Origin of the sequence: Rothia sp. BD8, assembly GCF_044878465.1 — a bacterium.
Taxonomy (GTDB): domain Bacteria; phylum Actinomycetota; class Actinomycetes; order Actinomycetales; family Micrococcaceae; genus Rothia; species Rothia kristinae.
Genome location: NZ_JANJES010000002.1, coordinates 171,301 through 228,196, shown reverse-complemented (window position 1 = coordinate 228,196; position 56,896 = coordinate 171,301). Strand labels below are relative to the sequence as shown.

Below are 56,896 nucleotides of genomic sequence, written 5' to 3'. Positions count from 1 at the left end.
GGTCCTGGATCCCCGATCCCTGCGCCGCCACGACGCCGGACCGGGGGATTTCCGCGCCCGGCTCAGTGGCGCGCGGATCGACGACGTCGCCCGGCGCGGGAAGTACCTGTGGCTGCTGCTCGCGGATCCGCAGGGGCACCGCCTGGACGATGCCCTGGTGGTGCACCTGGGCATGAGCGGGCAGGCCCTGCTGGCTCGGCCCGACGCCCCGGATCCCCGGCACCTGCGGCTGCGCTGCGATCTTGCGGAGGCGGGGGAGTCCTTCCCGGGCGGGCGCGGCCAGCTGCGCTTCGTCGACCAGCGGATCTTCGGCGGCATGTTCCTGGACCGGCTGCTGCCGGTGCACGACGCCGCCGGTTCCCCGGTGCCCGGGGCCAGCGCCTCCGAGCTCGGGGAGGCGAGCATCCCGGCGTCGGTGGCGCACATCGCCCGGGACCCGCTGGATCCGCACTTCGACGCCCGCGCCTTCCGGCGTCGGCTGCTGCGCACGGACTCCGGGATCAAGCGGGTGCTGCTGGATCAGACCGCGATCTCCGGGGTCGGCAACATCTACGCCGACGAGGCCCTGTGGCGGGCCCGGCTGCACTACGCCAAACCGGCCCGCAGCCTCACGGCCGCGCAGACCCGGGACCTGCTGGGCGCGGTGACCGAGGTGATGACCGAGGCCCTGGCCGAGGGCGGGACGAGCTTCGACGCCCTGTACGTGAACGTCAACGGGGAGTCCGGCTACTTCGCGCGGGGGCTGAACGTCTACGGCCGGGAGGGTCTGGCCTGCCGCCGGTGCGGGCGCCCGATCCGCCGGGAGCCGTTCATGAACCGCTCCTCCTACCGCTGCCCGCGCTGCCAGCGCGCTCCCCGCGCGCTCTGACTCCGCCCCCCACGCGGCCCCGGCAGCGCGCTCGGGAGGGGTTTCAGCGTGTGGGAGCCACGAGGACGCTCCCAAACACCGAAACCGCTCCCAAACCCCGCGCTCAGGGTCTGTCGCCGGCCGCGATGCGTGCGAAGATGAGAGGCACAGCTGAATATCCCGATGACCGAGGTGATCTTGTCGATGGCAAAACACGATGCTCGCCGCCTCGAGCTGACGCTGCTCGAAGGTCGCTTCGATGGTCCTCAGCGAGTGCGGCTTCCTCGTCGCACCTACAGCGTGTATCTGGTCCCCGCCAGCTCCTTCGACGCCTGGCGTTGCGACAAGAAGATGAATCAGCCGGGTGTGTACATGCTTCTGGAGGATCCGAGCGCGGACAATCCGCGTCTGTACATCGGCAAAGCGGATCTGCGTGCCAACGGCAAGGGCGCTCTGAGCCGCGTGATCGAGCACCGGGATCAAGGACGCCACCGGTGGTGCCACACCGCCGTCCTTCTGGTGGATGAGCCCAAGAACTTCACCGCCACCGAGCTGAAGTTCCTGGAGTCTCATCTCATCCGCATGGCACGCGAGGCGGGCCGCAATTCACCGGAGAACATCGATACTCCCTCGGCGGGCGACGTGGAGGACGACGTCTACAACGACCTCAGGGCGGTTCTCGCCGATGCCCGTCTGATGATCGCCTCCATGCGCATGCTCTTCCTCGAACCACCGCTGGCTGGCAGCGAAAGCGGCAGTGATATAGACCCCGTGAGCGCAGCGACCGAACCCGCCCGTGCGGCCAGCAGCACGGAGCTGTTCATGCGCCTGCGCGGCAGCACCGAGCCGGCGGTGCTGGTGCACTCGGCTGGAAGCTGGGTGCTCAAGGCGGGCAGCACGATCAAGGGCGAGTGCACCGACCGGCGCATCGGCCGGATCCGATCGGTCCATGCCGCCGCCGTCGATGGGGAGAGGACCACCGCGGCGATCTCCTTCACCTCGGCCAGCGCGGCCGCGAGTTTCGTATCCGGCAATCCCCGCAACGGCAACCTCTCCTGGGCGGATGCCGAAGGCACCAGCCTGGGCGACCTCAAGGACAGCGGCGCCTTCGCCTGACCACCACTGCGCCGGGGCCTCCGGAGGGGCAATCTGGGAGGGGTTTCGGTGTTTGGGAGCCACGAGGACGCTCCCAAACGCCGAAACCCCTCCCAAACCGGCAGAAGGGGCGGCGGGGGTCAGGCCTGCGGGGCGTAGTACTCGCGCAGGCGGCGCATCCCCTCGTCGATGGAGACCGCGGGCTCCCAGTCCAGCAGCTCGCGCGTCCGGCGCTGGTCGAACCAGTGGGAGGTGGACAGCTGCTCGGCCAGGAACTCCGTCATCGGCGGCTCATCCTCGCCGGGGCGCTTCTCCCAGACCTTCTCGATGACCCGGCCGGCCAGCTTCGCCAGCGACGCCGGGACCCGCCGGGTGGGGGCGGGCACCCCGCCGGCCCGGCACATCGCCGCCATCAGCTCGCCCACCGTGCGCGGCTCCCCGTTGGTCACCACCAGGGGACGCCCGTGTACCGTCTCCAGGCGCTCCAGGCACCGGACGATCGCGGTGGCGGCGTTGTCCACGTAGGTGGTGTCGATCAGCGCGGCTCCGGCATCCAGGAGGGGGATCCCGCCGCGGGAGGCCCGCTCCATGATCCGCTCCACCAGCTGGGTGTCCCCGGGACCCCACACCAGGTGCGGGCGGATCACCCCGACCCGGAAGTCCTCGCCGTCGGCCTCCAGGGCCAGCAGCTCCCCGTAGGCCTTGGAGCGGGCGTAGTTCCCGCGCGCGTGGTCGGGGTCGGCGGTCAGATTCGGCTGGCCCATAAAGGCGGAGCCCGCGTGGGAGACGGACGGGGAGGAGATCTGCACGTAGTCGCGGATCCCGGCCCGCTTGGCCATCTCCACCATCACCCGGGTGCCCCGGACGTTGACCTCCTCGTACTCGGCCCACGGCCCGGAGACGCTGACCTTGGCGGCCAGGTGCACCACCGCGTCGGCCCCGTCCATCGCCCGGGCCACGGCCTCGGCGTCGGTGATCGAGCCGCGGCGCTGCTCGAAGCGCTCGGCGCCCTTGGCCTGCAGGGACTTGCGCACCGCGGTGGCGTCCGAGCGCTGCAGGGCGATCACGCTCCAGCCGCGGCGGATCAGCTCCAGCGCGGTGCGCGCCCCGAGCATCCCGGAGGCCCCGGTGACCAGCACGGTGCGCCCGTTCGGCTCGGGAAGCCGGGCATCGGGCACGATCTCCCGGCGCTCGTCCGGATCCGGGGCCCGCCACGCGGTGTCGGGCTCCCGGCCGGGGCCTTGGGCATGACCCCTGCGGCGGTGCTCCTGCTGGTTCACGGCTTGGCCACCTTCCCCCCGGACAGGGTGCTCTCGGCCCACGCGGCCAGGCGCGGGCGGTCGATCTTCGAATTGTGCCGGATGTCCGTGGGCTGCTCCGGCACCTGCAGCACGGCCACCGGGACCACCCCGGTGCGTCCGCGCACCACAGCGCGCACGGCGTCGGCCAGCTCCAGCGGGGCCGGCCCCGGGTGCACCCCGCGGCGTTGTTCGGGCTCCACGACGACGACGGGCGCCTGCGTGCCGGCCGGGCCCACCCCCACCAGCGCGGCCCGGCGCACCGCCGGCAGGGTCTCGGCCGCGGCCTCGGCGGCCACCGGAGTCACGACGGCCTCGGGGGTGCGCAGCAGGTGGGCCAAGCGGCCCTCCACCCACAGCCGACCCGCGGCGTCGAAGTGCCCGATGTCGCCGGTGCGGTGCCAGCCGGGGATGGCCGCGGAGTCCCGCTCCGTCCACCACAGCCGGTCGTAGTGGTCCTTCATGTGCCGGGCGCTGACCAGGATCTCCCCGGTGCGCCGCTCCGCGTGGGAGGGCTCGCGGGAGGGATTCCCCTCCTCGTCCAGCAGCCCCAGGGCCAGCTCGGCCCCGTGCACGGGAACCCCCACGCACACCCCGCCGCCCGCGCCGCGCATGCCCGAGGCGGCGTCGCGCTCGGCCTGCTCGATCTGGGTCAGGGAGATGTCCGCCACGGGCAGGGCCTCGGTCATCCCGTAGGGGGTGTGCACCTGGGCGCGTGGCACCAGGGCGGAGACCCGGCGCAGCAGCGGCAGGGTCAGCGGCGCTCCGGCCGAGAGCAGCAGCCGCACCCGGCCCAGGGCCTCGGCCTCGGCCGGGGCGAGGTCCTCGGCCGTGGCCACGACGTTCATTAGGGCCGCGGGGGAGGCGAAGACGATGGTCGCCTCGATCGCCTGCGCGGCCTGGGCCAGGGCCCGGGCGGAGAGGGTCTTGGGCCGGGTGACATCCATGTCCGGGGTCACCGAGGTGGCGCCCAAGGCCGGGCCCAGCAGGGCGAAGGGCGCGAAGCCGGCCACCAGCCCCGAACCCGGCTGAAGCCGGTAGGTCCGCTGGATCGCGTCGCGCATCGCGCTGAGCTGCCGCTGGGTGTAGGAGACCCCCTTGGCGGGCCCCGTGGACCCGGAGGTGTAGAGGATCGCGGCCTCATCCTCCGGGCGCGGCGCGTCCCAGGGGGTGCCGGCCGGGGCGGCCGGGGCGGCGTCGTCGGTGGCTCCGATCAGCCCGAACGCACGGGTGCTCACCGGGTCCGCGGAGCCGGCGAGGATCCGCCGCCCGGGCCAGCCTGCGGCGCGCGCGGCGGCCAGGGCCTGCGGGATGCCGATGAGGAACTCGGGGGAGGCCCCGCGCAGCGCCCGGGTCAGGCCCGTCAGCCCCAGCCCGGTGTCCGCGACGACGATCACCGCGCCCACGCGCAGGCAGGCGTAGATCAGCACGGTCAGGCGCGCACCGGGCGGGACCATGAGGCTCACCCGCGCCCCGCGGCGCACGCCCAGTCCGCGCAGCACCGCGGCGGTGCGATCCACCTCGGTGTTCAGCTCCCGCCAGCTCAGCCGCCGCTTGACCGGGGCGGCCCCGTGGCGCCCGGATCCCGCGCGGCGTCGGACCCGGCCCATGTCCACGACGGCCGGTGCGTCGTCCTCCCGGCGGGCCTCCAGCTCGGCGGTCATGGGGCGGAAGTCCGCGGCCAGCGGGGAGCGGGCCTCCCGCTCGGCGCGCACCCGGCGGTGCCGGGCGATGACCGGTTCCGCCTCACCGTACGTCTCGGCCAGCCACGTCCGCACCAGGGGGACGATGTCCTCGTCCTCGGCCACCAGGTGCCCGGCCTTCTCGAAGCGGTGCACCTGCGCCTGGGGCATCCGGCGCAGCAGGTCGTCGAAGTAGCGCTGCTGGAAGACCGGATCGTGCGGACCCCACAGGATCAGCCCCGGCAGCTCATCGCCCGCCACGGCCTCGGCGATGCCGCGCATGGCCGCGTGGGAGCGGTGCCCGGGGTCCGCCGGGATGTCCGCGACGAAGCCGCGGATCCCGTCGCGTTTCTCGGCGTCGTCGTAGGGGGCGCGGTAGGCGGCCTTCACGGCCGGATCCCAGTCCCCGCGGTGCAGGGCGAGGGTCACGTCCAGGAAGGCGGTGGTGGAGCGGGTGCCCCACCCGTGCACCGCCGGGTGCAGGGCCAGGCGCAGGGCCCCGGGCACGGCGGCGTCGGCCGGCTGGGACAGGGCCGTGTTGGTCAGGATGCGCCCGGCGTGCAGGCCCGGGTGCGCGGCCCCCCAGCCCTGGGAGATCAGCCCGCCCCAGTCGTGGGCCACGGTGACCACGCCGTGCTCCCCGGCCTGCTCGTCCAGCCCCAGGGCGGCGGTGAAGTCCCCGAGGTCGGCGACCCGATCCGCCAGGGTGCGGGCGAGCCCGGTGCGCTCGGAGAAGCCCATCTCCAGCTGGTCCACGGCCACCACGCGCCACGGCTGGGCGAAGTCCGCCCCGGCGCGCACCAGGCGCCGCCACAGGTAGGACCAGGTGGGGTTGCCGTGCACGCACAGCAGCGTTCCCACGGGGGTGAGGCCGCGCTCGGCGAGCTCGGCGGCGTTGTCCAGGTAGTGCCAGGTCCGCTCGGTCCCGGCGTCGACGGCGGCCGAGGAGACCACGCGCAGGGTGCGGCTGTCCGCGCGGCGCACCCCCGGCCACGGCTTCAGCGGCACGGGCCCCGGCTGGGGCGCGGTCCGGCGGGCGGGGGTCTGCGTGCTCATCGTCTCCTGGCCTTTCGCTGCTCGGGTGGTGGGGTCTGCGGGCCCTACCAGGCGATCTCCATCAGCCCCGTGTTCAGCCCGGAGCCCACGCCCATGCACAGCACCCGCTGCCCGGGCTCCAGGGTCTCGGCCTGCAGGGCCAGGGTCATCGGCAGGGCCGCCGCGGCGACGTTGCCCCAGTACGGGAAGGTCAGCGGGATCCGGTCTCGGTCGATGCCCACGGCGTCCACGATGGCGTTGGTGTGGGAGGTGGAGATCTGGTGGGTGACGTAGGCGTCCATGTCCGTCCAGTCCCAGCCCTCCCGGTGCGCCTCCTCCCAGGCGTCGGTGACCAGCTTCAGCCCGTGGGTCAGCAGGCCGGTGGCGTCGGTGGCCATGCCCTGCCCGGCGTCCCCGCCGATGCACAGGTCCTTGTGCTCGGTGCCGGCGCGGGAGACGGAGCCGAGGATGCGGTGGCCCTCCGGGTGGCGGTCGGCGCGACCGATGACGGCCGCGGCGGCCCCGGAGCCCAGGGTCAGGGTCGCGAACTGGGTGAGCACCTCGTCCCGGGTGGAGTCCGGGCGGTTGAGCATGCGCAACGCGGTCTCGTGCCAGGGGGAGGGGTCCTCCCCGCACACGATCAGCGCGTAGTCGATGGCCCCGGCGTCGATCATGGAGGAGGCCACGGTGATGCCGTTGACGAAGCCCAGGCAGGCGTTGGTCATGTCGAAGTTCAGCGCGTGGCGCGGCAGCCCGAGCGCGTGGTGGATGCCCACGGCCACGGCCGGTTCGAAGTTGTCGCGGGTCACGGAGCCGTTGATCAGCAGCCCGATCTGCTCCGGGGCCACCCCGGCCTGCTCGAGGGCGGCGCGTCCGGCGCGGGCCGCGCCGTCGTCGAAGCTGGAGCCCTCGGCCCATCCGCGCCGCTCCCGGATCCCGGCCAGGCGCTCCAGCAGGCCCCGGGGCATGCGCAGGCGGCGGTAGGTGTCCGCCAGCTGGTCATCGAACCAGGAGGACGGCACGACCTCCTCGGCTTCCACTCTGGTCACCGAGAGCAGCGACGAGTTCCGATGGCGGATCGAGGAGTTAGAGGTCAATGAATCGTGCCTTCGCGACGAAGTGGTGTGATGCAGGTGCGAGCCGAAGATCGTGGGGACCGGCCCCGACCCTGCCGCCGCACCCCTCGGGGTGGGACGAGACGGACGCGCGGCAGTCCGCTGATCAACTCTACAGCCCCCGGAGTGGGCTCCTGTCATTTCCCGCGGGCGGCCACCCGACGCCGGCGGGGTGGGGGCGGGTCGATAGAGTGGTGCAGGCTCGGCCCCCGCCCGGCGTCGGGCAGGCAACCGTGAGCCGTGGAAGGAGCACCGTGCATCTGAAGACCCTGACCGTGCGCGGCTTCAAGTCCTTCGCCTCCGCGACGACCTTCGAGTTCGAACCCGGGGTCACCGCCGTCGTCGGCCCCAACGGCTCGGGCAAGTCCAACGTGGTGGACGCCCTCGCGTGGGTCATGGGCGAGCAGGGGGCGAAGTCCCTGCGCGGCGGGAAGATGGAGGACGTCATCTTCGCCGGGACCTCCGCCCGCCAGGCGCTGGGCCGGGCGCACGTGACCCTGACCATCGACAACGCCGACGGCGCCCTGCCCATCGAGTACTCCGAGGTGACGATCTCCCGGACCCTGTTCCGCAGCGGGGGCTCCGAGTACGCGATCAACGGCTCATCTTGCCGCCTGCTGGACATCCAGGAGCTGCTCTCCGACTCCGGGCTGGGCAGGGAGATGCACGTGATCGTGGGCCAGGGGCAGCTGGACCGGATCCTGCACGCGACCCCGGAGGAGCGACGCGGGTTCATCGAGGAGGCCGCGGGCGTGCTCAAGCACCGGCGGCGCAAGGAGAAGACCCTGCGCAAGCTGGCCTCGATGGAGGCCAACGTCTCCCGGCTGGAGGACCTCACCGGGGAGATCGGCCGGCAGCTTACCCCGCTGGGACGCCAGGCCAGGGTGGCCCGGCGCGCCCAGCGCATCCAGCACGAGGTGCGCGATGCCCGGGCGCGGCTGTTCGCCGACGACTGGGTGCAGGCCTCCACCGCCCTGGAGGCCGACGCCGAGGCCCTGGCCCAAGCCCAGGAGGGGCTGCGCCGGGCCGAGGCCGTGCACGAGGAGCTCACGGGCCGGATCACCGAGCTGGAGGCCGAGGCCGCCCGGCTGGGCCCCGAGGTCGCGGCCAGTCGGGACGCCTACTACGCCCTGACCCAGACCACGGAGCGCTTCGCCTCCCTGGCGCAGCTGGCCGACGAGCGGGTGCGCGCCGCCTCCGCGCCGGTGGCCCGGGCGCACCTGCGGGATCCGGAGCAGCTGGAGGCCGCCGTGCGGCGCCTGGAGGAGGAGCTGGCGGGGCTGACCGAACGGCAGGAGCAGGCCCGGGCAGACCACGAGCGGGCCGGGCGCACCCGCGCCGAGGCGGAGGCCGCCGCCGACGAGGCCCAGGAACACCACGCGGCCCTGGTGGCTCAGGCCGCCGCCCGCCGCGAGGACATCGCCGCCCTGCGCGGACGGATGGCCACCGCCCGCTCCGAGCACGAGGCGCTGGTCTCCCGCCGCGAGGACCAGCGGGAGCGGATCGCCCGACTGGAGGAGCGCCTGGCCGAGCAGCAGGGGCAGCTCGAGCAGCTCACGGCCGCCGCGGGCCCCTCCGAGGAGGACCATCGCGCGGCCGCGGAGGCCTCCGAGCAGGCCGAGGCCCGCACCGAGACCACCCAGCGCCGGCTGGACGAGGCCGCCGCCGAGGCCGCCGCCGCCCGGCGGGAGCTGGACGCCGCCCGAGCCCGCGTCGCGGCACTGACCGACGCGATGCCGGCGGCCGACGGCACCGACGCCGTGCTCGCCGCGTTCCCGGACCGGCTGGTTGCCGTGGCCGAGCACCTGCAGACCGCCCCCGAGCACGCCGCGGCCGTGGCCGCCGCCCTCGGGCCGCTGGCCGAGGGCCTGGCCCTGAGCTCATCCGCCGATCGGGAGGGGATCGCCCCGATCCTTCAGACCGCTCGGCAGCGGGATCTCGGCGTGGTCAGCGTGCTCACCGATGACGCCCTGGGGGATGCCGCCGAGGACGGGGACATCGACGGCGGCGAGATGCCCGCCCCGCTCGCCCGCGCCGCCGCGGCCGCCGGGATACCGGCGCACTGGGCCCCGCGGGCCGTCGTCGGCGGGGACCTCGCCCCGCGGATCCGGCGCCTCCTGGCCCGCACGGCGCTGGTGCCCGACGCCGCCGCCGCCGAGGCCCTGCGCCGGCACCTGCCCGCCGGTGCCGGGCCGGTCTGGCGGATCGCCGCCGCGGACGGCACCGTGCTGGAGGCGCACACCGCCCGCGGCGGGTCCGCCGACGCCGTCACCGGGCTGGAGATCCGCAGCCGCCTGGAGGCGGCCCGCGCCGTCGTCGTCGACCTGGAGCAGGCCCACGAACAGGTCAGGGCCGGGCACGAGGAGACCTCCGCGGCGCACCGCCGCGCCCGCGAGCAGGCCAAGACCGCCCGCGCCGAGTTCGCCCGCATCGGCCGGGAATCCACTGCCAGTGCGGCGGCCCTGTCCCGGGCCCGCACCCTGGTGGGCACCACCGAGGAGGAGCTCGCCGCGGCCCGGGAGCACCTGCAGGAGCTGGATGCCCGGGAGCCGGGGCTGGCCGCGACCCTGAAGAAGGCGGTGGGCGCGGTTTCCGCCGCCCTGGAGCTGCAGCGCCAGGAGGGCACCGAGGCCGTGGACGCCGCCGAGGCCGAGCGCACCCGCACCGCCGACGCCGCGGCCGCGACCCGCGCCGCGGAGACCGAAGCGCTGCTGGGCGTGCGCGCCGCGGAATCCGGGCTGCGCGCCGTCGAGCAGAGGCTGGAGGCCGCCCGCCGGGCCGTGGCCGCCGAGCGCACCGCCCGCGCCGAGGTCCAGCGTCAGGAGGCCCGGCAGGCCGCCCGGCTGCGCGCCCGACGCGGCGTGCGGGAGATGATCGCGCGGGTCGCCGAGCGCATCGAGGTCTCCCTGGCCGCGGCCTCCCGGATCAGGGAGCAGACCCAGACCCGCCGAGCCGCCGTCGAGACCCGCCTGCACGAGGCCCGCTCCGCCGAACGCGAGCACCGCGCTCAGCTGGACGAGCTGCGGCGCACCACCCACTCCGGGGAGCTGGAGCGAGCCACCCGCGAGGCCCGCCTGGAATCCCTGCGCGAGGCCGTGCACGAGGAGCTGTCCCTGACCGTGGAGACCCTCGTGGCGGACTACGGTCCCCACCTGCCCATCCCCGTCCTGGACGAGGACGGGGAAGCTGCGGGGCAGGAGCCCTTCGAGCGCGCGGCCCAGGAGAAGCGCCTGGAGCGGGCCCGCCGGGAGCTGAGGGCCCTGGGCAAGGTCAACCCGCTGGCTCTGGAGGAGTTCGCCGCCCTGGAGGAGCGGCACACGTACCTGGCCCAGCAGCTGGAGGATCTCAAGAGGTCCAGAGCGGACCTGGAGGAGATCATCCGGGACGTGGACGAGCACGTGCGCACCGTGTTCGCCCAGGCCTTCGCGGACACCCAGGAGCAGTTCGTGCGCGTGTTCGGGACCCTGTTCCCCGGCGGGGAGGGGAAGCTGGTGCTCACCGACCCGCAGGACCTGCTCACCACGGGGATCGAGGTGCACGCCAAGCCCGCCGGCAAGAAGGTCAAGCGGCTGTCCCTGCTCTCCGGCGGGGAGCGCTCGCTGACCGCGATCGCGATGCTCGTGGCGATCTTCAAGGCCCGGCCCTCCCCGTTCTACGTGATGGACGAGGTGGAAGCCGCCCTGGATGACCGCAACCTGGGGCGCCTGCTGACCATCCTGAAGGAGCTGCAGGAGTCCTCGCAGCTGATCATCATCACCCACCAGAAGCGCACCATGGAGATCGCCGACGCCCTCTACGGGGTGTCGATGCGCGGGGACGGCATCACCCAGGTCATCTCCCAGCGCCTGGCCGACCTCCGCTGAGGCGGGCCCCCGGTCCCGATCCGCCGCGTTCGGGAGGGGTTTCGCTGTTTTGGAGCCACGAGGACGCTCCCACACACCGAAACCCCTCCCAAACAGCTGGAGAGGGCGCGGCGACGGGGGGCCGCGGCGACGGGGCCCGGTCAGGGGCGGGCGGGCTCCGCGGTGCGCGGCAGCCACGCCAGCAGGGCCGCCAGCAGCAGGGCCGCGCTGATCAGGAAGGCCGGGCCGAAGCCGGCGGCGTCGACCACCGCGCCCAGCAGCACTGGGGCGAGGATCTGCCCGACGTCGCTGGAGGCCTGGAACAGCGCCATCACCGCACCTCCGGAGCGTCGGGTCCCCACGACGTCGGCCAGCGCGGCCTGCTGCGCCGGGGCGTAGAAGCCCGTGCAGATCCCGGTCAGCAGGCACACGCCCCACAGCGCCCACGGCCCGGGCACGACGCCGGTCAGCGCCGTCAGCCCGGCCGCGGCCAGCAGTCCGGTGAGCATCACCGGGCGCCGGCCGATCCGGTCCGAGGTGCCGGCCAGGAAGATCTGCGAGATCGCAGCACCCGCGGCCAGCACCGCCAGCGCGATCCCGGCCACCGAGGCCCCGTAGTTGCCGGCCACCGCCGCGCCCAGCAGCGGGATGATGGCCACGCGGGCGCCCAGATTGGTCCAGCCGTTGGCGAAGGAGGAGACCAGCAGCGCACGGTAGGTCGGCCGCGCCCACGCCTCCCGGATGCGCATCGGCAGGGGGATCGACCCGGTGTCCGTGGTGGGGGATGTGGGGCGCAGCTTCCACGCGGCCACCGCGATCGCCATGGCCAGGGCCGCGGCGTAGATCGCGAACGGGGCGCGCAGACCGAGTGTGGCCGCGGCCGCCCCGATCACCGGACCCATGATGTTGCCGGTCAGGAAGGCCGTCGCGTAGTACCCGGAGACCCGCCCGCGGATGTCCGGCGGGGAGAGTCGGGCGATCAGCCCCATCGCGGACACCGTGAACATCACCGAGCCCACCCCGCCGATCCCGCGCAGCACCAGCAGCAGCGGGTAGCTCGGGGCGAAGGCCGTGGCTAGGGAGGAGCCGGCCACGATCCCCAGGCCCCACAGGTACACGGCCCGCTCGCCGAGGCGGGTCACCAGGGGCCCGGCGGCCGGCGCACCGGCCACCCGCATGAGGGCGAAGGCGCTGATCACGGCACCCGAGGCTGCGGCCCCCACGCCGAAGGAGGCCGCGAACTGGGGCAGCACGGGTGCGACCAGCCCGTAGCCGACGGCGATCACGAACGCCGCGACGATCATGACCTTCAGGTCCTGGGGCACCGGGGTGCGGTCGGTCTGCGGGTCCTCGGCGGGAGGTCGACGTCGGAAGGGGAGGGAGCGGGGCACAGCCGCCCACTGTACCCGCGCCGGGCCGGGGGCCCTGTGGCAAGCTGGTGGACGTGAATGATTCCCTGATCCTCATCCTGTTCATCGCCCTCGGCGTGATCGTCCTGGGCGGCCTGGCCTTCGTGCTGCTCAAGGGCCCCAAGGCCCCGAAGGGCGGCTACCCGGAGACCCGGGAGCCGGACGACGTCGCCGCAGAGGAGCAGGCACCGGCCGGACCCCGCTACGAGACGCCGGCACCGGTGGCCGGGCGCCTGGTCCGGCTGCGCGAGCGCCTGGCCCGCTCCAACTCGATGCTGGGCAAGGGCCTGCTGACCCTGCTCTCCCGAGAGAGGATCGACCAGGACGTCTGGGACGAGATCGAGGAGACGCTGCTGCTGGCGGACCTCGGCTCGGAGCCCTCCCAGCGGCTGGTGGAGGCCCTGCAGACCCGGGTCCGGGTCGAGGGCACCGAGGATCCGGCGCACGTGAAGGCGATGCTGCGCGAGGAGCTGCTGAAGCTGGTGGATCCCACCATGGACCGCAGCCTCGCCCTGGACGGGGCGGGGGAGGATCCCGGCGTCGTGCTGGTGGTCGGGGTCAACGGCGTCGGGAAGACGACGACGGTCGGCAAGCTCGCCCGGGTGATGGTCGCCGAGGAGAAGTCCCTGGTGCTGGGGGCCGCGGACACCTTCCGGGCCGCGGCGGCCGATCAGCTGCAGACCTGGGGCAACCGGGTCGGGGTGGACACGGTGCGCTCGGAGAAGGAGGGCGCGGATCCGGCCTCGGTGGCCTTCGAGGCCGCGACCGAGGCCAAGCGGCGGGGGGTGGACACCGTCATGATCGATACCGCCGGGCGCCTGCAGAACAAGGCCGGGCTGATGGATCAGCTGGGCAAGGTCAAGCGGGTCACGGAGAAGGTGGCCCCGGTGACCGAGGTGCTGCTGGTGATCGACGCGACCACCGGGCAGAACGGCATGGTCCAGGCGAAGGTGTTCTCCGAGGTCGTGGACATCACGGGGATCGTGCTGACCAAGCTGGACGGGACGGCCAAGGGCGGCATCGTGGTGGCCATCCAGAACGAGCTCGGCGTGCCGGTCAAGCTGGTGGGCCTGGGTGAGGGCCCGGATGACCTGGCGCCCTTCGACCCCGAGGGCTTCGTGGACGCGCTGCTGGACTGAGCCGGCGGTTTTACCTCCCCCGAACATCGGGGTGGTCTGCGAAACACGGTCGTTACCGGCACGGTCGGGAGAGCGAAACACGATGACGGCATCGTGGGGGCACCTGCCCCGCATCCGTCACTCGTAAGGACCCCGGCTATGCAAGAACTGACTGCCCAGGATGTCTGGACGATCGTCGCCGCCGCTCTCGTGCTGCTGATGACCCCCGGACTCGCCTTCTTCTATGGCGGCATGACCCGCGTCAAGGCCGCCTTGAACATGATGATGATGAGCTTCGTGTCCGTCGGCATCATCGGCGTCGTGTGGGTGCTGTGGGGCTCGTCGGTGGCCAGCGGGGATGAGCTGATCCCCGGGATCCTCGGCAACCCCTTCACGGACTTCGGCTCCGAGCAGGCCACCCACGACGGCTCCCTGCTGGGCATCGCCTTCTCCTCGACCTTCGCGATCATCGCCGTGGCCCTGATCTCCGGAGCCATCGCGGACCGCGCGAAGTTCGGCGCCTGGTGCATCTTCGTGCCCCTGTGGGTCACCCTGGTCTACGCCCCCGTGGCGTACATGGTGTGGGCCGACGGCGGCCTGCTCAAGGACGGCGCGATCGGCTCGGCCCTGGGGGAGGCCATCGACTTCGCCGGCGGCACGGTGGTGCACATCAACGCCGGTATGGCCGGTCTGGTCCTGTGCCTGATCATCGGCGCCCGCCGCGGCTTCGGCCGGGACGCCAACCAGCGTCCGCACAACCTGCCCTTCGTGATGCTGGGTGCCGCGCTGCTGTGGTTCGGCTGGTTCGGCTTCAACGTCGGCGCCGCCGCGACTCCCGCTCAGGCGGGGCTGACCTGGATCAACACCCTGGTGTGCCCGGCCGCGGCGATGCTCGGCTGGATCGCGGTGGAGCGCATCCGGGACAAGCACGCCACGAGCCTCGGCGCGGCCTCCGGCGTCGTCGCCGGCCTGGTGGCCATCACCCCGGCCTGTGCGAACGTGGATCCCGGCTGGGCCGTGGTGCTCGGCGTGGTCTCCGGCGTCGGCTCCGCCTTCGCGGTGGGCCTGAAGTACCGGCTGGGCTATGACGACTCCCTGGATGTGGTGGGGGTGCACCTGGTCTCGGGGATCATCGGCACCGTGGCCCTGGGGTTCATCGCCACTCCGGAGACCGGCACCGCCGGGCTGTTCTACGGCGGCGGCTTCGAGCTGCTGCTGACCCAGGTGGTCGCGGCTCTGGTGACCATCGTGTACTGCGGGATCGTCACCGCGGTGATCGGCCTGGCCATCCACAAGACCATCGGGTTCCGGGTCCCCGAGCGCTCGGAGATCCAGGGCATCGACCTGGCCGCCCACGCGGAGACCGCTTACTCCTTCGCCTCCGGCACCTCCGGCCAGTTCTCGGTGCGGGGCTGAGCCCGCCCATCCCCAGACCCTTCCGATCCTCAGGAGAGAACAGATGAAGCTCATCACCGCAGTGGTCCGACCGGAGATGTTCACGGACGTCAAGGAGGCCTTGGAGGAGTACGGCATCCACGGGATGACCATCTCCGATGCCGCCGGTTACGGCATCCAGCACGGGCACCGGGAGGTGTACCGCGGCGCCAAGTACACCGTGGATCTGCTGCAGAAGATCCGCGTGGAGATCCTCACCACCGACGAGCGGGCCCGCGAGATCGTGGACGTCATCGTCAAGGCCGCCCACACCGGCAGCCAGGGCGACGGCAAGATCTGGGTGCAGCCGGTGGACGAGGTCAAGCGCGTGCGCACGGGCGAGGCCGACGAGAAGGCCCTGTACGACTCGAAGTAGCGGGACCCACACACGATCGCACTCCCATCGGATCCCCCGGGCTGCCCGGGGGATCCGGTGCTATTCTGGGAAGCTGACTGCCACGACGTCGCCGGCGGCTGCGGTAGATTCCGCCGCCCCGATCCCGGTGGCGTCCGCCCGGACCCGACGAAAGCAGACCACGCCTCGTGTTCAACTCCCTGTCCGACCGTCTTGCGGCCACCTTCAAGAACCTGCGCGGCAAGGGCCGCCTGAGCGAAGCCGACGTCGACGCCACCGTGCGCGAGATCCGTCGCGCCCTGCTCGACGCCGACGTCGCGGTGCCCGTGGTCCGCGAGTTCACCGGCGCCGTCAAGCAGCGCGCCCTGGGCGCTGAGGTCTCCGAGGCCCTGAACCCCGGCCAGCAGGTCGTGAAGATCGTCAACGACGAGCTCAAGCAGATCCTCGGCGGGCAGACCCGGCGCATCCGCATGGCCAAGACCGGTCCGACCATCATCATGCTCGCCGGTCTGCAGGGTGCCGGCAAGACCACCCTGGCCGGGAAGCTCGCGCATTGGCTGTCCACTCAGGGGCACAAGCCCATCCTGGTCGCCTCGGATCTGCAGCGGCCCAACGCCGTGACCCAGCTGCAGGTGGTCGGCCAGCGCGCCGGCGTCCCCGTCTTCGCCCCGCACCCGGGCACCACCAGCGAGTTCGACGACCCCACGGGGGACCCGGTGCAGGTGGCCCGGGACGGAGTGGCCGAGGCCCGCGCCAAGCTGCACGACGTCGTCATCGTGGACACCGCCGGACGGCTCGGTGTGGACCAGGAGCTGATGAAGCAGGCCCGGGACATCCGCGATGCGATCGTGCCCAACGAGGTCCTGTTCGTCATCGACGCGATGATCGGCCAGGACGCCGTGAACACCGCCCTGGCCTTCGACGAGGGCGTGGACTTCACGGGCGTGGTGCTGTCCAAGCTCGACGGCGACGCCCGCGGTGGTGCGGCCCTGTCCGTGGCCAGCGTGACCGGCAAGCCCATCATGTTCGCCTCCACCGGCGAGGGCGTGAAGGACTTCGAGCAGTTCCACCCGGACCGGATGGCCGACCGCATCCTGGACATGGGCGACGTCCTGACCCTCATCGAGCAGGCCGAGGCCTCCTGGGACAAGGCCGAAGCCGACCGGATGGCCAAGAAGTTCCAGGATCGCGAGGACTTCACCTTCGAGGACTTCCTGGCCCAGATGCAGCAGATCCGCAAGATGGGATCCATGAAGAAGCTGCTGATGATGATGCCGGGTGCGGCCCAGATGCGCCAGCAGCTGGAGAACTTCGACGAGAAGGAGATCGACCGCGTCGAAGCCATCGTCCGATCCATGACCCCGCACGAGCGGGTGGCCCCGAAGATCATCAACGGCTCCCGCCGCGCGCGCATCGCCCGCGGTTCCGGCGTCACCGTCTCCGAGGTCAACCAGCTCATGGAGCGCTTCGGCCAGGCGCAGAAGCTGATGAAGCGCATGGCCGGCGGCAAGGGCATGCCTGGAATGCCGGGTATGCAGGGGATGCCGGGAATGCCCGGGATGGGCGGGCCCGGCGGCGGGTCCAAGAAGAAGGCCAAGGGCAAGAACGCCAAGCGCAAAGGCTCCGGCAACCCGGCCAAGCGCGAGGCCCAGCGCAAGGGCCTGCAGCAGCCGGCCGCGGCCCGCGGGTCCTCCTTCGGTCAGCAGCAGAAGCAGGACCTGGACCTGTCCAACCTGCCCAAGGGGTTTGAGAAGTTCCTCGGGGACCAGTAGACCGGAAGCATGGCTGATACCTACCTCTCCCCGGAGGACTTCCGGGCCTTCGTCGCCTCCCTGCCGCGCCGTCGCCTGGCCGCAGGCGCCCTGATCACCGATCCGAACGGGTCGGTGCTGGTGGCCAAGCCCAACTACAAGGACGGTTGGACCCTGCCCGGTGGGACGGTGGAGGCCGGCGAGGCCCCGCAGGAGGGCTGCTTCCGGGAGGTCGTGGAGGAGACCGGGCTGCGCCTGGAGCCCGGCCGGCTGCTGCTGATCTTCCACGGCCTGTCGATGGGCGAGTGGGGGGATTCGGCCTATTTCCTCTACGACGGCGGCACCATCCCTGCCGACGCGCCGATCCGGCTGCAGGCCGAGGAGCTGCTGGAATACCGCTTCGTCCCCGCGGCTGAGCTGGACGCGTACGTGGGTCCGGGATTCGCCGGGCGCCTGCGTCGTGCCCTGGAAGCCCGGAAGACCGGTGAGGTCGTAGAATTGAGCTCCACCAGCTGGGGCTGAGCCCGCAGGAGGATCCGAACGCCGCCGAGGCGCTCGAGGAAGCGGAGCCGATGCCCTCCGGCTGCCCGCCCACCGCTGAGAAGGAGGAGGTCGTCGTGGACCCGCAGGATCCCGCATCCGCCCGGCCGCCGCACCGGCCCCAGGACCAGACCCCGCACCCCGCGGCGGCGGGCTGGCAGTGGGTGCCTGTGCGCCTGGACCTGCACCGGCGCCTCACCGAGCAGGCCGACGGCGCCGTGTCCGTGGACCCCAGCGGCGGTCCCGCCGAGCAGGAGAGCATCCTGCGGGTGCTGCGTGAGCAGTCCGTGCCGGCCGTGTACAGCGCCGCCGAGCGCACGATCGACCTGATGCTGCCGGTCACCGGCCCCGGTGCTGATCCGCGCGTGGCCCGGGCCGACGCGGAAGGGCGGCTCACCCTGGGTGCGGGCCTGGAGGACTTCATGGAGGAGCTGCTGGCCTTCCCCGGGCTGGAATACGCCTCCTGGCAGACCGGCCCGTCCCCGCAGGCCGCCCCCACCGCCGTCGCCGAGGTCCGCCTCCCGGTGCCCGCCCTGCGCCGACGCCTGCTGCGCACCCGACGCCGCGGACCCGTCCAGCTCGCCGCCCCCGCCGCGGGCTGGTCCCTGGCCGCCGGCACCGACTACGAGGACCTCGTGGAGCTGCTGGACGCGGTCGACGCCCCGGCGGTTCTGCTGGACACGGACGGGGAGCACCGGGCCCTGACCGTGCTCGGTCAGGACGCGGACCCGGTGACCCTGGAATGGGGCCCGGTGCGCACCTCCGTGGCGACCTACCCCGAGGATTCCCCCGCGGGGCGGCTGCAGGCCCAGGTCTCCGGGCTGGCCTCCCAGCCCCGTCGCGACGCCGCCCGCCGCGGCGCCGTCGCCGCCCTGGCCGAGCGCTTCCGCCTGGACGCTCCCTCCGCCCGGCGCCTGGCCGGATACGCCGAGGATGCCACCGGGCGCTACGCCCCCGAATCCGTGCTCCAGCTGCTGGGCCTGCCGGAGGACGCAGCGAAGATCCTGGACGGGCGGCGCACCCCGGCGGACCTGCCGGAGCACGAGGTGATCGCCCCCGAGCAGGGCCCGGTCGGCGCCGCGGCCCAGCGCGTGCGCGATGGCGCGCAGACCCTGCTGGACGGGGTGCGCGGTGTCCGGACGGACCAGAACCCGGATTCGATGAGCCCGGGCGTCGGCGCCGGATCCCGGGCCGGGGGCATCGGCCCGCACGGGCCCGCCCTGCCCGAGCACCACCTGCCCGCCCGCCTGGTGCGCGGGGCCGCGGTCAGCGCCGCCGCGGCCCTCGGCTGGGGCGTGGGCACCTGGCTGGGGCGTCGGAACCGGTGAGCCCGGCGGCGTCGCCCTGGACCGAGCGGATCCGCGCCCGACTGGATGACCCCCAGCACCCGGACTGGGTGAGACCGGCCCCCACGGCCCGGCAGCGGCGCGCGGATGCGCTGATCGCCGCGGGGATGGCCGCGCTGAGCGCGTTGAACATCGCGACCTCGCAGTCCGTCGGCCAATACGGCGATCACGCGGTGCGGCCGCGGGACTACGCCGTCGTGCTCCTCATGGCGGCACTGCTGGCGCTGCGTCGCTCCCACCCGGTCGCGACGATGCTGGCGGCTACGGCCCTGTTCATCGGCGGGGCGTACCTGGGTCCGGCCGGCAGCATGACCGTCACCTTCCAGATCGCCTACTTCACGACCATCTACTCTGCGGTGGCCTGGGCCCGGCACCGGGCCGCGGTGTGGACGGCGATGCTCGCGGTGATCCTCGTGATGACCCTGTGGGTCCTGCTGGACCTGTCCATGCGGCAGTCCGTGGCCATCCTCATGGACCGCGTGCCCCGTGACGGCGCCGGACCCTTCGATCCGGTGGTCTCCTACGTCCTCGTCTTCGCCGCGATGAACCTGGCCTACTTCGGCGGCGCCGCGGCCTTCGGGCGGGCCTCCTGGCGCGCCGCCCTGCGCACGACCCTGCTGGCCGAGCAGGCCGAGACCATCCGGGCGCAGTCCCAGCGGCTGAGCGAGCAGGCGGTCCTGCAGGAGCGGGTGCGCCTGGCCCGAGAGCTGCACGACGCGATCGGCCACCACTTCACCGGGGTCGGGATGCTCGCCGGCGGTGCCCGCCGGCGCCTGGAGAAGGCCGGCGCCCCCGACGAGGCTCACCTGACGGGCCCGACGGCCTCCGCCCTGCGCGAGGCCCTCCTGCGCGTGGAGGGCTCCACCCGGGAGGGCGTCGCGGAGCTGCGCACGATCCTCGCCGTCCTGCGCGACCCCCACGAGGGCCCGGAGTCCGCGGAGGAGGAACCGGGACTCGCCCGGACCCTGCGCCTGCCCCGGGAGATGGAGCGGGCCGGGCTCACGGTGCGCTGGGAGCTGGCCGTGCCCGAGGCGACGTGGGAGACCCTTCTGCGCACGATGGGCCTGCCCGCCCAGCTGGCCTTCCTGAGGATGGCCCAGGAGTCCCTGACCAACGCCGCCAAGCACGCCGGTTCCGGGACCGCGGCCTTCGTCGTGCGCCTGCGCGCCGAGGCAGGTCTGCTGGAGGGCGAGGTCACCGACGACGGCGGCGGGCCCGCGCCCGTCGACGGTGTGATCGGCGGGACCGGCGGCCGGGGGCTGCGCGGTCTGCGGGAGCGGGCCGAGGCCCACGGCGGTCACGCCTGCTGGGGTCCGCGCGTCGGCGGGCGCGGATGGTTCGTGCGCTTCGCCCTGCCCCTGCCGCCCGAGGAGGCGCACGGGCAGCTCGAAGCGGCGCAGGGGGTCTCCCGTGGCTGAGGCGCAGACTCTGCGGGTGCTTCTGGTGGACGATCAGGCGCTGGTCCGGGCCGGATTCCGCCTGGTCCTGGAGCTGGAGGAGGACATCGAGGTCATCGGGGAGGCGGCCGACGGCGGTCAGGCTCTGCGGCTGCTGGCCGAGCGGCCCGCCGACGTCGTGCTGATGGACATCCAGATGCCCGGGGTCAACGGCATCGAGGCGACCCGGGAGGTGACTCGACGCCAGCTCGGCCGGGTCCTGATGCTGACCACCTTCGGTGAGGACCAGCACCTGATGGCCGCCCTGCGGGCCGGGGCCAGCGGCTTCCTGCTGAAGACGGCCACCCCGGAGGAGCTCGTCGCGGCCGTGCGCGCCGTGGGATCCGGGCAGGCCCTGCTCAGCCCCGAGGTCACCCTCCCGCTGATCCGGCGGGTGGCCGGGATGCCCGGGGAATCCAGGGAGGGGGCGCCCGAACACGGCCTGGCCGGGGAGGGCCGCACCGGCAAGGCTGCCGGTGGGTGCGCTTCCTCGCCCGACGCCGTCGAACCGGGGGCCGCGCCGGGACCGGATCCCGCGCGCGAGGCCGAACGGGAGGAGGCCCGCCGTCGCCTGGCCGCGCTGAGCCCGCGCGAGACGCAGATCCTGGGGCTGATGGCCCAGGGCCTGTCCAACGGCGAGATCGCCGAGCAGCTGTGGCTCGGGCAGGCCACCGTGAAGACCCACGTCTCCGCCGTCTTCGCCAAGACGGGTTCCCGGGACCGGGTGCAGGCGGTCGTGCTCGCGCACCGGGCCGGGCTCGGCACCCGGGACTGATCCGCGCGGATCCCCCCGCCGGGGGAGGGGCGCCGGAGGCGGATTCATCCTCCGGGCGGAGGCGAGGCCGGAATCGCTCGGCCTAGCGTGGATGACGCGGCCCGCACCGCCGTGCGCGTCCGCATCCGCCGCATCCGAAGCCCTGAGGAGACCCCCCATGCCCCCGATGCCCGATGACCCTGTGCTGCGCGTGCACGGCCTGACCCGCCGCTTCGGCGATCGGACCGTGGTGGACGGGCTGGACTTCGCCCTGCGCCCCGGCACGATGACCGGGTTCCTCGGCGCCAACGGCGCCGGGAAGACCACCACCCTGCGCATGATCATGGGGATCCTGGAACCCACGGCGGGGGAGGTCCTGTGGCGCGGTGAGCCCCTGGGCGCGGAGCAGATCGGCCGCTTCGGGTACATGCCGGAGGAGCGCGGACTGTGGCCCAAGCAGCGGATCCTCGACCAGCTGGTCTACCTCGCCCAGCTGCACGGCGTGGCCCGGGCCGAGGCCCGCGAGCGGGCCGGGCGGCTGCTGGAGGAGTTCGGCCTCGCGGATCGCGGCCGTGACCTGCTGGAATCCCTTTCCCTGGGCAACCAGCAGCGCGTGCAGATCGCGGCGGCCCTGATCCACGAGCCGGAGGCCCTAATCCTGGACGAGCCGTTCTCCGGGCTGGACCCCGCGGCCGTGGACTCCATGGTCGAGATGCTGCGTCGCCTGCTGCGCCGCGGGGTGCCCGTGCTGTTCTCCAGCCACCAGCTGGACCTGGTGGAGCGGCTGTGCGAGGACGTCGTCATCCTCCACGAGGGGACGGTGGCCGTCACCGGGAGCGCCGAGACCCTGCGCAGCGCCGGCCCGGCCCGCTACCGGATCACCGCCGAGGCGGACCTGGGCTGGCTGCGGGACGTCCCCGAGCTGGAGGTGCTCGACGTCGCCGGGCGCGAGGCGCTCGTGGAGCTGCCCGAGGACCCGGGGGAGAGCGAGCGGACGCGCTCGCGCCTGCTGGCCGACCTCGTGCCCAGCGGGCTCACCGGCTTCACCCGCATCTACCCGACCCTCAGCGAGATCTACCGGAAGGCCACCCGATGACCACCGCCTGGCAGACCGTGGCGCTGCGCGAGATCGCCGTGCGCGCCACCGCGAAATCGTTCCTGACCAGCCTCGCCGTCACGCTGGTCCTCATCATCGGCGGCATCGCCGCCTACTCCTGGTTCTCCGACCGCGGCACCGAGACCACCGTGGCGGTCTCCTCCTCCCAGGCCCAGCGGTACGTGGAGCAGGCCGAGACGACGCTGCACGAGAGCTCGGCGCAGGACTCCCTGACCCCCGAGCGGGTCGGGAGCGATCAGGAGGCCATCGACCCCGTCGAACGGGACGAGGCGGACCTGGCCCTCATCCAGCGTGGGGGTCACTGGAGCATCGTCACCCCGGACGGGGCCGCCACCCAGCACTCCCGCATCCTGACCGAGGTCATCACCGAGGATCTGGAGGCCCGGGCGGCCGCAGAACAGGGAGTGGACCTGACGGCCCTGCGTGCCGAGGCCCGGGTGTCCCTGGAGGGCACGGACTCCTCCCAGCAGGTGGCCGCCGGGCGGGTGCTCAGCTTCGTCTTCGCGATCCTGTTCTACCTGGCCGCGGTCGTCTTCGGCATGGGCATCGCGCAGTCCATCCTGGAGGAGAAGTCCCACCGGGTCGTGGAGATCATCGCGGCCGCCGTGCCCGTGCGCCAGGTGCTCATCGGCAAGCTCGCGGCCAACATCGGGCTGGCCCTGGGTCAGCTGGTCCTCTACCTGGCCGCCGGACTGCTGGCGATGAACCTCTTCGACGTCGGCCTGGAGATGGGCTGGGTGCTGCGCGGCTCGGGATGGTTCCTGGCCTTCTTCCTCGTGGGCTTCTCGATCCTCGCGGCGCTGTGGGCGGTGGCCGGGGCGATGGCGGATCGGCCCGAGGACCTCTCCGCGACCTCCACCCCGCTGACCACGATCCTCATGGTCCTGTACTTCGCCGGGCTGCTGGCCTCCGGCACCGTGCAGACCGTGCTGTCCTGGGTGCCGCTGGCCTCCTCGGTGGTGATGCCGCTGCGCCTGGTGCAGGGCACCGCCGGGCCCGTGGAGGGCGCGGCTTCGCTGGGCCTGGGCCTGCTGGCCCTGGTGCTGATCACCGCGTGGGCCGGGCGCGTGTACCGGCGGGCGGTGCTGCGCACCGGGACCCGGCTGCGCTGGGGACAGGTGCTCACCGGCCGGTCCTGACACCGGGGCGGGGAGAGGGCGGCTGCGCGCGGTGCTGGTCAGGGCTTGACCCATCTGGCATACTTGACGGGTACTCGATGCGCGCGGCCCCTCTCACCGCGTCGTCATTGTGTCCGCATCGAGCCGCCAGGCACCACCGCCCACCCCACGGCGCGTACCGCCTGCGACCGGCTCACCATGTACAGAAACAGGAGAGTCCACAACAGTGGCTACGAAGATCCGTCTGAAGCGTATGGGTAAGATCCGCGACCCCCGCTACCGCGTGGTGGTCATGGATTCCCGCACCAAGCGCGATGGCCGCGCGATCGAGGAGATCGGCATCTACCAGCCGACCGAGAACCCCTCGCTCGTGCGCATCGACTCGGAGCGCGCCCAGCACTGGCTGTCCGTCGGCGCCCAGCCGACCGAGCAGGTGCTGAAGCTTCTCAAGCTGACCGGCGACTGGGCCAAGTTCACCGGCGAGGGCTCCACCGAGTCCTCCGTCAAGCCGGTCGAGCCCAAGCCCGAGTTCACCGTCCCGGAGAAGGGCTCCGTGATCATCACCGAGGCCGTCACCCCCAAGGGTGAGCAGAAGGCCGAGGAGTCCGAGGCCCCGGCCGACGAGTCCGCCGAGTAATCATGCTCGCCGACGCGCTGGAACACCTCATCAAGGGCATCGTGGATGATCCCGAGGAGGTCGAGGTCCGCTCCCACAGCGGCCGCCGCGGCCACACCCTCGAGGTCCGCGTGGATCCCGAGGACCTCGGGCGCGTCATCGGACGTAGCGGGCGCACCGCGAAGTCCATCCGCACCGTGATCGGCGCGCTGGCGGAGGATGAGCAGGTCAAGGTCGACATCGTCGACACCGATCGCCGCTGATCCCCGCCGCCGTCGGACCGCACCCGCGCGTCATCGACCGCCGCGGGAGCCGACGCAGCCAAGGCCCGCGGCCGCCGCACCCCGGCGGCCGCGGGCCTTCGCCGTTCCCACATCCCTTCAGACCCCACTCCCAGGAGGACCAGTGCGCGTCCAGGCCGCCCGCATCGGCAAACCCCACGGCATCCGCGGGGAGGTGACCGTCCAGCTGCTCACCGACGACCCCGAGACCCGCTTCGCCCGGGGCGAGGTCCTGATCCTGGAGCCGGCCAGCCCGCTGGCCCCCGAAGGCACCCTCACGGTGGCCGGCGCCCGGTGGAACAAGTCCATCCTGGTGCTGCGCTTCGAGGAGGTCTCCGACCGCAACGGGGCCGAGGCCCTGCGCAACCACCACCTGCTCATCGACACCGAGGAGGCGGAGGAGACCGAGGGGTACTACGAGCACGAGCTCACGGGCCTGGCCGTGTACGCCGTGGACCCCGAGGAGTGGGACCGCGCCGGTGAGGATGCAGCGCGTGCTCGGCTGGGGGAGCCGGTCGGGACCGTCTCCGGGCTGCAGACCCTGCCGACCCAGGACCTGCTGGCCGTGACCCTCGCGGACGGCTCCGAGTCCCTGGTGCCCTTCGTGGCTGAGATCGTCCCGGAGGTGGACCTGGAGGCCGGGCGGATCATCATCACGCCCCCACCGGGCCTGCTGGACCTGAACCGGGACGACGCCGACGCGCCGGACCGGGGCGACGACGACGCGCAGGACGGGGAGCCGCGGCCGTGAGGCACCGCTACGACGTCGTCTCCATCTTCACGGAGTACCTGGCGCCCCTGGAGCTGTCCCTGATCGGCAAGGCCCGCCGCGCCGGTCTGCTGGATCTGCGCGTGCACGACCTGCGCGAGCACACCCACGACCGACACCGCACCGTGGACGACACCCCCTACGGCGGCGGGGCCGGGATGGTCATGAAGCCCGAGCCGTGGGCCGAAGCCCTGGAGGCCATCCTCGATGAACCCGCCGATACCGCCGAACCCGCCGAGCCTGCCCAACCCGCCGAGCCTGCGCAGCCAGATCCTCGGCCGCTGCTGATCGTGCCCTCCCCGGCCGGGGAGGTCTTCACCCAGCGCACCGCCGAGGCCTGGGCGCAGGAGGAGCACCTGGTCTTCGCCTGCGGGCGCTACGAGGGCATCGACGAGCGCGTGCTGGAGTGGGCCGCCGAGCGCTTCCGCGTGCGCCCCGTGAGCATCGGGGACTACGTGCTCAACGGGGGAGAGGTCGCCGTGATGGCGATGATCGAGGCCGTGGCCCGGCTGCTGCCCGGGGTCATCGGCAACCCCGCCTCGCTGGTCGAGGAATCCCACGCGGAGGGACTGCTGGAGTACCCCGTGTACACCAAGCCGGCCGACTGGCGCGGCCGGGAGGTGCCGCAGGTGCTGCTGACCGGCAACCATGCGCTGATCGCCCGGACCCGCCGGGACTGGCAGCTGCGCCGCACGCTGGAGCGCCGCCCCGACCTGATCGAGGCGCTGCCCCCGCAGCGCCTGGACGCGCGCGACCGGGCGGTGCTCGAGGAGGCCGCCCGCGACACTGGCGGCGAGGGCGCCGACCCGCTAGGATAGGCGATTGCGCCGTGTTCGGGCACGCCCCTGCCGCAGGGGGAAGAGCGACCTGACGGACACGGCACCGAGGCACCGATCCTGCTTCGGATACCCAGCAGCACCGCCCACCCCCGGATCCCCGGGGCGCACGGCGGCGTGAGCATCGGTCGGCGACCTGCGGCGGCGGCCGAGGAGAAGCGAACAGTCATGCAGACTCTCGATTTCATCGACAGCAAGTCCCTGCGCCAGGACATCCCGGACTTCGGTCCCGGCGACACCCTGGACGTGCACGTCAACATCGTGGAGGGCAACCGCTCCCGCGTCCAGGTGTTCCGCGGCTACGTCGTCGGGCGCCAGGGTGCCGGGGTGCGCGAGACCTTCACCGTCCGCAAGGTCTCCTTCGGCGTCGGCGTGGAGCGCACCTTCCCGGTGCACTCCCCGATCATCGACAAGATCGAGGTGCTGACCCGCGGTGACGTGCGCCGCGCCAAGCTGTACTACATGCGCGAGCGCCACGGCAAGGCCGCGCGCATCCGCGAGAAGCGCGACAACGCGTAGGGTTGTCACCCTCATCTCGGGCGGAGCCTTCCGCCCCTGAGGCCAAGCGCCGACTCCCGCTCGGGGGTCGGCGCTTGGTCGTTGCGGTCCTGGCCCTGGCGCTGACGCTGATGATCCTCGTGCGCTGCCTGCTGCTGGAGATCTTCACGGTGCCCTCCGGGTCCATGGAGGACACCCTGATGCCGGGGGATCGGATCGCGGTCTGGCGGGTGGGTCAGGACCACCCGGAGCGTGGGCAGATCATCGTCTTCGACGGCACCGGCTCCCTGGCCCCCTACCGCTCCGAGGGCGGGTGGCTGGGCCACACCCTGGAGGTCGCCGGCGCCTGGACCGGCCTGCGCATCCGCGAGGACGTGTTCGTCAAGCGCGTGATCGGCGTCGGCGGGGACACCGTGCGCTGCTGCTCCGCGGACGGGCGCCTGGAGGTCAACGGCCAGCCCCTGACCGAGCCGTACCTGCCGCCCGGGGAGAAGCCCTCCGAGCAGGAGTTCTCCGTGCGGGTTCCCGCCGGCCGGCTGTGGGTCATGGGGGATCACCGCTCCGACTCCCGGGACTCCCGGGCGCTGCTCGGGGCCCCCGGCGGGGGGATGATCCGCGAGGACCGGATCATCGGCACCCCCGTGGCCATCGTCTGGCCGCTGCACCGCATTCACAGCCTGGACCGTTAGACTGCGGTAGCCCCATCCACCACCCGGCGGGCCCCCCGCCGACCCGGCCCATGAAGGAATCCCATGGCAGATCCGGCCACGCCCGCGGCCTCCCACCCCGACGACGCCGCCCCGACCCCCGCGGCCGGGCACCGCTCCCGGAGGGCTCGGCGCCGGGACCGGGAGGAGCGGCCGCAGGGGGCCTGGGGGAAGATCCGGGAGACCCTGCTGGTCATCCTCTACGCGGTGATCATCGCCTTCCTGGTCAAGACCTTCCTGCTGCGCGGCTTCTACATCCCCTCCGGCTCGATGGAGAACACCCTCGAGCTGAACGACCGCATCTTCGTCAACGTCGCCGGCAGCTGGTTCCACGACCCTTCCCGCGGGGACATCATCGTCTTCGAGGACACCCAGGGGTGGATCCCCGCCTCGCAGCAGGGCCAGGTCTCCCCGGCGCGCAAGGCGCTGTCCTTCGTCGGGGTCATGCCGGATGCCTCGGAGAACTACCTCATCAAGCGCGTCATCGGCACCGGCGGGGACCACGTGGTGTGCAAGGACGCCGATTCCGAGGTCACCGTCAACGGCAGGACCCTGGACGAATCCTCCTACCTGTACCCCGGCTCCCACCCCTGCGGGATGCCCTTCGACGTGACCGTGCCCGACGGCGAGTTCTTCGTGATGGGCGACCACCGGGACGCCTCGGCGGATTCCCGGTACCACATCGAGCAGAAGACGGAGTTCGTGAAGGCGGACGACGTCGTCGGCCGGGCCTTCGTCACCGCGTGGCCGCTGAACCGCTTCCACCTGCTGGACGACCACCACGAGGTCTTCGCCGACGTGCCGGCCCCCTCGAAGTCCTGATGCCCGACGCCGAGCACGTCCGGCCCGCGACCGGAAGGCCCCGCACGGTGCGCCGCGCGGCGGACCTGGACCTGGAGCGCAGCCTGCTGGGCCCGCGGTGCCGATCCGTGGCCGGCATGGACGAGGTGGGCCGCGGCGCCCTGGCCGGTCCCGTGGCGGTCGGGGCCGCCGTCGTGGATGCCCGCACCCGGCTGACCATCCCGGATCTGACGGACTCCAAGCTGCTCTCACCGGCCCGACGCACGACCATGGCCGAGCAGATCGCGGCCTGGATCCCCGCGGCCGTGGGTTGCGCCTCCCCGCGGGAGATCGACCTGCTGGGCATCACCGGGGCCCTGCGCCTGGCCGGGCAGCGCGCGCTGGCCCGGCTGGGCGCGGCCGGGCACCGACCCGACGCCGTCCTGCTGGACGGCAGCCACGACTGGCTCACCGCGCCCGCCCCGGACCTGTTCGCCGAGCCGGACCCGGTGGCCCAGGCCCTGGAGACCGAGAACCTGCCCGCGTGGACCGGAACGGTGAGCACCCGGGTGAAGGCGGACGTGACCTGCGCCAGTGTCGCCGCGGCTTCCGTCTGGGCGAAGGTGCACCGGGACGCCCTGATGCTCGAGCTGGATGCCGCCCACCCCGGCTACGGGTGGGCCGGGAACAAGGGCTATGGTGCGGCGGCCCACCGCAGCGCCATCGCCTCCCTGGGGCCCACCCCGCAGCACCGGCTCACCTGGAAGCTGGGGGCCGACCCCGAGGCCCTGGCCGCCGCCCGGTCCGCCCGCGGCTGATCCCCCTCCCGACGTCCGGCCCTCCTGTTCCGGCCTCGCCCCTGCCCCGCCCCTCGGTGTGGCTCCCGTTCCTCGGCGCGTCGCGCCTGCGCCGCCGAACCCCTCGTCCGGCCCGTCCGGTCCGCGCCCCTGCACCCGGGAACGGAGGGAGACCGGTCGTCCGGATCGGTGGATGCGGCCCGTGATCCGGGCTTCCCATCCACTTTCACCGCCCCGAGCCCGCCGTTTCCGGCCCGCGCCCGTTCCGCTGCGTCCACGATGGGTGCCGACGGAAAGGCAGGTGCCGACATGGACGAGCGAGCACAGACCGGACGGTGGGGCGAGCAGATCGCCGCCGCCGTGATGATCGGACGCGGGTGGGAGGTGCTGGAGCGCAACTGGCGGCCGCCCGCCGGCGCGCAGGCCGAGCGCGGCGAGCCCGCACGCGGGGAGCTGGACCTGATCCTGCGCGCCCCGGAGGGGTACGTGATCTGCGAGGTCAAGACCCGCACCACCGCGGACTGCGGTCACCCCTTCGAAGCCATCGACGAGCAGAAGATTCGCAGCCTGCGCCGGCTCACGGGGGAGTGGACCCGCGGATGCGGGCTGCGACCGGGGCCGGTGCGCATCGACGCGGTGGCCATCACCGGCACCCCGACGGGCTTCACCTACGAGCAGCTGGAAGGGGTGGGCTGAGATGGGCTTCGCCCGCACGCACACCGTCGCCCTGCTGGGCCTGGAGGGCCACCTGGTGGATGTGGAAGCCGACATCGGCGCATCCCTGCCGTCCTTCGTGCTCCTGGGGCTGCCGGACGCCACGCTCATGGAGTCCCGGGAGCGGATCCGCTCGGCGGCCAAGAACAGCGGGCGCGCCCTGGCCCCGCGGCGCATCACCGTGAACCTCACCCCGGCGACCCTGCCGAAGACCGGCTCGGGTTACGACCTCGCGATCGTCATGGCCGCGGTGCAGGCCGACGGCGCCACCGAGCCCACCGGCGGGTGCGTCTACCTGGCCGAGCTCGGCCTGGACGGCTCCCTGCGTCCCGTGCCCGGGGTCTTCCCCAGCGTCGCCGCGGCGGTGGCCGCTGGACACGAGCACGTCGTGGTGGCGGAGGAGGACCTGCCGGAGGCGCAGCTGGTGCAGGGGGCCGTCGTGCACGGGTTCTCCTGCCTGGCCGATGTCCTGGCCTGGGCCGGCGCCCGCACCGAGACGCTGATCCGCCCGCCGCAGCGCCCACGCGCCGTCGTCGCGGAGCCCGCGCCCGCAGCACCCAAGGACCTGGCCGACGTCGTCGGGCAGGAGGAGGGCCGCTGGGCCCTGGAGATCGCCGCCGCCGGAGGCCACCACCTGTCCATGGTCGGGCCACCCGGATCCGGGAAGACGATGCTCGCCGAACGGCTGCCGGGCATCCTCCCGCGGCTCGGGGCCGCCGAAGCCCACGAGGTCACCGCGGTGCACTCGATCGGCCAGCGCACCGCCCCGCTGACCCGGCTGATCGAGGATCCCCCGTGGGAGGCCCCGCACCACACCGCCTCGGCGGCCGCGATCGTCGGCGGGGGCAGCGGGCTGCCGCGACCCGGTGCCGCCTCCCGGGCCCACCGCGGCGTGCTCTTCCTCGACGAGGCCCCGGAATTCCGCCGCGGAGTTCTGGACGCGCTGCGCCAGCCCCTGGAATCCGGGCTGATCACCATCGACCGGGCCCGGGCCAGCGCACAGTACCCGGCCCGCTTCCAGCTCGTGCTGGCCGCCAACCCGTGTCCGTGCGGACGCTCCCAGGAGATGGGCGGGGGACGCTGCTCCTGCGGCCCGGTGGAGCGTCGTCGCTACCTCGCCAAGCTCTCCGGGCCGCTGCTGGACCGGGTGGACCTGCACATCACGGTGCCCAAGCTCTCCTACGCCCAGATGCGCAGCCGCGGCGAGGCCGAGACCAGCGCCGCCGTGGCCGCCAGAGTCCGCCAGGCCCGCGCGATCGCCGCCGAGCGGCTGGCCGGACTCGGCCTGTCCACCAACGGCCAGCTCGGCGGCACCCACCTGCGCGGTGCGCTGCGCCTGGAACCCACCGTGCTCACCCCGCTGCAGGGCCTGTTGGACCGGGGCGAGCTGACCCTGCGCGGCTGCGACCGCGTGCAGCGCCTGGCCTGGACCATCGCGGATCTGGAGGGGCGCACCTCGCCTGCACGCCAGGACATCGACACCGCGATCAGCCTGCGGCTGACCTCCCAGCTGGCTCCCGCCTGAGCACAGTCCCGCCGCCACGACCCGCCGACCGAACCACATCCCAGGAGACCGTCATGTCCTCTCCCGCCCCCGCCGCCGTGCGCACCGCCCGGCAGCGCCTGATGCAGATCGCCGAACCCCAGGACTCGGTGGCCATCGTGCTGGTCGCGGCCTTCGGACCGGAGCGCGCCCTGGCCATCGCCGAGGGCCGCGACCGCCCGAGCCCGGCCGAGCGGCGCGAAGCGGCCGAAGCCTGGCCCGAACACGCCCGCAGCCTCACCGAGGAGGCCCTGGAGCAGGCCGTGCGGCGGTGGCAGCCGCGGGTCGGGCTGCGCCGGGTCGAGGCCCTCGAGGAGACCCTCGCCCGCCACCACGGCGCCTGGTTCGCCTGCCCGGAGGATCCGGACTGGCCCGAGCCCTTCCTGGACCTCGGCCCGGCCCAGCCGTGGGGGCTGTGGGGGCGGGGGCAGCGGGAGCGGCTGGCCCGGTGCGGGGTCGGGGAGATCGCCTTCGTCGGCTCCCGGGACGCGACCGGCTACGGCACCGCCGTCACCTCCCACCTGGCCGGCGATCTGGCGGCCGAAGGCTACGGGATCCTGTCCGGCGGGGCCTTCGGGATCGACGCCGCCGCGCACCGGGCCGCCCTGGCCACCTCCGTCCGGGACCCGGCGACGGTGTGCTTCCTGGCCTGCGGCATCGACCGCTTCTACCCCCGCCGGCACGAGGACCTGCTGCGCGAGATCGCCGACCGCGGGCTGGTGCTCACCGAGGTCCCTCCCGGGTGCTCCCCGATGCGCCACCGCTTCCTGCAGCGCAACCGGCTGATCGCGGGGCTGGCGGAGGTGATCGTGGTGGTGGAGGCCGGGTGGCGCTCCGGGGCGCTGAACACCGCCCACCACGGCCTGGAATGGGGGCGCACGGTGGCCGCGGTCCCCGGCAGCGTGTTCAGCGCCCAGTCGGCGGGCTGCCACCGGCTGCTGCAGGAGGAGCCGGTGAGCATGGTCACCAGCACCCGGGACCTGCGGGAGCTCATCGGCTCCCCGCAGCTGCCGGGCCTGAGCGGCGCGGGGCAGGGACTCCTGCCGATGCCCGGGTCGGGGGCCGGCGCGGCCGGACCCGAGGCGTCGGGGCCTGAAGGCTCCGGGCTCGGCGGCGTCGCGGGAACCGGTGCCGGTCCCGGGGAGCCGGATCCGCGGGAGGGGTTGGACGAGGTGCAGCGGCTGGTGCTGGATGCCCTGCCCGTGGCCCGCGCCGTGCCCGCGGATCGGCTGTGCGCCGTCGCCGGGCTGGCGATCCGCCAGGTGCTGCCGAGCCTGTCTGTGCTGGAGGGCCGGGGGCTGGCCCAGCGGCGCGAGGACGGCACCTGGCGGCTGCACCCGGACTCCCGTCCGGCGCAGCGTGCGGGATCGGGCACCCCGGTGGATACAGTGTGAAGGGCAGGAGGTCGCCCCGGTTCCCTCGACCCGGGGCGACGGCGCACCCATCGACCCAGGAGGTCTCTGACGTGAGCGACACCGATGCCCGAGCGCCGCTGCGCGTGCACCTGACGGCCCAGCGACGCTCCCGGGAGATCGACGAGGCCCTGACCCGCCTCGGCGCGGAGGTCTTCCACTGCCCCGCCCTGGTGGTGGTGCCGGCCGAGCGGGACGAGCAGATCGCCCGGGACACCCGCGCGATCCTCGCCGCGCGTCCCGAGGCGGTGCTGATCACCACGGGGGTGGGGCTGCGCGCGTGGCTGGCGGCCGCCGATGCGCTCGAGCTCGGAGAGCCGCTGCGCCGCCTGCTCGGTCAGACCCGCCTGCTCGCCCGCGGGGCCAAGGCCCACGGGGCCATCAGGGCAGCCGGGCTCACGGCCGACTGGGTCGCACCCGGGGAGAGCACGAGCGAGCTGATCGAACACCTCACCGTCGAGGGGCTGAGCGGACGCACCGTCGCGATCCAGCACCACGGGATGGACGACGGCCGCGACGCCCGGGACCTGCGCGAACGGGGTGCGCAGGTGCACGGGGTGGTCCTGTACCGCTATGCCCAGCCCGCGGATCCGGAGCCGGTGCTGCGCAGCGTGCGCGAAGCCGCCGACGGATCGGCCGATGCCGTGCTGTTCACCTCCGCGGGGGCCGCCGCGGCGTGGCTGAAGGCGGCCGACGCCGAGCAGCGGTGCCGCCTGGCCGAGCGCAGCGCCTCGGGGGACCTCGGCCTGTTCGCCGTCGGGGCGGTCACCGCCGCACCCCTGCGGGAGCACGGCTTCACCGTGCAGCACCCCGAGCGCTTCCGGCTGGGGGCGATGCTGCGGCAGGTCGGTACATGGGCGCAGAGTCGATCACCTCGGGAGCGGCCGTGAGCGCCCCGACGGCCGACCGGCCCGGGGAGGACCGGTCGGGAGAGCCGGAGCTGGGGGAGGCCCACGCCCGCGCCCTGGGCGAGTACGAGGAGCACCTGCGGTGGGAGCGGCATCGCAGCCCGCGCACCATCGCCGCGTATCTGGGGGATCTGGCGGACCTGATGCGCCACGCCCAGCGCCGCGGACGCGAGAGCCCGGAGCAGATCACCCTGGAGGACCTGCGGGACTGGCTGGCCGGGCACGACGGTGCCGCCCGGACCAGCTCCGCCCGTCGGGCCTCCGCGGCGCGCGGCTTCTTCCGCTGGGCGCAGCGGGAGGGGCTGGTTCCCGTCGACCCTTCCGTGCGCCTGCAGTCGCCCAAGCGCCCCCGCAGCCTGCCGCCGGTGCTCTCCGCCGCGCAGGTCGAGGCCGTCATCGCCCACCTGCGCGAGCCCGAGCGCGCCCGTTCCGACGCGGCCGAAGCTGCGGCGGCCGAGTCCGGGGCGTCCGCGGGCCCCGGCAGCGAAGGATCAGAGCCTCCCGCGGCCCGCACCCGCCGGCTGCGGACGCTGGCGGTCGTGGAGGTGCTGTATTCGACCGGCGCGCGCATCGCGGAGCTGGCCGGCCTGGATCTGGGGGACATCTCCTGGGAGCGGCGCACCCTGACCCTGACCGGCAAGGGCAACCGGCAGCGCACCGTCCCCCTGGGGGCCCCGGCCGTCGCCGCCCTGCGTGCCTGGCTGGAGCAGGGCCGCCCCCGCTGGGCCGGTGCCCACCCCGAGGGGTCGGCCGCGTCGGCGGTGTTCCTCGGGCCCCGCGGCGGACGGGCGGACCCGAGGCAGCTGCGGGAGGATATCAACGCGGCCCTCACCCGAGCCACGGACACCGGGGTGACCGGCGCCCACGTCTTCCGCCACAGCGCGGCCACGCACCTGGTGGACGGCGGGGCCGACATCCGCGCGGTCCAGGAGCTGCTGGGACACGCCAGCCTGGCGACCACCCAGATCTACACCCACGTCTCGGTGCAGCGCCTGGCCGACACCTACCGCGGGGCCCACCCACGGGCCTGAGCGCGCCGGGTCGCGGTTGGCCCATCGCTGCGGGTGGGGCACAATGGTGCCCGGGCGAGGGCCCGCAACGTCCGCCGTCGGGGCGACAGATCGTAGGGGAAGACGCATCTGTCCCGTGTCCCGAGGAGACGACGTGAACACCCCCCGCACCCACGGGGTGCTGCACATCCACGCAGCCCCCGCCTCGCTGTGCCCGCACATCCGGTGGGCCCTGGAATCCGTGGTCGGACGCACCCCGGAGCCCCAGTGGTCCCCGCAGTTCGCCCTGCCCGGACAGGTGCGCACCACCCTGGAATGGGAGGGCCCCTGCGGCACCGGTGCCCTGCTGGCCTCCGCCCTGCGTCAGCTGGGGAATCTGCGCTTCGAGATCCACGAGGAGGCCCGCCCCGGATCCGACGCCGGTCGCTGGGCCTACACCCCCGGCCTCGGCATCTTCTGGGCCATGACGGATGCCGCCGGGAACACCGTCATCACCGAGGACCGCGTGCGCTGCGCCTACGAGAGCGCCCAGGGTGATCCCCAGGCCCTGCTGCGCCAGTTCTCCCTCGCGCTGGGGGAGGCGTGGGACGAGGAGCTGGAGCCCCTGCGCGAGTGCGTCAGCGCCCCGGAGAACGTGCGCGTGCTGCACCGGGTGAGCTGACCCCGAGCCTGCTCGGCCTCAGCGGCACCGCACCACCCAGGAACGCCCCCTGCTGAGATGCTGAGTTCGTGCTGAGATGCGGGGATCGTGCTGAGATACCGCACGGCGGGACGCATCTCAGCACGAACAGCGCATCTCAGCACGAAACCCGCCTGCCGGGAACCCGCCGCGGCCCCCGGCATGGCACCCGCGGCGTGAGGAAAGCCAGAGAAGCACCCACGGGAGACGACGGCGCCCCGGCAGGATCTGTCCAGCCGGGGCGCCGTCGTGCGCGTGGGGGATGCGGGGGTCAGTTCACCCAGCGGAAGGCGGCCACCGAGTTGTGCCCGCCGAAGCCGAAGGAGTTGGAGACCGCGACGATCTCCCCGGCCGGCAGATCCCGGGCCTGGGTGACCACATCCAGGTCGATCTGCGGGTCCTGGTGCTCCAGGTTGATGGTCGCCGGGGCCTTGTGCTCGTGCACCGCCAGCACGGTCATCACGGCCTCGATCGCCCCGGCGGCGCCGAGCAGGTGCCCGGTCATGGACTTCGTGGCCGAGACCGCCATGTCATCGGTCGCGGAGCCGAAGGCCGCCCGCAGGGCCGTGGCCTCCGGGATGTCCCCCACGGGGGTGGAGGTCGCGTGCGCGTTGACGTGCTTGACGTCGGCGGCGGTGAAGTCCCCGGAGGCCATCGCCTCGCGCAGGCTGCGCGCGGCACCGAGGCCCTCGGCGTCGGGGGCGGTGATGTGGAAGGCGTCCGAGGAGACCCCGGTGCCGGCCAGCTCCGCGTAGATGCGCGCCCCGCGGGCCTTGGCGTGCTCCTCCGACTCGATGATCAGCGCTGCGGCGCCCTCGCCCATCACGAAGCCGTCCCGATCGACGTCGTAGGGGCGGGAGGCCCGCTCCGGCTCGTCGTTGCGCGTGGACAGCGCCTGCATCTTCGCGAAGGCCGCCAGCGGCAGGGGGTGGATCGCGGACTCGGTGCCGCCGGCGACCACGACGTCGGCCTTGCCGGTGCGGATCAGGTCCAGGGCCACGTGCAGGGCCTCCGTGCCGGAGGCGCACGCGGAGACGACGGTCTGCGCCGCAGCGCGGGCCTTGTGGTTCAGGGAGACGGCGGCCGCGGCCCCGTTGGGCATCAGCATCGGCACCGTCATCGGCAGCACCCGGCGGGGGCCGCGCTCGCGCAGCGTGTCCCAGCTGTCCAGCAGGGTCCACACCCCGCCGATCCCGGTCCCGAAGGACACGGCCACCCGCTCCGGATCCAGCTCCTCGCTGGCCTCGGCGTCCTCACCGGTGAACCCGGCGTCGGCCCAGGCCTGACGGGCCGAGTGCACGGCGAACTGCCCCGAGGGGTCCAGGCGCTTGGTCTCCACCCGGGAGACGTACTCGGACTCGCTGATGGGGGAGCTGACCCGCCCGGCGATGTAGACGGGCAGCTGGTGCTGCTGCACCCACTCGTCCTCCAGACGGACGACGCCGGAGACTCCCTTCAGGGCGTTGGCCCACATCTGGTGGGCGCTGGCGCCGATCGGTGAGATGGCTCCGAGACCGGTCACGACTGCTTTGCGACTCATCTGCCGAGAACTTTCTGTTGCGGGGAGCCCGCGGGGCGGGCGGATGGTGCTGGCCGGGGTTCGCGGCGAGAGCGCGCGGGGCACGGCGCCGACTGGGCGCCGCACCCCACGCGGCGGCTTCGCCGTCCGCCGTCAGTTGGAGGCGTTGGCGATGAAGTCGACGGCGTCGCCGACGGTCTTGAGGTTCTTGACCTCCTCGTCCGGGATGGTCACCCCGAACTTCTCCTCCGCGTTGACGACGATGGTCATCATGGAGATGGAGTCGATGTCCAGGTCCTCGGTGAAGGACTTCTCCAGCTGGACCTCCTCGGTCTCCACACCGGTCTCCTCGTTGACGATCTCGGCCAGTCCGGCGAGGATCTCGTTCTTGTCAGCCATCGGTTCTCCTTGTCTTGCAGTCTCCCGGCGGCGCTTGGGCCGCGCGGGCCGAATGGGTTTCGCTCTGCCGGGGGCCAGTCTACCGGCCCCGGCGCCGCTCCGCTTCTTCCCCGCGGTCAGCGGCCACCCCGCGGGGGTCGGGGATCAGGGCTGCGGCAGCTGCTCCGGGGAGCTCAGGGCCGTGACCGGCACGCCCTTCATGGCGCGCCGGGCCAGCCCGGTCAGGGTGCCGGCCGGGGGCAGCTCCCACGCGGAGTCGACGCCCAGCTCCAGCAGCTTCTGCTGGCACAGGTCCCAGCGCACCGGGCGGGTCACCTGGTCCACCAGGGACTGCAGGGCCGCGGCCCCGGAGGTCACGGGCTTGCCGTCGCGGTTGGACAGCAGGGTCGAGACCGGCTCGGCGGGCTCCAGGCCGCGGGCCAGCTCCTGCAGAGGTCCCACGGCCGGGCGCATGTGGTGGGTGTGGAAGGCCCCGGCGACCTTCAGCGGGATCACGCGGGTGCGGGCCGGGGGAGCGGCCGCGAAGGCCTCCAGCTGGGCGGCGGTGCCCGCGGCGACGATCTGACCGCCGCCGTTGGCGTTGGCCGCCGTCAGTCCGGCCTCCTCGATGGCCGCGCGCACCTGCTCCTCGTCCCCGCCGAGCACCGCGGCCATCCCGGTGGGTTCGGCCGCGGCGGCCCGGGCCATGCCCTCGGCGCGGACCTTGATGAAGCGCAGCGCGTCCTCCGCGCTGAGCACGCCGGACAGCGCGGCCGCGGTGATCTCCCCGACCGAGTGCCCGGCCCAGACCAGGTCCTCGCCGGTCAGGGCCTCCTTCAGCCGCTCGCCGGCCACGATGCCCGCGGCCACGATCAGCGGCTGGGCGATCGCGGTGTCCTTGATGGTCTCCTCATCGGCCTCGGTGCCCAAGCGCACCAGGTCCAGTCCGACGACGTCGCCCAGCCCCGCCAGGCGGGTGCGCAGCGCTTCGTCGTCGAGCCACGGCGAGAGGAATCCGGGTTTCTGGGAGCCCTGTCCAGGGCAGAGTATGGCAATCACGGTCTCAGCTTTCCACGAATCGGCGCGCAGATCATGTCCGTACGGGCCGTGGGGCGCTCCGGTTTTCCCGGCCCCGCCCTGCGACCCGTGCGGAGACCCCCCGCACAGACGCCCGCGGGCCGGGTCCGGACGGGGGCCGTCGCACTGACGGTCCCGTCGGTCCCGGCCCGCGGGTAGCAGGGTCGGGCTCAGGCGGCTTCCCCGCCGGAGTTGCCGGAGACCCCGGCGGCCGGATCCAGCAGGTGGTACCGGTCGATGGCCTGACGCGGGGCGTCGGCGTCGACCTCGCCGCGGGCCGCCAGCATCTCCAGGGCGCGCACCACCATCGAGTGGGCGTCGATGTGGAAGAACCGGCGGGCCCCGGCCCGGGTGTCGGAGAAGCCGAAGCCGTCCGCACCCAGGGTCGCGAACTCGTTGGGCACGTACTGGCGGATCTGATCGGGCACGTCGGAGGTGAAGTCCGAGGAGGCCACGATCGGGCCGGTGGCGCCTTCCAGCTGGCTGGTCACGAACGGCACCCGCTGCTCCTGCTCCGGGTGCAGCATCGCCTGCTCCTCGGCCTTGCGGGCGTCCCGGCGCAGCTCGTTCCAGGAGGTCACGGACCACACGTCGGCGGAGACCTTCCAGTCCTCGGCCAGGATCCGCTGCGCCTCCAGGGCCCACGGCACCGCCACGCCGGAGGCGAGCAGCTGGGCTCGCGGCCCGTCGATCTCGGCGGGCTTGAGCAGGTAGATGCCCTTGAGGATCCCCTCCACGTCCACGTCCTCCGGCTCGGCCGGCTGCACGATCGGCTCGTTGTACACCGTGAGGTAGTACATGACGTCGTGGTCTTCGTCGCCCTCGCCGTACATGTGCTCCAGGCCGCGCTGGACGATGTGGGCGATCTCGTAGCCGTAGGCGGGGTCGTAGTGGCGCACCGCCGGGTTGGTCGAGGCCAGGATCGGGGAGTGCCCGTCCATGTGCTGCAGGCCCTCGCCGGCCAGGGTCGTGCGCCCGGCCGTCGCGCCGATGATGAACCCGCGGGAGAGCTGGTCCGCGGCGGCCCAGAAGCCGTCGCCGGTGCGCTGGAAGCCGAACATCGAGTAGAAGATGTACACCGGGATCATCGGGACGCCGTGGGTGGAGTAGGAGGAGCCGACGGCGGTGAACGCCGCGGTGGCCCCGGCCTCGTTGATGCCCACGTGCAGCAGCTGACCGTCCGTGGCCTCCTTGTAGGCCAGCATCAGCTCGCGATCCACGGACAGGTAGTTCTGGCCGTTGGGGTTGTAGATCTTCTGCGTGGGGAAGAAGGAGTCCATGCCGAAGGTGCGGGCCTCATCCGGGATGATCGGGACGATCCGCTTGCCGAACTCCTTGTCCCGCATCAGGTCCTTGAGCAGGCGCACGAAGGCCATGGTGGTGGCCGCCATCTGCTTGCCCGAGCCCTTCTTGGCCCCGGCGTAGGCCTTCTCCGGGGGCAGGGAGATGGGCCGCTGGTGTCCGTCGCGGATCGGGATGAACCCGCCGAGCTCCCTGCGCCGCTCCAGCATGTACTTGATCTCCGGGGCGTCCGGACCCGGGTGGTAGTACGGGGCGCCGTAGAGGTCCTTCTCCAGCTCCTCGTCGGAGACGGGGATGCGCAGGCGATCCCGGAAGACCTTGAGGTCCTCTAGGGTCAGCTTCTTCATCTGGTGGGTCGCGTTGCGGCCCTCGAAGTGGGTGCCCAGCCCGTAGCCCTTGATGCCCTGGGCCAGGATGACGGTGGGCCGGCCCTTGGTCTCCAGGGCCTGCTTGTAGGCCGCATAGACCTTGCGGTAGTCGTGGGCGCCGCGCTTGAGGGACCAGATCTCGTCGTCGGACATGTCCGCGACCATCTCCTTGGTCTTGGGGGAGCGCCCGAAGAAGTGCTCGCGGATGAAGCCGCCGTTCTCCGCCTTGTAGGTCTGGTAGTCCCCGTCCAGCGTCTCGTTCATGATCTTCACGAGCTCGCCGTCCTCGTCCTTCTCCAGCAGCGCGTCCCACTCGCGGCCCCAGATGACCTTGATGACGTGCCAGCCGGCGCCGCGGAAGAACGCCTCCAGCTCCTGGATGATCTTGCCGTTGCCGCGCACCGGCCCGTCCAGGCGCTGGAGGTTGCAGTTGACGACGAAGGTGAGGTTGTCCAGCTTGTCGTTGGCCGCCAGCTGCAGGGCGCCGCGCGACTCGGGCTCGTCCATTTCGCCGTCGCCGAGGAAGGCCCAGACGTGCTGCTCGGAGGTGTCCTTGATCCCGCGGTTGTGCAGGTACTTGTTGAACTGCGCCTGGTGGATCGCGTTGAGCGGGCCCAGACCCATGGACACGGTGGGGAACTGCCAGAAGTCCTGCTTGCACCGGGGGTGCGGGTAGGAGGGCATCTCGTGGCCGGGCTTGGTCTTCTCCTGCCGGAAGGCGTCCAGGTCCTCCTCGGTCAGTCGGCCCTCAAGGTAGGCGCGGGCGTAGTTGCCGGGGGAGGAGTGGCCCTGGAAGTAGACCTGGTCCCCGCCGCCGGGGTGGTCCTGGCCGCGGAAGAAGTGGTTCAGGCCCACCTCGTAGAGGGTTGCCACGCCGGCGTAGCTGGAGATGTGACCGCCCACCCCGATCTCGGGGCGCTGGGCGCGGTGGACCATGACGGCGGCGTTCCAGCGCAGTAGCGCGCGGTACCGGCGCTCGATCTCCTCATCGCCCGGGAACTCCGGCTCCTGGTCCACGGGGATGGTGTTGACGTAGTCGGTGGTGGTCACGGTGGGGACCTGAACGGACTTGGCCCCGGCCCGCTGCAGCAGGCGGCGGACGATGAACTGGGCCCGCTCGGTGCCCTGGGTCTCGACGAGCTGGTCGAAGGCCTCCATCCACTCGGATGTCTCCTCGTGGTCCTGGTCGGCCATGCCGGCGGTGAGCTGGCTGAGGATGTGGTCGTTCGTCGCTGAGGGAGCCACGGTGAACCTCTTTCACTCGGTGTCAGTGGGGAGCATGCGCCCCGTCAGAGGCCGCTCCCGGCGCGCCCTCGTCGGCGCGCCGCGTCACCTTCCATGGTGTCATATCCGGGGTGTGCGGGCCCTTCCGTGGCGAGCCCGCCGACCCATGGCGTGCGCCACGTCGGGCGGGTGCCGACACTTGATCCGACGGCGTCGACGGTGTTGGGTGGTACGTGTGACGACGCCGGCGCGCGCCATCCCCGCGACGTCGGCCGTCGCCCGCGGCGAGCATCGGCTCCGCGGCGATCCCCAGACCCCTCAGGAGGAAGAACCAGTGAGCGAGACCACGACCGCCGAGGACCGCTCGGCAGTCCTGCTCGGTTTCAAGGAGGGCGACCTCATCCAGGAGTTCGGCTACGACGAGGACGTGGACTTCGCCCTGCGCGAGGACATCGAGGACCTCACGGGCGAGGAGCTGCTGGACGAGGACGCCCAGGAGGTCGCGGACGCGGTGCTGTTCTGGTGGCGCGCCGGGGACGGGGACCTCGTGGATGCGCTGGTGGACTCCCTGACCACCCTGGACGACGGCGGCGTCGTCTGGGTGCTCACCCCGAAGGCGGGGCGCGACGGCTACGTCTCCCCGGCCGACCTGCAGGAGGCCGCCCCCACCGCCGGGCTGCGGGTGACCACCACCGAGGCCGCCTGCCCCGAGTGGGCCGCGACCCGACTGGTGGGCACCCGGTTCTGAAGGCCCTCGCGGCCGCGGCGGATTCCCCCTGCGGGCTGTGCATCCGGTACGGTGTTCCCTCGGATCGGGTGCCGGCGGCTGCGCAAGCCTCCCACCCGTTCGCCAGGGTCTTTAGCTCAGCTGGCAGAGCGACTGGTTTACACCCAGTAGGTCATCGGTTCGATCCCGGTAGGACCCACCCACGATCGCGCCGCGGGCGCGCCCGCCCGGACTGTCCGCACCCGCCGCACACCGCGTAGGCTGGGGTGCATGGCAGAAGAGAACTCCCAGAACACCGCACGGGCGCAGATCGGCGTCACCGGACTCGCCGTGATGGGCGCCAACCTGGCCAGGAACCTCGCCCGGCACGGGTACACCGTGGCCCTGCACAACCGCACCACCGCCAAGACCGACGAGCTGCTGGCCGAGCACGGAGACGAGGGCGACTTCGTGCGCACCGAGACCCTGCAGGAGCTGGTGGACTCCCTCGAGAAGCCCCGCCGCATCCTCGTCATGGTCAAGGCCGGCGCCCCCGTGGACGCCGTCATCGAGCAGCTGACCCCGCTGCTGGATGAGGACGACATCATCATCGACGGCGGCAACTCCTACTTCAAGGACACCATCCGCCGCGAGCAGGAGTGCGCCGCGAACGGGCTGCACTTCGTCGGCGTCGGAGTCTCCGGCGGTGAGGAGGGCGCCCTGAACGGGCCCTCCATCATGCCCGGCGGCTCCCGGCAGTCCTACGAGTCCGTGGGACCCCTGCTGGAGACCATCGCCGCCAAGGCCGACGACGGCACCCCCTGCTGCGCCTGGATCGACACCGACGGGGCCGGGCACTTCGTCAAGATGGTGCACAACGGCATCGAGTACGCCGACATGCAGGTCATCGGGGAGGCCCACGACCTGCTGCGCTCCGTCGTCGGCCTGGAGCCTGCGGCCCAGGCCGAGGTCTTCCGGCAGTGGAACACCACGGACCTGAACTCCTACCTTATCGAGATCACCGCGGAGGTCCTCTCCCAGCGGGACGCCGAGACCGGTGAGGCCCTGATCGACGTCATCAAGGACGAGGCGGGGCAGAAGGGCACCGGACGCTGGACGGTGCAGTCCGCCCTGGACCTGGGCGCCCCGGTCTCCGGTATCGCCGAGTCGGTGTTCGCCCGCGCCCTGTCCTCCTCGGATGTGGAAGCCCGCCGCCAGGCCCAGGAGCAGCTGTCCGCCGGGCTGATCTCCACCACGGGTGTCGCCCAGGGGGACCCGGAGTTCATCGAGGACGTGCGCCGGGCGCTGTACGCCTCCAAGCTGGTCTCCTATGCCCAGGGCCTGGACGAGCTGTCCAAGGCCGGCGCGGAGTTCGGGTGGGACCTGAAGCTGGACGTCATCGCCTCCCTGTGGCGGGCCGGGTGCATCATCCGCGCCGAGCTGCTCGGGGAGATCATGCAGGCCTACCGCGGGGAGGACGCCCCCGTGAACATGCTGCTGGCCCCGGGCTTCCGGAAGGTCATGGAGCAGCTGGTTCCCTCCTGGCGCCGCGTCGTGGCCAAGGCCACCGCGCTGGGCGTGCCGGTGCCGGTGTTCGCCTCCTCGCTGTCCTATTACGACGCGCTGCGGCGCAAGCGCCTGCCCGCCGCCCTGATCCAGGGGCAGCGGGACTTCTTCGGCGCGCACACCTACCAGCGCGTGGATCGCCCCGGCACGTTCCACACCCTGTGGTCCGGGGACCGCACCGAGATCCGCACCGACGAGGAGCAGACCGCCCCCTCGACCCCGGAGCGGGTCAACAAGGAGCCCTCCAAGTAAGTCCCAGCGTGGAACACGACGACGCCCCGCCCTTCGCACTGCGAAGGGCGGGGCGTCGTCTTCTGCGGGCGGGCACCGTACGGCCTCGGGCTGGGCTCACCCGTGCGGGGACCTCAGATCCACATGGCGGGATCGATGTAGGTGGCCGGATCCACCAGCGGCTGCTTCTTCTCCGGGGTGCGCGGACGGTGCTCCGCCGGGATCCCGGTGACGATCGAATCCGCGGGGGCGTCGTGGACCACCACGGCGTTCGCCCCGACCGCGGAGCCGGCGCCGATCGTGATCGGCCCGAGCACCTTGGCCCCGGCCCCCACGGTCGTGCCGTCCCCGATGGTCGGGTGCCGCTTGACCTTCTCCAGTGAGCGCCCACCCAGGGTCACCCCGTGGTAGAGCATCACGTCATCGCCGATCTCCGTGGTCTCCCCGATGACCACGCCCATGCCGTGGTCGATGAAGAACCGGCGGCCGATCTGCGCCCCCGGGTGGATCTCGATCCCGGTGAGGAAGCGGGAGACCTGCGAGAGGGTGCGCGCCGTGGCCTTGGTCGCGTCCCGCTGCCAGAGGCGGTGGGCGACTCGGTGCATCCAGATCGCGTGCAGCCCCGAGTAGTTGATCATGATCTCGAGGCTGCCGCGCGCGGCCGGATCGTGGGACCGGGCCGTGTCCAGGTCCTCGCGCAGGCGGGAGAGGAAGCCCACGATCAGGCGCGGATGTCTTCGTACAGGACGGTGGAGACGTAGCGCTCGCCGAAGTCGGTGACGACGGCGACGATCAGCTTGCCCTCGTTCTCGGACTTCTTGGCCTCCTCCAGTGCGGCCCACACGATGGACCCGGAGGAGATCCCGCCGAGGATGCCCTCCTTGGCGCCCAGCTCGCGGGCGACGCGCACGGAGTCCTCGAGGGTGACGTCGGCGACGGCGTCGTAGATCTCCCGGTCCAGGGTGTCCGGGACGAAGTTGGCGCCCAGGCCCTGGATCTTGTGGGGGCCGGCCTTGCCCTCGGTGAGCAGCGGGGAGTCGGAGGGCTCCACCGCGATGACCTTGACCTCGGGCTTGCGCTCCTTGAGGTACTTGCCGACGCCGGAGACGGTGCCGCCGGTGCCGACGCCGGCCACGAACACGTCCACGGCGCCGTCGGTGGCCTCCCAGATCTCCCGGCCGGTGGTCTCGTAGTGGATCTTGGGGTTGGCCTCGTTCTCGAACTGGCGGGCCAGCACGGCGTTCTCGGTGTTCTCCACGATCTCGGCGGCCTTGTCCACGGCCCCGCGCATGCCCTCCGCACCGGGGGTCAGCACGATCTTCGCGCCGTAGGCCCGCAGCATCACGCGGCGCTCGGTGGACATGGTCTCCGGCATGGTGAGGATGACGTGGTACCCGCGGGCCGCGCCGACCATGGCCAGGGCGATGCCGGTGTTCCCGGAGGTGCCCTCCACGATGGTGCCGCCGGGCTTGAGCTGCCCGGAGGCCTCCGCGGCGTCGATGATCGCCTTGCCGATGCGGTCCTTCACGGAGTTGGCGGGGTTGTAGAACTCGAGCTTGACGGCGACGTTGCCGGGCAGGTCCTTGTCCAGCTGGTTCAGCCGCACGAGCGGGGTGTCGCCGATCGCTTCGGTGACGTTGTCGAGGATCTTAGCCATGTCAGCCTTCCTGGGGTCGTGGCGCCCGGGGCCGCTGGTCGTCCCCGGCGGGGACGATTCGGGCAGCGGGCCGGGTGGGATGCGTGACCACCGTAGCCACGCGGCGTTTCCTGGCTTAAGAAACGAGCCACGGGCGGTAATATTCCCGGGCCTTCGCCAGCTTGGGGTCGATGATCGCCTGGCAGTAGCCGTTGGCGGGGTTGGTGCGCTGGAAGTCCTGGTGCACGGCCTCGGCCTCCCAGAAGGTCCCCAGTGGTTCGACGGTGGTGACGATCGGGCGGTCGTAGAGCCGCTGGGCGCGGGCGATCTGCTCCTGGAAGAACCGCTTCTCCTCCTCGTCCCGGTAGAACACCGCGGAGCGGTACTGGGTGCCGACGTCGTAGCCCTGCCGGTTCAGGCTGGTGGGGTCGTGGGTCGTGAAGAACATGTCCATGATGACGTCGGCGGGCACCTCGTCCTCGTCGAAGCGCACCCGGATGGCCTCGGCGTGCCCGGTCCGCCCGGTGCACACCTCGCGGTAGGTGGGGTGCTCGGTGGCGCCCCCGGTGTATCCGGCGATGGAGGATTCCACGCCGCGGGTCCGCTGGTAGACGGCGTCCAGGCACCAGAAGCACCCCGCCGCGAGAGTCAGTTCGCGCATGTCCTCCATCCTGGACCCGGCCGGCAGTCGGAGGACAGCGGGGTTCGCTGGCGGGGGAAGGCGGCGCCGCCCGGGCCGCGGGTTCCTCGACCGGGTCTCCTAGACTGGCGGGCATGAGCACCACCGGCACCACCGCGCACCTGTCCGACGTCGTCGCCGCCGCCCACCGGCTGTGGCCACGGGAGCTGGCCGAGTCCTGGGACGCCAGCGGCCTGGTGTGCGGGCGCCCGGACGCGCCGGTGCGGCGCATCCTCTGGGCGGTGGACCCGGTCCAGGCCGTGGCCGCCGAGGCCGTGCGCCGGGACGCGCAGCTGCTGCTGACCCACCACCCGCTGCTGCTGCGCGGGGCGCACTTCCTGCCCGCGGACACGGACAAGGGCGCGGTGGTGCACGAGCTGGTGGAGCACGGCATCGGGCTGCTGGCTTCGCACACCAACGCGGACTCCTACGACGGCGGGGTCTCGGATGCGCTGACCCGCGCCTGCGGGGTGAAGGCCGCCCGGCCCCTGGACCCGACCGACGCCGAGCGGGGCAGCACCGGCATCGGGCGCGTGGGGGAGCTGGCGGAGCCGGTGACCCTGGAGGCGCTGGCCCAGCGGCTGGCCTCGGCGATGCGCCCGACGGCCGGCGGGGTGCGGGTGGCCGGGCCCCGGGAGGGGCTGGTGCGGCGGGTCGCCGTGTGCGGAGGGGCCGGGGATTCCCTGTTCGACGCCGTGCGCGCCGTGGACGCGGACGTGTACGTGACCGCAGACCTGCGCCACCACCCGGCCTCGGAGGCGCGCGAGCGGGCCCTGCTGAGCGGGGGCCGGCCCTACCTGATCGACTGCTCGCACTTCGCCTCCGAGCAGCTGTGGCTCACCGAGGGCGCCCGGGCCCTGGAGGCGGAGCTGGCGCGGGAGGGCTTCGCGGTGCAGATGCTGCTCAGCGAGCTGAACACCGATCCGTGGGATTTCGCGGTGCGCCCCGAGCGGCACCCGGGCTCGGCCTCCACGAACGCCGAGGCTGCCCGGTACTGAGGCTGCTCCGGGGCGGTCTGGGGCGGGGGATCGGTCAGCGCTGGCCGAGATCCGGCCCGGGGCTGGGCTCGGAGTCGGTGGCCTCCCGGTTGCTGTCCGCGCCCATGCCGGGCTCGTGCTCGGTGCCCTCGGGGTCGCTGTCGGGCCCCGGGCTCACCTCGTGCTCGGTGCCCTCCGGGTCCGTGTCCGGTCCGGGGCTGGTGATCGGCTGCTCGGCGTCGTCCTCCGGGAATCGGTGCTCGGCGTCGCGGTGGTGGTGCATGGGGTCTCCTCGTCTGGCTGTGTCGTGTCTCACCTGTGAGCGTACACGGCAGGAGAAGGGAGCGGTGGACGGGTCGGCCGATGAGCCGGGTTCTGTTCCGCGCGGCGGTCACCCGCCGCACGGCGACGATCATCCATCTAGGCCGCGGATCGCTCCGCGGCTCGAGCGGCCTACCCGGATGCTCGGGCGGGCAGCCCTCGAACGCATCCTGTCTGGCCTTGCTCCGGATGGGGTTTACCCTGCGGCACCTGTCACCAGGCGCCCGGTGGTCTCTTACACCGCCTTTTCACCCTGGCCCGCCGTGACCGCTGCACGCGGCACGGCGGGTGGTCTGTTCTCTGTGGCACTGGCCTGCGGGTTGCCCCGAGTGGACGTTATCCACCATCCTGCCCTGCGGAGCCCGGACTTTCCTCGAGACCCACGAAGCGTGGGCCGCGCGATCGTCTGGCCGACCCGTCCGGGGGCCACTCTACACTGGGGCCCATGCTCATCCTGCTGCCGCCCTCCGAGACCAAGACCCAGCCCGCCGACGGCGATCCCGTGGACCTCGGGGCCCTGAGCTTCCCCGAGCTCACCGAGGCCCGCGAGACCCTCCTGACCCGACTCGAGGAGGTCAGCGCCCGGGAGGATGCCGGGCAGCTGCTGAAGGTCGGGCCCTCCCTGGCCGCCGAGGTCGAACGCAACCGGCACCTGCGCGAGCTGCCGGCCGGGCCCGCCCTGCAGGTCTACACCGGGGTGCTCTACGACGCCCTGGACGCCGCGAGCCTGACCCCGGCCGCCCGGGAGCGGGCGGGGCGCGACGTCGTCATCGCCTCGGCCCTGTGGGGCGCGATCGCCGCGACCGACCGGATCCCCGCCTACCGGCTGTCCATGGGCGCGAAGATCGCCCCGAAGGGGAGCCTGGCCGCCTGGTGGAAGGGGGAACTGAGCCCGGTCCTGGAGGCGCGGGCTGCGGATGAGCTGATCATCGACTGCCGCTCCGGCGGCTACCAGGCGGCCTGGCCCGCCCCGGCGGAGCAGACCGTGCTGATCCGTGCTGAGCGTGAGAGTCCCGACGGCACCCGGAAGGTCGTCTCCCACATGGCCAAGCACTACCGGGGCCTGATCACCCGCAGCCTGCTGCTCTCCGGGCAGGACCCCACCGACGCCGAGGCCCTGGCGGACCTGCTCGCTCGGGAGCACCGGGTGGAGCTGTCCCGGGACACCCGGGGCACCGCGCAGCTGAGCGTCATCGTGCCCGCCGCCGGCTAGCGGGTCCGCCGGGGATGGTCAGTGCCCGAACGGATCCTCGTCGACGCCGGGCATCCAGGTGTTGCCGGGCACGCCCCAGCCCTCGCGCTTGATGGCCTTGCGCGCCTTCGCGGACCAGCGGCGGTTCAGGTGGTCCACGTACAGCTGCCCGTCCAGGTGCTGGGTCTCGTGCTGCATGACCCGGGCGAACCAGCCGTGGGCCTCGAACTCCAGCGGGGCGCCCTGGGCGTCCTGACCCGACACGCGCACCCACTCGGCCCGCTTCAGCGGGAAGGACAGTCCCGGCACGGACAGGCACCCCTCGGACTCCTCCTCGGGGTCCGGGTCCTCCTGGGAGATCTTCCCCAGGCTCAGCCGCGGGTTCACGATCACGCCGCGGTCCGCGGCGTCGTCGTTGGCGTACTCGTAGACGAACACGCGCAGACCCGACCCCACCTGGGTCGCGGCCAGCCCGACGCCGTGGGCGGCGTCCATCGTCTCGTACATGTCCTCGATCAGCCGCTGGAAGTCCGGGCCGAAGTCGGTGACGGGCCGGGTGGGTCGGTGCAGCACCGGCTCCCCGGTGATGACGATGGGCAGGATGGTCACGATGGCGCTCCTGAGGGGACGACGGCGGATGCACGGGCGTGCGATCCCACCAGGCTAACCCAGCGCGGGCTGCCACCCGCCGGGCCGCCCCGGGGTATCGGCTGCGTCACACCGATCCTTCCGGAGGTGCTTCCAACCAGGGGAGGGGCTATGTTGAACGGTGTTCAATCGTTGCTTCCCCCGGCCAGGACTCCAGGAGGACTCCCCATGAGCCAGCCCGCAGCGCCCCGGCGCCGCAGCACCCTCTCTCCGGCGCACATCATCGCCCGCGTGGCCGTCTTCGCCGCCCTCATCGCCGTGCTCGGTCTGATGGCCCCGATCCCGGTGCCCGGCATCCCCGTGCCCATCACCGCCCAGACCCTCGGCGTGATGCTCGCCGGGGCGGTGCTCGGACCGGTGTGGGGCGCGGCTTCGGTGACGCTGTTCGAGCTGCTCGTGATCGTCGGGCTGCCGCTGCTGTCCGGCGGGCGCGGGGGTATCGGCGTCTTCGCCGGGGTCTCCGGCGGGTACCTCATCGGCTACATCGCGGGGGCCTTCGTCGTCGGGCTGATCGCCCTGCCCCGCGCCGGCAGGCCCAGCTGGATCCGGGTGCTGCTGGCCAGCCTCATCGGCGGCATCGCGGTGATCTACCTCTTCGGGGTGCCCGTGCAGGCCTGGCGGCTGGGCATCGGCCTGCGCGAATCCCTCTACGCCTCCTTCGCCTTCCTCCCCGGGGACATCATCAAGGCGGTGCTGACCACCCTGATCACCACGGGCCTGTGGAAGGCCTACCCGCGCGCGTTCCTGCGATGACGCCCACCCATCCTGCGCCGCAGCGGGAGGGAGAGCGGGGGAGCCTGCACCTGGAATCCACCGCCTCCGGCATCACCCTGATCACCGGCGCGGATCACGCCGAGGTGCTCGAGCGGGCCCTGCGCCTGCGGGCCGACGGCGGCATCCCGCTGATCGGCGACGAGCGGTGGTCACCACAGCGGCGGGCGCAGATCCTGGAGCGCGCGGCCGCCGCATCCCCGAAGGAGGGCATCGGCTGGGCCGCGTGCACCTCCGGCTCCACCGGGACGCCGAAGATCCTGCTGCGCACCCCGGCCTCCTGGGAGATCGCCTACCCGGGGCTGGATCGGCTGATCGCCCGGGTGGCCGGATGGTCCACGACCGCCGGTCGCACCCTGCTGCTGCCCGTGCATCCCGTCTCCTCCATGGGTCCCTTCGCCGCGGTGCACGCGGCCCACTCCGGGATGCGCCTGCGCGTGCCGCGCGGAGTCCGCATCACCGCCGAGGATCTCGCGGGTGCGGATCTGCTGCACGGCACCCCGTGGCACCTGCGCGAGGTCCTGGATCTGCTCGACGCCCAGGGTGCGTTCTCCCACCGGCTGCGGGTCGCGGTGATCGGCGGGGATCGGGTGGACCCCGCGCTGCGGGCGGAAGCCGAGCGGCGGGGCATCGCCGTGCTCGGCTACTACGGTGCGGCCGAGCTCTCCCTGGTGGCCGTGGACGACGGCTCGGGTCTGCGGGCCTTCCCCGACGTCCGGCTGCGCGTGCGCCGCGGGGTGCTGTGGGTGCGCACGGAGCAGGCGGCCCGCCAGCTGATCGGCGGCGTCTCGACCCTGCGCCGGGAGGAATCCGAGGACGGTGTCTGGCTGAGCGTCGGGGACCGGGCGAGGCTGTCCGAGGACGGCGTGCTGGCTCTGTGCGGCCGGGAGGATCAGGCCATCCTCACCGCCGGGGCCACCGTCACCCCGGAGGCCGTGGAGGCCGTCCTGCTCGCCTCGCCCCTGGTGGACCGGGCTCTCGTCTACGGAGCGCCGCACCCGCGGCTGGGTCAGCTGGTGGCCGCCTGCATCCAGCCGAGCTCGGCAGCTTCGGAGCTGAGCGAACGGCGACTCCGGCGGAAGCTGCGCGCGTGGTGCGCTCGCAGGCTGGATCCCGCCCAGCGCCCCCGCCGGTGGCTGTTCACGGCAGCCCTGCCGCGCACACCCAGTGGCAAACCCCGGCGGCTGCGCCCGGCCGAGGTGGCGGACCTGCCGCCCTGGACGCCGTCGCAGGGTTCAAGCGGAGGTGAAGGTTCAGATGATTCGCTTTCACTTCAACCAGAGGTTGAAGTATCACGGGCAGAGGAGGCCGGCCATGCCTGAGGTCGCCGTGCTCGCTGCGGGCCGCAGCGCCTTCACCGGGCGCTCCCGCGCCCAAGCCGGACGCACCGATGACCAGCTGGCCGGCCCGTTGCTCGCCGGCCTCACCGCGGCGGCCGGCATCTCCTCGCCGGAGAGGGCGGTGGACGGTGTGATCCTCGGCAGCTGCACCGGTCCCGGTGGGAACGTCGGGCGGCGGGCCGCCCTGGCCGCGGGATTCGGTCTGGACTGCCCCGGCTGGTCCGTGGACGCCCAGTGCGGCTCCGGGATGCTCGCGGTGCAGCAGGCCGCGGACCGCATCCGTCTGGACGGCGGACTGATCGCCGCCGGCGGGGTGGAGAGCCCCTCCACCGCCCCGGAGCGCCGGATCGACGGCGTGGCCTACCGCCAGGCGCCCATGGTTCCGCGCGGCTTCCCGGACCCTGACCTGGTGCACGCCGCCGAGGACCTGGCCCGTGTCCGGGGCATCACCCGCCAGCGGCAGGACGCCCTGGCCGAGCGCAGCCACCGCCTGGCCCTGGAGCACGCGGACCTGCTGGCCGCCGAGCGTCTCGACGGCAGCGGCATCGCCGATGACGGCCCCCGCGCGGTGACCGCCCGGTTGCTGGCCCGCTTCGCCCCGCTCGTCCCGGAGGCGGCGGAGCCCGGAACGCCCTCCGGGGGCGCCTCGCCGCGACATACCGACTCCCTGCCGGAGACCGGGATCACGGGTGAGCCTCGGCCCGGGTTCGAATCGGTGACCCCGGGGAACACCGCGCGCATCGCCGACGGCGCGGCCGCGCTACTGCTGGGCCCCGCCCCGCGCGGCGTCGACGGGCAGCCCGCGCGCCCGCACACCCTGGTGCGGGCCGGCATCCTGGCCGGAGGGGACCCGGCCCTGCCGGGGGCGGCACCCACCGGCGCCCTGCGGCGGCTGCTGCGCCGGGCAGGGATCGGGCTGGATCGGCTCGGCGCCCTGGAGATCGTCGAGGCCTTCTCCGCCCAGGTCCTGGCCACCCTGGACGATCTCGACCTGGCCGACGGGGAGCGGATCGATCCTCGGGTCAACGCCGCCGGGGGAGCGCTGGCCCTCGGGCACCCGTGGGGAGCCTCCGGGGCGGCCGTGCTCGTGCGGCTGCATCACCGGCTGCTGGCCTGCCCTCCCGGTACGCTCGGAGCGGCGGCCTGCGCCATCGGCGGCGGGATGGCCGCCGCGGTCCTGCTGCAGCGCGGCGACTGAGCGGCACCGGTCCCGCACTACCCGGCAGAAGACCCCTGATGACCCGAAGAGGAGAGCCCTGATGAGCAGGTTCCTGCGCCGCCGCCGGGCCGACCGGCACCCAACCCGTGGGACTGCCCCCGCCCCGGAAACCGGCGCACCGCTCGGACCGAACCCGGAGGCACCGGAGGCCACCGCCCCGCGATCCGGGCAGGCGCGCCCCGAGGAGGGCCAGCCCCCGGTGATCCGGGTGCGAGACCTCACCGTCACCGCGGACGGACCCGAGGGGGAGTCGGTGCTGCTGCAGGGGCTCACCTGCACGCTCGGGGCCGCGCGCACCGCGGTCATCGGGGAGAACGGATCGGGCAAGTCCACCCTGGTGCGCGTCATCGCGGGGCTGATGGATCCTGCCGCGGGCAGCGTCACCGTGCACGGCATCGACGCCGTCGCCGACCGCCGCCGGCTGCGTCGGTGCGTCGGCTTCGTCTTCGCCAATCCCGGCGCGCAGGCCATCATGCCCGTGGTGCGCGAGGACGTGGCCCTGACCCTGCGCGGCCGGGATCTCACCACCGGGCAGATCCGGCAGACCGTGGATGCGGCACTGGCCGAGCACGGGCTGAGCGACCTGGCCGATCGGGCCTGCCAGTCCCTCTCCAGCGGGCAGATGCAGCGGCTGGCCCTGTGCTCGGTGCTGGTGGGCGGCCCGGACCTGGTGATCGCGGACGAGCCCACGAGCATGCTGGACGCCCGGCACCGCCGGATCATCGCCGACCGGCTGCTGGCCCCGGCCGCCCGCCAGGTCCTGCTGGTCACCCACGACATGGACCTGGCCGCTCGCTGCGATGAGGCCGTGCTGATCCGCGACGGGAAGCTTCAGGCCCAGGGGCCGCCGGACGAGGTCATCGCCCGCTACCACCGAAGCCTCGAGGAACCGGGCCGATGATCAGCCTCTACCTGCCCGGTACCAGTCCGATCCACCGCGCCCCGGCCTGGCTGAAGCTGCTGGTCCTCGCCCTCGGCGCCATCGTGCTCTCCCTGCTGCCGAACTCGTGGGGTCTGGCCGCCGCGGCCTTCCTGCTGCCCGCCCTCGCCTACGCCGCGGCGGGCCTGAGCGCGCGGATCATGGCGCGGGACCTGCGGGCGATGCTGGTGCTGGTGATCTTCCTGGTGGGGACCCAGCTGATCTTCTCCCCGCCCCTGGCCGCGGTGTGCAATACGGCCCGGGTGCTGACGGTGGTGCTGCTGGCGCAGGTGCTCACCCGCACCACCCGGGTGCAGGAGATGGTGGAGGTGGCCCAGACCTGCCTGCGTCCGCTGCGCCGGGTGGGCCTGAGCCCGACGGCGGTCGGCCTGGCGATGGCGCTGGCGATCACCTCCATCGGGCAGGTCGCCGGGATCGTCACTCAGGTGCGCCAGGCCCAGCGCAGCCGGGGTGTTCGGCTGGCCCCGTGGGTGTGGGTCATGCCGGTGCTGGTGCTGACCCTGCGCCACGCCGACGACGTCGGGGACGCTCTGCAGGCCCGCGGCGCCGCCGACTGAGTCGGTGCCGAGCAGGCACGGAGAGCAGACCTGCGGCGGGGGACGACGAAGGCCCGGATCCGTGAGGATCCGGGCCTTGTCTTCGGGGTGATCGACGGGGGTTGAACCCGCGACCTCCTGGACCACAACCAGGCGCTCTGCCAACTGAGCTACGACCACCATCAAGATCGCTGCCCGGAGGGTTCCGGATCGCTCCGGCCCGCTGGGCAACATCCAAGAGACTACACGAGCCCGCCCGTCGTCGGCGAATCAGCACGGCCCGCGGCGGGCGTGAGACCGCGCACAGCGGCACGCGGCTCAGTCGGAGGCGCGCTCGAACGGCACCGTACCCGGACGGCGTCGTGCTCAGCAGACGCCGGGATTCAGTCGGCCTCGCTCACCCGGGTGGAGATCGCCTTCGCGGTCTCGGAGTCCGGGCCCGGCTGGGGGACGAACACGGCCTCGCGGTAGTAGCGCAGCTCCTGGATCGAATCCCGGATGTCGCCCAGGGCCCGGTGGTTCCCGGTCTTGGCCGGCGCCTGGTAGTAGGCCCGCGGGTACCACCGGCGGGCCAGCTCCTTGATCGTGGAGACGTCGATGATCCGGTAGTGCAGGTGCTCGATCAGCTCCGGCATGTCCCGGGCCAGGAAGGTCTTGTCCGTGCCCACCGAGTTCCCGCCCAGTTGCGCCTTGCCGGGCTCCGGGACGTAGCGGCGGACGTGCTCCATCACCTGCCGGGTGGCCTCGGCCATGCTCAGCCCGTCGGGCAGCTCCTCCAGCAGTCCCGAGGTGGTGTGCATCTGCCGCACGAAGTCGCCCATCTGCTCCAGGGCGCCCTCCGGAGGGGCGATCAGCACGTCCAGACCCTCATCCAGGATGTTCAGCTCCGCGTCGGTGATCAGCACCGCGACCTCGATCAGCGCGTCCCTCTCCAGGTCCAGGCCGGTCATCTCGCAGTCGATCCACACAATGCGCTCATGATTCTTAGACACCCCTCCAATCTATCGCCCCGCCACCCCGACGGCGCCACACACCGGAGCAGGCCGGGGGATCGGTACAGTGGGCGGGAGCATCTTTCCCGCACCAGCACCGACCGCACCAGCAAGACCGACCCAGGGGAGCACGTGAGCCAGAGCGTCGCGTCCGCAGCCCGGACCAGAACCGAGCCGCGCTTCGTGCAGCGCAGCCCGATGCGCACCATCGTCATCGGCACGATCGGCTCCCTGCTGATGATGGTCGGCTCCTTCGGCATCGGCTGGCTGGCCCCCATCTCCCGGCTGCGCCAGGACCCCGTGATCATCGCGCTGCGCTACACCGACGGCGCGGTGGTCGCCTGCATCGTGATGACCGCCCTCGGGGCGATGGCCCTGACCCGCGAGTGGCTGCGGCTGAGCCAGAAGATCGACCACTGGGGGCGCCCGGCGAAGAAGTGGGTGACCCTGGCGATCCTGTGCTGGGTCACCCCGATGCTGTTCTCCTTCCCGCTGTTCAGCCGGGACGTGTACTCCTACTACGCCCAGGGCCGGGTCTACGAGTCCGGGCTGAACCCGTACGAATCCGGGGTCTCCTCGGTCAACAACTTCTTCCAGTCCGGGGCGGACCCGCTGTGGAGCCAGTCCCCGCCGCCCTACGGCGCGGTCTTCCTGTGGATCGAGGGCCTCGTCGTGCGGGTGGCCGGAACCTCGCCCGACGTCGCCTTCTACCTCTTCAGGCTGGTGGCCCTGATCGGGGTCGCCCTGATCGCGATCTTCCTGCCCAAGCTGGCCCGGATGCACGGGATCAACCCGGTGCGCGCCTGCTGGCTGTGCCTGGCCAATCCCATGTTCCTGGTGCACTTCGTGATCTCCGCGCACAACGACGCCCTGATGATCGGGCTGATGATGGCCGGGGTGTGGGTCAGCGCCCGATGGCGCACCACGGCGGGCGGGATCGGGGGGATCACCCTGGTGACCCTGGCCATCGCCGTGAAGCCGATCGCGATCATCACCCTGCCGTTCATCGGCCTGCTGTGGGCCGGGCGCGGCGCCTCCTGGCCGCGGCGGATCCTGTTCTGGGTTCTCACCCTCGCGGTGTGCCTGGCGCAGCTGTGGATCATGGGCCGGATGAACGGGTTCGGCTTCGACTGGATCAACGGCCTGAAGACCACCGGCGGGGTGTGGATCTGGTACGCGCCCATCGGGGCGCTGAGCTTCCTCGGCAAGGTGCTCGTGGACTCGTGGGGTGGGCCCGGCGGGGACGTGCAGTCCGCGATCCAGAAGATCGGGCAGCTGCTCGGCATGCTCGGGGCGGGCATCATGGCGCTGATCGGGCGGGATCAGACGATCATCCGCCGCCTCACCCTGGCCCTGGCCTTCGTGGTGATGTTCAACCCGATGATCCAGGCCTGGTACGTGGTCTGGCTGATCCCCTTCTTCGCGGCCACCGGGATCCGGGCGGACTGGCACGTGGACTTCTACTTCCTGACCACCCTGTTCTTCATGCTCTGGGCCGTCTCCGATCAGCTGGACGTGTTCCCCTACCTGGATCTGGACCTGAACATGGGGCGGCTCGTGGCGATCGTCGTCGCCCTGGTCTACGCGGTGTACCTGATGTTCCTGGACCCCTCCACCCGGCGAGTCTTCCGACGCCGACACCGCGGCGCGGCCGTCGTCTGACACCGGCCGGCACCGGACAGGGCCGAGGTCGGGCGGCATGCGGGGCGGCGGGACCCGCGGTATGGTGGGGGAGTCCGCCGTCGCGGCGGACGCGCCTCAGTAGCTCAGTGGATAGAGCAGGAGCCTTCTAATCTCTTGGTCGGGGGTTCGACTCCCTCCTGGGGCACCGGATCAGCGGTCGGGCCGTTCGCATGACGGGGCAGGAGGTTCCAGCCATGAGCGCTTCCGCGGCAGCCCGGCCCCTCGCCTTCCTCGACGTGGACGGGGTCCTGAACCACTTCGTCTCCGCGGACCTCGCCGAACGCCGCGGGCTGCGCCGCATCACCGTCGTGCCGCAGTCCCTGCCCGTGGAATTCACCGTGATCCTGGACCCGGCCGATCGCGACCGGGTGCTGCGCTTGGCGCGCCACTTCGAGATGGCCTGGGGCACCACCTGGGAAGAGGACGCGCCCCGGCTGATCGCCCCGCAGCTCGGGCTGCCCACCACCTGGCCGGTCGCCCACATCGACCGGGTGGACGCCGCCAAGGTCCCCGGGATCCTGGAGGTCGCCGCGGGACGGCCCTTCGTCTGGCTCGACGACGACGTCTCCCCGGCCGACCGCGAGCACCTCACCCGGGTCCCGCAGCCGCACCGGGTCATCGAGGTGCCTGCACCCTGGGTGGATCACCGCGACCCGCGGCGGGTCACCGGGCTCACAGACGAGCTGGTGCAGGAGGCCATCGACTGGGCGCGGGAGCTGAGCACGCGATAGATCATCCGGTTTCTTCGC

52 protein-coding genes, 3 tRNA genes and 1 other RNA gene (1 of these 56 cut by a window edge) are annotated in these 56,896 nt (G+C 72.8%); 40 read left to right on the top strand and 16 right to left on the bottom strand.

Annotated elements, in window-relative coordinates:
- Positions 1-868: the 3' portion of a bifunctional DNA-formamidopyrimidine glycosylase/DNA-(apurinic or apyrimidinic site) lyase gene (gene mutM / locus NQ707_RS02650; protein WP_404434625.1), read on the top strand. It extends 80 nt beyond the left edge of the window; 868 of the gene's 948 nt are visible here — the last part of the coding sequence; its start codon lies beyond the left edge, outside the window; the stop codon is at positions 866-868.
- A 162-nt stretch (positions 869-1,030) separates the two neighbouring features.
- On the top strand, positions 1,031-1,963 hold the full coding sequence (locus tag NQ707_RS02645; protein ID WP_061224984.1) for a DUF4357 domain-containing protein: 933 nt from the start codon (positions 1,031-1,033) through the stop codon (positions 1,961-1,963).
- Positions 1,964-2,082: 119 nt separating this feature from the next.
- Here NQ707_RS02645 and NQ707_RS02640 read toward each other — a convergent pair whose 3' ends face one another.
- Genes NQ707_RS02640 through NQ707_RS02630 form a run of 3 tightly spaced genes read right to left on the bottom strand, consistent with a single transcriptional unit; the run spans position 2,083 to position 7,054 of the window.
- The gene (locus NQ707_RS02640; RefSeq protein ID WP_404434622.1) at positions 2,083-3,222 is read right to left on the bottom strand and encodes an NAD-dependent epimerase/dehydratase family protein; all 1,140 of its coding nucleotides are present in this window, start codon (positions 3,220-3,222) and stop codon (positions 2,083-2,085) included.
- Positions 3,219-5,978 carry an alpha/beta fold hydrolase gene (locus NQ707_RS02635; protein ID WP_404434619.1) on the bottom strand — a complete coding sequence of 920 codons (2,760 nt, stop codon included), beginning with the start codon at positions 5,976-5,978 and terminating at the stop codon, positions 3,219-3,221. Before NQ707_RS02635 ends, NQ707_RS02640 begins: the two co-directional genes overlap by 4 nt.
- Before the next feature lie 44 nt (positions 5,979-6,022).
- Positions 6,023-7,054, bottom strand: a complete 1,032-nt coding sequence (locus NQ707_RS02630) for a 3-oxoacyl-ACP synthase III (protein ID WP_058730896.1) — start codon at positions 7,052-7,054, stop codon at positions 6,023-6,025.
- A 272-nt stretch (positions 7,055-7,326) separates the two neighbouring features.
- On the opposite strand from NQ707_RS02630, the gene smc reads away from it, so the two are divergent.
- Positions 7,327-10,935 carry a chromosome segregation protein SMC gene (smc, locus tag NQ707_RS02625; RefSeq protein ID WP_404434614.1) on the top strand — a complete coding sequence of 1,203 codons (3,609 nt, stop codon included), beginning with the start codon at positions 7,327-7,329 and terminating at the stop codon, positions 10,933-10,935.
- Between the two features lie 140 nt (positions 10,936-11,075).
- Here smc and NQ707_RS02620 read toward each other — a convergent pair whose 3' ends face one another.
- Positions 11,076-12,305: an MFS transporter gene (locus tag NQ707_RS02620; protein ID WP_404434610.1), complete on the bottom strand. Its 1,230-nt coding sequence runs from the start codon at positions 12,303-12,305 to the stop codon at positions 11,076-11,078.
- A 53-nt stretch (positions 12,306-12,358) separates the two neighbouring features.
- On the opposite strand from NQ707_RS02620, the gene ftsY reads away from it, so the two are divergent.
- The 24 genes from ftsY (at position 12,359) to NQ707_RS02500 (ending at position 34,824) form a co-directional block, all read left to right on the top strand.
- Positions 12,359-13,462 (top strand): signal recognition particle-docking protein FtsY, encoded by a 1,104-nt coding sequence (gene ftsY, locus NQ707_RS02615; protein WP_404434606.1) that lies wholly within the window; start codon positions 12,359-12,361, stop codon positions 13,460-13,462.
- A gap of 138 nt (positions 13,463-13,600) precedes the next feature.
- On the top strand, positions 13,601-14,857 hold the full coding sequence (locus tag NQ707_RS02610; RefSeq protein WP_082264809.1) for an ammonium transporter: 1,257 nt from the start codon (positions 13,601-13,603) through the stop codon (positions 14,855-14,857).
- Positions 14,858-14,900: 43 nt separating this feature from the next.
- Positions 14,901-15,251: a P-II family nitrogen regulator gene (locus NQ707_RS02605; RefSeq protein ID WP_404434601.1), complete on the top strand. Its 351-nt coding sequence runs from the start codon at positions 14,901-14,903 to the stop codon at positions 15,249-15,251.
- A gap of 167 nt (positions 15,252-15,418) precedes the next feature.
- On the top strand, positions 15,419-17,002 hold the full coding sequence (ffh, locus tag NQ707_RS02600) for a signal recognition particle protein (RefSeq protein ID WP_061224979.1): 1,584 nt from the start codon (positions 15,419-15,421) through the stop codon (positions 17,000-17,002).
- 9 nt (positions 17,003-17,011) lie between these two features.
- Entirely contained in the window at positions 17,012-17,503 is a 492-nt protein-coding gene (locus NQ707_RS02595) for an NUDIX hydrolase (RefSeq protein WP_058731511.1), read from the top strand.
- A 50-nt stretch (positions 17,504-17,553) separates the two neighbouring features.
- A complete protein-coding gene (locus NQ707_RS02590) occupies positions 17,554-18,849 on the top strand; it encodes a hypothetical protein (protein WP_404434597.1) in 1,296 nt (431 codons plus the stop codon).
- Positions 18,846-20,285: a sensor histidine kinase gene (locus tag NQ707_RS02585; protein WP_404434594.1), complete on the top strand. Its 1,440-nt coding sequence runs from the start codon at positions 18,846-18,848 to the stop codon at positions 20,283-20,285. The genes NQ707_RS02590 and NQ707_RS02585 overlap by 4 nt, the downstream gene beginning before the upstream one ends.
- Positions 20,278-21,078 (top strand): response regulator, encoded by an 801-nt coding sequence (locus tag NQ707_RS02580; protein ID WP_404434592.1) that lies wholly within the window; start codon positions 20,278-20,280, stop codon positions 21,076-21,078. Before NQ707_RS02585 ends, NQ707_RS02580 begins: the two co-directional genes overlap by 8 nt.
- A 157-nt stretch (positions 21,079-21,235) precedes the next feature.
- Complete coding sequence (locus NQ707_RS02575) at positions 21,236-22,153, top strand: ABC transporter ATP-binding protein (protein ID WP_404434590.1); 918 nt, start codon at positions 21,236-21,238, stop codon at positions 22,151-22,153.
- Positions 22,150-23,313, top strand: coding sequence for an ABC transporter permease (locus NQ707_RS02570; protein ID WP_404434588.1), 1,164 nt, complete (start codon positions 22,150-22,152; stop codon positions 23,311-23,313). The genes NQ707_RS02575 and NQ707_RS02570 overlap by 4 nt, the downstream gene beginning before the upstream one ends.
- Before the next feature lie 205 nt (positions 23,314-23,518).
- Positions 23,519-23,929, top strand: a complete 411-nt coding sequence (gene rpsP, locus NQ707_RS02565) for a 30S ribosomal protein S16 (protein WP_075514937.1) — start codon at positions 23,519-23,521, stop codon at positions 23,927-23,929.
- A 2-nt stretch (positions 23,930-23,931) separates the two neighbouring features.
- Positions 23,932-24,171: an RNA-binding protein gene (locus NQ707_RS02560; protein WP_075514936.1), complete on the top strand. Its 240-nt coding sequence runs from the start codon at positions 23,932-23,934 to the stop codon at positions 24,169-24,171.
- Between the two features lie 142 nt (positions 24,172-24,313).
- Positions 24,314-24,940, top strand: a complete 627-nt coding sequence (gene rimM / locus NQ707_RS02555) for a ribosome maturation factor RimM (protein ID WP_404434585.1) — start codon at positions 24,314-24,316, stop codon at positions 24,938-24,940.
- Positions 24,937-25,776, top strand: coding sequence for a tRNA (guanosine(37)-N1)-methyltransferase TrmD (gene trmD, locus NQ707_RS02550; protein WP_404434583.1), 840 nt, complete (start codon positions 24,937-24,939; stop codon positions 25,774-25,776). Before rimM ends, trmD begins: the two co-directional genes overlap by 4 nt.
- Before the next feature lie 186 nt (positions 25,777-25,962).
- Positions 25,963-26,313: a 50S ribosomal protein L19 gene (gene rplS, locus NQ707_RS02545; protein ID WP_058731467.1), complete on the top strand. Its 351-nt coding sequence runs from the start codon at positions 25,963-25,965 to the stop codon at positions 26,311-26,313.
- A 74-nt stretch (positions 26,314-26,387) separates the two neighbouring features.
- The gene (lepB, locus tag NQ707_RS02540) at positions 26,388-26,981 is read left to right on the top strand and encodes a signal peptidase I (protein ID WP_404434581.1); all 594 of its coding nucleotides are present in this window, start codon (positions 26,388-26,390) and stop codon (positions 26,979-26,981) included.
- Positions 26,982-27,044: 63 nt separating this feature from the next.
- Complete coding sequence (gene lepB, locus NQ707_RS02535) at positions 27,045-27,821, top strand: signal peptidase I (protein WP_061224972.1); 777 nt, start codon at positions 27,045-27,047, stop codon at positions 27,819-27,821.
- A complete protein-coding gene (locus NQ707_RS02530; RefSeq protein ID WP_198490357.1) occupies positions 27,821-28,597 on the top strand; it encodes a ribonuclease HII in 777 nt (258 codons plus the stop codon). Before lepB (NQ707_RS02535) ends, NQ707_RS02530 begins: the two co-directional genes overlap by 1 nt.
- 288 nt (positions 28,598-28,885) lie before the next feature.
- Positions 28,886-29,272 (top strand): YraN family protein, encoded by a 387-nt coding sequence (locus NQ707_RS02525; protein WP_075514930.1) that lies wholly within the window; start codon positions 28,886-28,888, stop codon positions 29,270-29,272.
- 1 nt (position 29,273) lies between these two features.
- Positions 29,274-30,815 (top strand): YifB family Mg chelatase-like AAA ATPase, encoded by a 1,542-nt coding sequence (locus NQ707_RS02520; protein WP_075514929.1) that lies wholly within the window; start codon positions 29,274-29,276, stop codon positions 30,813-30,815.
- A gap of 53 nt (positions 30,816-30,868) precedes the next feature.
- On the top strand, positions 30,869-32,227 hold the full coding sequence (locus tag NQ707_RS02515) for a DNA-processing protein DprA (protein WP_404434577.1): 1,359 nt from the start codon (positions 30,869-30,871) through the stop codon (positions 32,225-32,227).
- 71 nt (positions 32,228-32,298) lie between these two features.
- Positions 32,299-33,135, top strand: a complete 837-nt coding sequence (locus tag NQ707_RS02510; protein ID WP_058731601.1) for a uroporphyrinogen-III synthase — start codon at positions 32,299-32,301, stop codon at positions 33,133-33,135.
- A complete protein-coding gene (locus NQ707_RS02505) occupies positions 33,132-34,184 on the top strand; it encodes a tyrosine-type recombinase/integrase (protein WP_404434574.1) in 1,053 nt (350 codons plus the stop codon). Before NQ707_RS02510 ends, NQ707_RS02505 begins: the two co-directional genes overlap by 4 nt.
- Positions 34,185-34,317: 133 nt before the next feature.
- Positions 34,318-34,824, top strand: coding sequence for a DUF3145 family protein (locus NQ707_RS02500; protein WP_058731599.1), 507 nt, complete (start codon positions 34,318-34,320; stop codon positions 34,822-34,824).
- 289 nt (positions 34,825-35,113) lie between these two features.
- On the opposite strand, the gene NQ707_RS02495 is transcribed toward NQ707_RS02500, so the two are convergent.
- From NQ707_RS02495 to aceE, 4 genes are all read right to left on the bottom strand, one after another.
- Positions 35,114-36,382: a beta-ketoacyl synthase gene (locus NQ707_RS02495; RefSeq protein ID WP_058731598.1), complete on the bottom strand. Its 1,269-nt coding sequence runs from the start codon at positions 36,380-36,382 to the stop codon at positions 35,114-35,116.
- Positions 36,383-36,514: 132 nt separating this feature from the next.
- The gene (locus NQ707_RS02490) at positions 36,515-36,760 is read right to left on the bottom strand and encodes an acyl carrier protein (protein ID WP_058731597.1); all 246 of its coding nucleotides are present in this window, start codon (positions 36,758-36,760) and stop codon (positions 36,515-36,517) included.
- 144 nt (positions 36,761-36,904) lie between these two features.
- Positions 36,905-37,798, bottom strand: coding sequence for an ACP S-malonyltransferase (locus NQ707_RS02485; protein ID WP_058731596.1), 894 nt, complete (start codon positions 37,796-37,798; stop codon positions 36,905-36,907).
- A gap of 188 nt (positions 37,799-37,986) precedes the next feature.
- Positions 37,987-40,680 (bottom strand): pyruvate dehydrogenase (acetyl-transferring), homodimeric type, encoded by a 2,694-nt coding sequence (aceE, locus tag NQ707_RS02480; RefSeq protein WP_058731603.1) that lies wholly within the window; start codon positions 40,678-40,680, stop codon positions 37,987-37,989.
- A gap of 364 nt (positions 40,681-41,044) precedes the next feature.
- Here aceE and NQ707_RS02475 point away from each other — a divergent pair, with 364 nt between their 5' ends.
- The 3 genes from NQ707_RS02475 (at position 41,045) to gndA (ending at position 43,234) form a co-directional block, all read left to right on the top strand.
- Positions 41,045-41,458, top strand: coding sequence for a DUF3052 domain-containing protein (locus NQ707_RS02475; RefSeq protein WP_058731595.1), 414 nt, complete (start codon positions 41,045-41,047; stop codon positions 41,456-41,458).
- 105 nt (positions 41,459-41,563) lie between these two features.
- Positions 41,564-41,636: transfer RNA gene (locus NQ707_RS02470), tRNA-Val, on the top strand.
- A 71-nt stretch (positions 41,637-41,707) separates the two neighbouring features.
- The gene (gene gndA, locus NQ707_RS02465; RefSeq protein ID WP_058731594.1) at positions 41,708-43,234 is read left to right on the top strand and encodes an NADP-dependent phosphogluconate dehydrogenase; all 1,527 of its coding nucleotides are present in this window, start codon (positions 41,708-41,710) and stop codon (positions 43,232-43,234) included.
- 113 nt (positions 43,235-43,347) lie between these two features.
- Here the strand turns inward: gndA and epsC are convergent, their stop codons facing one another.
- The 3 genes from epsC to msrA form a co-directional block, all read right to left on the bottom strand.
- Complete coding sequence (gene epsC / locus NQ707_RS02460) at positions 43,348-43,932, bottom strand: serine O-acetyltransferase EpsC (RefSeq protein ID WP_058730335.1); 585 nt, start codon at positions 43,930-43,932, stop codon at positions 43,348-43,350.
- Positions 43,933-43,934: 2 nt separating this feature from the next.
- Positions 43,935-44,870, bottom strand: coding sequence for a cysteine synthase A (gene cysK / locus NQ707_RS02455; protein WP_058730334.1), 936 nt, complete (start codon positions 44,868-44,870; stop codon positions 43,935-43,937).
- A gap of 115 nt (positions 44,871-44,985) precedes the next feature.
- Complete coding sequence (msrA, locus tag NQ707_RS02450) at positions 44,986-45,510, bottom strand: peptide-methionine (S)-S-oxide reductase MsrA (RefSeq protein WP_058730333.1); 525 nt, start codon at positions 45,508-45,510, stop codon at positions 44,986-44,988.
- Between the two features lie 113 nt (positions 45,511-45,623).
- On the opposite strand from msrA, the gene NQ707_RS02445 reads away from it, so the two are divergent.
- Positions 45,624-46,526, top strand: coding sequence for a Nif3-like dinuclear metal center hexameric protein (locus NQ707_RS02445; RefSeq protein ID WP_058730332.1), 903 nt, complete (start codon positions 45,624-45,626; stop codon positions 46,524-46,526).
- A gap of 34 nt (positions 46,527-46,560) precedes the next feature.
- On the opposite strand, the gene NQ707_RS02440 is transcribed toward NQ707_RS02445, so the two are convergent.
- Positions 46,561-46,788: a hypothetical protein gene (locus tag NQ707_RS02440; RefSeq protein WP_058730331.1), complete on the bottom strand. Its 228-nt coding sequence runs from the start codon at positions 46,786-46,788 to the stop codon at positions 46,561-46,563.
- A gap of 65 nt (positions 46,789-46,853) precedes the next feature.
- Positions 46,854-47,244, bottom strand: an RNA gene (rnpB, locus tag NQ707_RS02435) — RNase P RNA component class A.
- 27 nt (positions 47,245-47,271) lie between these two features.
- Between rnpB and NQ707_RS02430 the strand changes: the two genes are divergently transcribed.
- Entirely contained in the window at positions 47,272-48,039 is a 768-nt protein-coding gene (locus NQ707_RS02430; protein ID WP_058730330.1) for a YaaA family protein, read from the top strand.
- Between the two features lie 18 nt (positions 48,040-48,057).
- On the opposite strand, the gene def is transcribed toward NQ707_RS02430, so the two are convergent.
- On the bottom strand, positions 48,058-48,627 hold the full coding sequence (def, locus tag NQ707_RS02425; RefSeq protein WP_058730329.1) for a peptide deformylase: 570 nt from the start codon (positions 48,625-48,627) through the stop codon (positions 48,058-48,060).
- A gap of 207 nt (positions 48,628-48,834) precedes the next feature.
- On the opposite strand from def, the gene NQ707_RS02420 reads away from it, so the two are divergent.
- The 5 genes from NQ707_RS02420 to NQ707_RS02400 all read left to right on the top strand — a co-directional run bounded on the left by NQ707_RS02420 (position 48,835) and on the right by NQ707_RS02400 (position 53,493).
- Positions 48,835-49,419 (top strand): biotin transporter BioY, encoded by a 585-nt coding sequence (locus NQ707_RS02420; protein WP_058730328.1) that lies wholly within the window; start codon positions 48,835-48,837, stop codon positions 49,417-49,419.
- Entirely contained in the window at positions 49,416-50,759 is a 1,344-nt protein-coding gene (locus NQ707_RS02415; RefSeq protein WP_129357467.1) for a fatty acid--CoA ligase family protein, read from the top strand. The genes NQ707_RS02420 and NQ707_RS02415 overlap by 4 nt, the downstream gene beginning before the upstream one ends.
- Positions 50,752-51,975: an acetyl-CoA C-acyltransferase gene (locus NQ707_RS02410; protein WP_404434566.1), complete on the top strand. Its 1,224-nt coding sequence runs from the start codon at positions 50,752-50,754 to the stop codon at positions 51,973-51,975. The genes NQ707_RS02415 and NQ707_RS02410 overlap by 8 nt, the downstream gene beginning before the upstream one ends.
- 61 nt (positions 51,976-52,036) lie before the next feature.
- On the top strand, positions 52,037-52,897 hold the full coding sequence (locus NQ707_RS02405) for an energy-coupling factor ABC transporter ATP-binding protein (protein ID WP_081046204.1): 861 nt from the start codon (positions 52,037-52,039) through the stop codon (positions 52,895-52,897).
- Positions 52,894-53,493, top strand: a complete 600-nt coding sequence (locus NQ707_RS02400; RefSeq protein ID WP_058730324.1) for an energy-coupling factor transporter transmembrane protein EcfT — start codon at positions 52,894-52,896, stop codon at positions 53,491-53,493. Before NQ707_RS02405 ends, NQ707_RS02400 begins: the two co-directional genes overlap by 4 nt.
- A gap of 86 nt (positions 53,494-53,579) precedes the next feature.
- Here NQ707_RS02400 and NQ707_RS02395 read toward each other — a convergent pair.
- Positions 53,580-53,652 (bottom strand) — tRNA-His (locus NQ707_RS02395).
- Between the two features lie 203 nt (positions 53,653-53,855).
- Positions 53,856-54,464, bottom strand: a complete 609-nt coding sequence (orn, locus tag NQ707_RS02390) for an oligoribonuclease (protein WP_081046205.1) — start codon at positions 54,462-54,464, stop codon at positions 53,856-53,858.
- Between the two features lie 132 nt (positions 54,465-54,596).
- Between orn and mptB the strand changes: the two genes are divergently transcribed.
- The 3 genes from mptB (at position 54,597) to NQ707_RS02375 (ending at position 56,878) form a co-directional block, all read left to right on the top strand.
- A complete protein-coding gene (gene mptB / locus NQ707_RS02385; protein ID WP_058730323.1) occupies positions 54,597-56,126 on the top strand; it encodes a polyprenol phosphomannose-dependent alpha 1,6 mannosyltransferase MptB in 1,530 nt (509 codons plus the stop codon).
- Between the two features lie 93 nt (positions 56,127-56,219).
- Positions 56,220-56,292 (top strand) — tRNA-Arg (locus tag NQ707_RS02380).
- 49 nt (positions 56,293-56,341) lie between these two features.
- On the top strand, positions 56,342-56,878 hold the full coding sequence (locus tag NQ707_RS02375) for a hypothetical protein (protein ID WP_058730322.1): 537 nt from the start codon (positions 56,342-56,344) through the stop codon (positions 56,876-56,878).
- Positions 56,879-56,896: the final 18 nt, after the last annotated feature.

What these genes read in the sequence shown, in the direction of transcription:
- NQ707_RS02605 (WP_404434601.1), top strand. Translation starts at nt 14,901, where the DNA reads ATGAAGCTCATCACCGCAGTGGTCCGACCGGAGATGTTCACGGACGTC.
- NQ707_RS02595 (WP_058731511.1), top strand. Translation starts at nt 17,012, where the DNA reads ATGGCTGATACCTACCTCTCCCCGGAGGACTTCCGGGCCTTCGTCGCC.
- NQ707_RS02520 (WP_075514929.1), top strand. Translation starts at nt 29,274, where the DNA reads ATGGGCTTCGCCCGCACGCACACCGTCGCCCTGCTGGGCCTGGAGGGC.
- lepB (WP_061224972.1), top strand. Translation starts at nt 27,045, where the DNA reads ATGGCAGATCCGGCCACGCCCGCGGCCTCCCACCCCGACGACGCCGCC.
- NQ707_RS02430 (WP_058730330.1), top strand. Translation starts at nt 47,272, where the DNA reads ATGCTCATCCTGCTGCCGCCCTCCGAGACCAAGACCCAGCCCGCCGAC.
- NQ707_RS02415 (WP_129357467.1), top strand. Translation starts at nt 49,416, where the DNA reads ATGACGCCCACCCATCCTGCGCCGCAGCGGGAGGGAGAGCGGGGGAGC.
- NQ707_RS02645 (WP_061224984.1), top strand. Translation starts at nt 1,031, where the DNA reads ATGACCGAGGTGATCTTGTCGATGGCAAAACACGATGCTCGCCGCCTC.
- NQ707_RS02560 (WP_075514936.1), top strand. Translation starts at nt 23,932, where the DNA reads ATGCTCGCCGACGCGCTGGAACACCTCATCAAGGGCATCGTGGATGAT.
- NQ707_RS02410 (WP_404434566.1), top strand. Translation starts at nt 50,752, where the DNA reads ATGCCTGAGGTCGCCGTGCTCGCTGCGGGCCGCAGCGCCTTCACCGGG.
- NQ707_RS02405 (WP_081046204.1), top strand. Translation starts at nt 52,037, where the DNA reads ATGAGCAGGTTCCTGCGCCGCCGCCGGGCCGACCGGCACCCAACCCGT.
- cysK (WP_058730334.1), bottom strand. Translation starts at nt 44,870, where the DNA reads ATGGCTAAGATCCTCGACAACGTCACCGAAGCGATCGGCGACACCCCG.
- NQ707_RS02530 (WP_198490357.1), top strand. Translation starts at nt 27,821, where the DNA reads ATGCCCGACGCCGAGCACGTCCGGCCCGCGACCGGAAGGCCCCGCACG.
- NQ707_RS02570 (WP_404434588.1), top strand. Translation starts at nt 22,150, where the DNA reads ATGACCACCGCCTGGCAGACCGTGGCGCTGCGCGAGATCGCCGTGCGC.
- NQ707_RS02420 (WP_058730328.1), top strand. Translation starts at nt 48,835, where the DNA reads ATGAGCCAGCCCGCAGCGCCCCGGCGCCGCAGCACCCTCTCTCCGGCG.
- NQ707_RS02590 (WP_404434597.1), top strand. Translation starts at nt 17,554, where the DNA reads ATGCCCTCCGGCTGCCCGCCCACCGCTGAGAAGGAGGAGGTCGTCGTG.
- rplS (WP_058731467.1), top strand. Translation starts at nt 25,963, where the DNA reads ATGCAGACTCTCGATTTCATCGACAGCAAGTCCCTGCGCCAGGACATC.
- NQ707_RS02575 (WP_404434590.1), top strand. Translation starts at nt 21,236, where the DNA reads ATGCCCCCGATGCCCGATGACCCTGTGCTGCGCGTGCACGGCCTGACC.
- NQ707_RS02525 (WP_075514930.1), top strand. Translation starts at nt 28,886, where the DNA reads ATGGACGAGCGAGCACAGACCGGACGGTGGGGCGAGCAGATCGCCGCC.
- NQ707_RS02635 (WP_404434619.1), bottom strand. Translation starts at nt 5,978, where the DNA reads ATGAGCACGCAGACCCCCGCCCGCCGGACCGCGCCCCAGCCGGGGCCC.
- NQ707_RS02610 (WP_082264809.1), top strand. Translation starts at nt 13,601, where the DNA reads ATGCAAGAACTGACTGCCCAGGATGTCTGGACGATCGTCGCCGCCGCT.
- NQ707_RS02440 (WP_058730331.1), bottom strand. Translation starts at nt 46,788, where the DNA reads ATGCACCACCACCGCGACGCCGAGCACCGATTCCCGGAGGACGACGCC.
- aceE (WP_058731603.1), bottom strand. Translation starts at nt 40,680, where the DNA reads ATGGCCGACCAGGACCACGAGGAGACATCCGAGTGGATGGAGGCCTTC.
- NQ707_RS02375 (WP_058730322.1), top strand. Translation starts at nt 56,342, where the DNA reads ATGAGCGCTTCCGCGGCAGCCCGGCCCCTCGCCTTCCTCGACGTGGAC.
- gndA (WP_058731594.1), top strand. Translation starts at nt 41,708, where the DNA reads ATGGCAGAAGAGAACTCCCAGAACACCGCACGGGCGCAGATCGGCGTC.
- NQ707_RS02445 (WP_058730332.1), top strand. Translation starts at nt 45,624, where the DNA reads ATGAGCACCACCGGCACCACCGCGCACCTGTCCGACGTCGTCGCCGCC.
- NQ707_RS02490 (WP_058731597.1), bottom strand. Translation starts at nt 36,760, where the DNA reads ATGGCTGACAAGAACGAGATCCTCGCCGGACTGGCCGAGATCGTCAAC.
- NQ707_RS02515 (WP_404434577.1), top strand. Translation starts at nt 30,869, where the DNA reads ATGTCCTCTCCCGCCCCCGCCGCCGTGCGCACCGCCCGGCAGCGCCTG.
- msrA (WP_058730333.1), bottom strand. Translation starts at nt 45,510, where the DNA reads ATGCGCGAACTGACTCTCGCGGCGGGGTGCTTCTGGTGCCTGGACGCC.
- NQ707_RS02495 (WP_058731598.1), bottom strand. Translation starts at nt 36,382, where the DNA reads ATGAGTCGCAAAGCAGTCGTGACCGGTCTCGGAGCCATCTCACCGATC.
- NQ707_RS02400 (WP_058730324.1), top strand. Translation starts at nt 52,894, where the DNA reads ATGATCAGCCTCTACCTGCCCGGTACCAGTCCGATCCACCGCGCCCCG.